Source organism: Streptomyces eurythermus (assembly GCF_014649115.1).
GTDB lineage: Bacteria > Actinomycetota > Actinomycetes > Streptomycetales > Streptomycetaceae > Streptomyces > Streptomyces eurythermus.
This window is the reverse complement of record NZ_BMSK01000003.1, coordinates 449,771-505,781: the sequence shown is the minus strand read 5'-3', so window position 1 is coordinate 505,781 and position 56,011 is coordinate 449,771. Positions and strand designations below refer to the sequence as shown.

54 protein-coding genes and 1 tRNA gene (2 of these 55 cut by a window edge) are annotated in these 56,011 nt (G+C 72.8%); 25 read left to right on the top strand and 30 right to left on the bottom strand.

The genetic code is table 11. The features are described 5' to 3' along the window. The 3 genes from IE251_RS07770 to IE251_RS07760 form a co-directional block, all read left to right on the top strand. A protein-coding gene (locus IE251_RS07770) for an LCP family protein (protein ID WP_229896650.1) crosses the window boundary here: on the top strand, positions 1-392 show its 3' portion. It extends 796 nt beyond the left edge of the window; only the last 392 of its 1,188 coding nucleotides appear in the window; its start codon lies beyond the left edge, outside the window; its stop codon occupies positions 390-392. Positions 393-633: 241 nt separating this feature from the next. Beyond that, positions 634-2,394 carry an LCP family protein gene (locus IE251_RS07765; RefSeq protein WP_189752132.1) on the top strand — a complete coding sequence of 587 codons (1,761 nt, stop codon included), beginning with the start codon at positions 634-636 and terminating at the stop codon, positions 2,392-2,394. 80 nt (positions 2,395-2,474) lie between these two features. Continuing rightward, on the top strand, positions 2,475-4,130 hold the full coding sequence (locus IE251_RS07760) for an LCP family protein (RefSeq protein ID WP_189752131.1): 1,656 nt from the start codon (positions 2,475-2,477) through the stop codon (positions 4,128-4,130). A gap of 45 nt (positions 4,131-4,175) precedes the next feature. On the opposite strand, the gene IE251_RS07755 is transcribed toward IE251_RS07760, so the two are convergent. After that, positions 4,176-5,198, bottom strand: a complete 1,023-nt coding sequence (locus tag IE251_RS07755) for a glycosyltransferase family 2 protein (RefSeq protein ID WP_189752130.1) — start codon at positions 5,196-5,198, stop codon at positions 4,176-4,178. 128 nt (positions 5,199-5,326) lie between these two features. On the opposite strand from IE251_RS07755, the gene IE251_RS07750 reads away from it, so the two are divergent. Beyond that, positions 5,327-6,817, top strand: coding sequence for an LCP family protein (locus tag IE251_RS07750; protein ID WP_444545172.1), 1,491 nt, complete (start codon positions 5,327-5,329; stop codon positions 6,815-6,817). 303 nt (positions 6,818-7,120) lie between these two features. On the opposite strand, the gene IE251_RS07745 is transcribed toward IE251_RS07750, so the two are convergent. Beyond that, positions 7,121-7,696, bottom strand: a complete 576-nt coding sequence (locus tag IE251_RS07745) for an acyl-CoA thioesterase (protein WP_189752129.1) — start codon at positions 7,694-7,696, stop codon at positions 7,121-7,123. Positions 7,697-7,788: 92 nt separating this feature from the next. Here IE251_RS07745 and IE251_RS07740 point away from each other — a divergent pair, with 92 nt between their 5' ends. Then, positions 7,789-9,108, top strand: a complete 1,320-nt coding sequence (locus tag IE251_RS07740; protein ID WP_189752128.1) for an LCP family protein — start codon at positions 7,789-7,791, stop codon at positions 9,106-9,108. A gap of 83 nt (positions 9,109-9,191) precedes the next feature. Here the strand turns inward: IE251_RS07740 and IE251_RS07735 are convergent, their stop codons facing one another. From IE251_RS07735 to IE251_RS07725, 3 genes are all read right to left on the bottom strand, one after another. Beyond that, the gene (locus IE251_RS07735; RefSeq protein ID WP_189752127.1) at positions 9,192-9,557 is read right to left on the bottom strand and encodes a four-helix bundle copper-binding protein; all 366 of its coding nucleotides are present in this window, start codon (positions 9,555-9,557) and stop codon (positions 9,192-9,194) included. 134 nt (positions 9,558-9,691) lie between these two features. After that, on the bottom strand, positions 9,692-10,474 hold the full coding sequence (locus tag IE251_RS07730; protein WP_229896659.1) for an SAM-dependent methyltransferase: 783 nt from the start codon (positions 10,472-10,474) through the stop codon (positions 9,692-9,694). A gap of 156 nt (positions 10,475-10,630) precedes the next feature. Next, positions 10,631-11,788, bottom strand: a complete 1,158-nt coding sequence (locus IE251_RS07725; protein WP_268253322.1) for an acyl-CoA dehydrogenase — start codon at positions 11,786-11,788, stop codon at positions 10,631-10,633. A gap of 188 nt (positions 11,789-11,976) precedes the next feature. On the opposite strand from IE251_RS07725, the gene IE251_RS07720 reads away from it, so the two are divergent. Further along, entirely contained in the window at positions 11,977-13,320 is a 1,344-nt protein-coding gene (locus tag IE251_RS07720) for a UDP-glucose dehydrogenase family protein (protein WP_189752125.1), read from the top strand. Between the two features lie 95 nt (positions 13,321-13,415). Here IE251_RS07720 and IE251_RS07715 read toward each other — a convergent pair whose 3' ends face one another. Next, positions 13,416-13,922 carry a CGNR zinc finger domain-containing protein gene (locus tag IE251_RS07715; RefSeq protein WP_189752124.1) on the bottom strand — a complete coding sequence of 169 codons (507 nt, stop codon included), beginning with the start codon at positions 13,920-13,922 and terminating at the stop codon, positions 13,416-13,418. A gap of 84 nt (positions 13,923-14,006) precedes the next feature. Here IE251_RS07715 and IE251_RS07710 point away from each other — a divergent pair, with 84 nt between their 5' ends. Together IE251_RS07710 and IE251_RS07705 are read left to right on the top strand one after the other, a co-directional pair. Then, positions 14,007-14,366 (top strand): VOC family protein, encoded by a 360-nt coding sequence (locus IE251_RS07710; protein WP_189752123.1) that lies wholly within the window; start codon positions 14,007-14,009, stop codon positions 14,364-14,366. A gap of 29 nt (positions 14,367-14,395) precedes the next feature. Then, on the top strand, positions 14,396-14,788 hold the full coding sequence (locus IE251_RS07705) for a VOC family protein (RefSeq protein WP_030788057.1): 393 nt from the start codon (positions 14,396-14,398) through the stop codon (positions 14,786-14,788). A gap of 4 nt (positions 14,789-14,792) precedes the next feature. Here IE251_RS07705 and IE251_RS07700 read toward each other — a convergent pair whose 3' ends face one another. From IE251_RS07700 to IE251_RS07685, 4 genes are all read right to left on the bottom strand, one after another. Beyond that, a complete protein-coding gene (locus IE251_RS07700) occupies positions 14,793-15,935 on the bottom strand; it encodes a dipeptidase (protein WP_189752122.1) in 1,143 nt (380 codons plus the stop codon). Between the two features lie 128 nt (positions 15,936-16,063). Next, positions 16,064-17,257 carry a dipeptidase gene (locus IE251_RS07695; protein WP_189752186.1) on the bottom strand — a complete coding sequence of 398 codons (1,194 nt, stop codon included), beginning with the start codon at positions 17,255-17,257 and terminating at the stop codon, positions 16,064-16,066. Positions 17,258-17,262: 5 nt separating this feature from the next. Next, positions 17,263-17,784: a 5-(carboxyamino)imidazole ribonucleotide mutase gene (purE, locus tag IE251_RS07690; RefSeq protein ID WP_189752121.1), complete on the bottom strand. Its 522-nt coding sequence runs from the start codon at positions 17,782-17,784 to the stop codon at positions 17,263-17,265. Continuing rightward, entirely contained in the window at positions 17,781-18,920 is a 1,140-nt protein-coding gene (locus IE251_RS07685; protein ID WP_189752120.1) for a 5-(carboxyamino)imidazole ribonucleotide synthase, read from the bottom strand. The genes purE and IE251_RS07685 overlap by 4 nt, the downstream gene beginning before the upstream one ends. A gap of 192 nt (positions 18,921-19,112) precedes the next feature. Here IE251_RS07685 and IE251_RS07680 point away from each other — a divergent pair, with 192 nt between their 5' ends. Next, a complete protein-coding gene (locus IE251_RS07680) occupies positions 19,113-19,616 on the top strand; it encodes a GtrA family protein (RefSeq protein ID WP_189752119.1) in 504 nt (167 codons plus the stop codon). Positions 19,617-19,626: 10 nt separating this feature from the next. On the opposite strand, the gene IE251_RS07675 is transcribed toward IE251_RS07680, so the two are convergent. Both IE251_RS07675 and IE251_RS07670 read right to left on the bottom strand, forming a co-directional pair. Beyond that, positions 19,627-20,901, bottom strand: a complete 1,275-nt coding sequence (locus IE251_RS07675) for a sensor histidine kinase (protein ID WP_189752118.1) — start codon at positions 20,899-20,901, stop codon at positions 19,627-19,629. Positions 20,902-20,938: 37 nt separating this feature from the next. Beyond that, positions 20,939-21,616: a response regulator transcription factor gene (locus IE251_RS07670; RefSeq protein ID WP_030615631.1), complete on the bottom strand. Its 678-nt coding sequence runs from the start codon at positions 21,614-21,616 to the stop codon at positions 20,939-20,941. A gap of 526 nt (positions 21,617-22,142) precedes the next feature. On the opposite strand from IE251_RS07670, the gene IE251_RS07665 reads away from it, so the two are divergent. Next, a complete protein-coding gene (locus IE251_RS07665) occupies positions 22,143-23,648 on the top strand; it encodes a peptide MFS transporter (RefSeq protein WP_030788078.1) in 1,506 nt (501 codons plus the stop codon). Positions 23,649-23,718: 70 nt separating this feature from the next. Here the strand turns inward: IE251_RS07665 and IE251_RS07660 are convergent, their stop codons facing one another. From IE251_RS07660 to IE251_RS07635, 6 genes are all read right to left on the bottom strand, one after another. Continuing rightward, positions 23,719-25,014: a hypothetical protein gene (locus IE251_RS07660; RefSeq protein WP_229896648.1), complete on the bottom strand. Its 1,296-nt coding sequence runs from the start codon at positions 25,012-25,014 to the stop codon at positions 23,719-23,721. A 2-nt stretch (positions 25,015-25,016) separates the two neighbouring features. Then, a complete protein-coding gene (locus IE251_RS07655) occupies positions 25,017-26,138 on the bottom strand; it encodes a hypothetical protein (protein WP_189752117.1) in 1,122 nt (373 codons plus the stop codon). Then, complete coding sequence (locus IE251_RS07650; protein WP_189752116.1) at positions 26,135-27,013, bottom strand: COG1470 family protein; 879 nt, start codon at positions 27,011-27,013, stop codon at positions 26,135-26,137. The genes IE251_RS07655 and IE251_RS07650 overlap by 4 nt, the downstream gene beginning before the upstream one ends. Positions 27,014-27,156: 143 nt before the next feature. Then, the gene (locus IE251_RS07645) at positions 27,157-27,864 is read right to left on the bottom strand and encodes an LPXTG cell wall anchor domain-containing protein (RefSeq protein WP_189752115.1); all 708 of its coding nucleotides are present in this window, start codon (positions 27,862-27,864) and stop codon (positions 27,157-27,159) included. A gap of 312 nt (positions 27,865-28,176) precedes the next feature. Then, positions 28,177-28,737: an ATP-binding protein gene (locus tag IE251_RS07640; protein ID WP_189752114.1), complete on the bottom strand. Its 561-nt coding sequence runs from the start codon at positions 28,735-28,737 to the stop codon at positions 28,177-28,179. A 314-nt stretch (positions 28,738-29,051) separates the two neighbouring features. Further along, entirely contained in the window at positions 29,052-29,429 is a 378-nt protein-coding gene (locus IE251_RS07635; RefSeq protein ID WP_030615625.1) for an STAS domain-containing protein, read from the bottom strand. Positions 29,430-29,677: 248 nt separating this feature from the next. Here IE251_RS07635 and IE251_RS07630 point away from each other — a divergent pair, with 248 nt between their 5' ends. Further along, the gene (locus tag IE251_RS07630; protein WP_189752113.1) at positions 29,678-30,574 is read left to right on the top strand and encodes an RNA polymerase sigma factor SigF; all 897 of its coding nucleotides are present in this window, start codon (positions 29,678-29,680) and stop codon (positions 30,572-30,574) included. 101 nt (positions 30,575-30,675) lie between these two features. On the opposite strand, the gene hutI is transcribed toward IE251_RS07630, so the two are convergent. From hutI to hutU, 4 genes are all read right to left on the bottom strand, one after another. Then, positions 30,676-31,887 carry an imidazolonepropionase gene (hutI, locus tag IE251_RS07625; protein ID WP_189752112.1) on the bottom strand — a complete coding sequence of 404 codons (1,212 nt, stop codon included), beginning with the start codon at positions 31,885-31,887 and terminating at the stop codon, positions 30,676-30,678. A 20-nt stretch (positions 31,888-31,907) separates the two neighbouring features. Then, complete coding sequence (locus tag IE251_RS07620; protein ID WP_189752111.1) at positions 31,908-33,245, bottom strand: formimidoylglutamate deiminase; 1,338 nt, start codon at positions 33,243-33,245, stop codon at positions 31,908-31,910. Continuing rightward, positions 33,242-34,444, bottom strand: a complete 1,203-nt coding sequence (locus tag IE251_RS07615) for an allantoate amidohydrolase (RefSeq protein WP_189752110.1) — start codon at positions 34,442-34,444, stop codon at positions 33,242-33,244. Before IE251_RS07615 ends, IE251_RS07620 begins: the two co-directional genes overlap by 4 nt. A 125-nt stretch (positions 34,445-34,569) precedes the next feature. After that, a complete protein-coding gene (gene hutU, locus IE251_RS07610; protein ID WP_189752109.1) occupies positions 34,570-36,234 on the bottom strand; it encodes a urocanate hydratase in 1,665 nt (554 codons plus the stop codon). Between the two features lie 173 nt (positions 36,235-36,407). Between hutU and IE251_RS07605 the strand changes: the two genes are divergently transcribed. The 5 genes from IE251_RS07605 to IE251_RS07585 all read left to right on the top strand — a co-directional run bounded on the left by IE251_RS07605 (position 36,408) and on the right by IE251_RS07585 (position 40,069). Next, complete coding sequence (locus tag IE251_RS07605) at positions 36,408-37,799, top strand: type III PLP-dependent enzyme domain-containing protein (RefSeq protein ID WP_189752184.1); 1,392 nt, start codon at positions 36,408-36,410, stop codon at positions 37,797-37,799. A gap of 178 nt (positions 37,800-37,977) precedes the next feature. Then, positions 37,978-38,361, top strand: coding sequence for a hypothetical protein (locus IE251_RS07600; protein ID WP_189752108.1), 384 nt, complete (start codon positions 37,978-37,980; stop codon positions 38,359-38,361). Continuing rightward, positions 38,358-39,173, top strand: coding sequence for a transcriptional regulator (locus IE251_RS07595; RefSeq protein ID WP_189752107.1), 816 nt, complete (start codon positions 38,358-38,360; stop codon positions 39,171-39,173). The genes IE251_RS07600 and IE251_RS07595 overlap by 4 nt, the downstream gene beginning before the upstream one ends. Before the next feature lie 31 nt (positions 39,174-39,204). Then, on the top strand, positions 39,205-39,684 hold the full coding sequence (locus IE251_RS07590; RefSeq protein ID WP_189752106.1) for a roadblock/LC7 domain-containing protein: 480 nt from the start codon (positions 39,205-39,207) through the stop codon (positions 39,682-39,684). A gap of 10 nt (positions 39,685-39,694) precedes the next feature. Beyond that, positions 39,695-40,069: a roadblock/LC7 domain-containing protein gene (locus IE251_RS07585; RefSeq protein WP_189752105.1), complete on the top strand. Its 375-nt coding sequence runs from the start codon at positions 39,695-39,697 to the stop codon at positions 40,067-40,069. 10 nt (positions 40,070-40,079) lie between these two features. Here the strand turns inward: IE251_RS07585 and IE251_RS07580 are convergent, their stop codons facing one another. After that, a complete protein-coding gene (locus IE251_RS07580; protein ID WP_189752104.1) occupies positions 40,080-40,673 on the bottom strand; it encodes a hypothetical protein in 594 nt (197 codons plus the stop codon). Positions 40,674-40,769: 96 nt separating this feature from the next. Continuing rightward, positions 40,770-41,612: a MurR/RpiR family transcriptional regulator gene (locus IE251_RS07575; RefSeq protein ID WP_189752103.1), complete on the bottom strand. Its 843-nt coding sequence runs from the start codon at positions 41,610-41,612 to the stop codon at positions 40,770-40,772. A gap of 130 nt (positions 41,613-41,742) precedes the next feature. On the opposite strand from IE251_RS07575, the gene IE251_RS07570 reads away from it, so the two are divergent. Continuing rightward, on the top strand, positions 41,743-43,170 hold the full coding sequence (locus tag IE251_RS07570; RefSeq protein ID WP_189752102.1) for a purine-cytosine permease family protein: 1,428 nt from the start codon (positions 41,743-41,745) through the stop codon (positions 43,168-43,170). Between the two features lie 10 nt (positions 43,171-43,180). Then, complete coding sequence (locus tag IE251_RS07565) at positions 43,181-43,657, top strand: hypothetical protein (protein ID WP_229896647.1); 477 nt, start codon at positions 43,181-43,183, stop codon at positions 43,655-43,657. Between the two features lie 17 nt (positions 43,658-43,674). Here IE251_RS07565 and IE251_RS07560 read toward each other — a convergent pair whose 3' ends face one another. Further along, a complete protein-coding gene (locus IE251_RS07560) occupies positions 43,675-44,436 on the bottom strand; it encodes an SDR family oxidoreductase (RefSeq protein ID WP_189752101.1) in 762 nt (253 codons plus the stop codon). Between the two features lie 148 nt (positions 44,437-44,584). Between IE251_RS07560 and IE251_RS07555 the strand changes: the two genes are divergently transcribed. Further along, positions 44,585-45,421: a helix-turn-helix transcriptional regulator gene (locus IE251_RS07555; protein WP_189752100.1), complete on the top strand. Its 837-nt coding sequence runs from the start codon at positions 44,585-44,587 to the stop codon at positions 45,419-45,421. A gap of 293 nt (positions 45,422-45,714) precedes the next feature. Here IE251_RS07555 and IE251_RS07550 read toward each other — a convergent pair whose 3' ends face one another. Continuing rightward, on the bottom strand, positions 45,715-47,106 hold the full coding sequence (locus IE251_RS07550; protein ID WP_189752099.1) for a cystathionine beta-synthase: 1,392 nt from the start codon (positions 47,104-47,106) through the stop codon (positions 45,715-45,717). A 162-nt stretch (positions 47,107-47,268) separates the two neighbouring features. On the opposite strand from IE251_RS07550, the gene IE251_RS07545 reads away from it, so the two are divergent. From IE251_RS07545 to IE251_RS07535, 3 genes are all read left to right on the top strand, one after another. Next, positions 47,269-48,288: an SGNH/GDSL hydrolase family protein gene (locus IE251_RS07545; protein WP_189752098.1), complete on the top strand. Its 1,020-nt coding sequence runs from the start codon at positions 47,269-47,271 to the stop codon at positions 48,286-48,288. A 132-nt stretch (positions 48,289-48,420) separates the two neighbouring features. Beyond that, positions 48,421-49,641 carry an acetyl-CoA C-acetyltransferase gene (locus IE251_RS07540; protein WP_189752097.1) on the top strand — a complete coding sequence of 407 codons (1,221 nt, stop codon included), beginning with the start codon at positions 48,421-48,423 and terminating at the stop codon, positions 49,639-49,641. A 290-nt stretch (positions 49,642-49,931) separates the two neighbouring features. Further along, positions 49,932-50,726 carry a hypothetical protein gene (locus tag IE251_RS07535; RefSeq protein ID WP_189752096.1) on the top strand — a complete coding sequence of 265 codons (795 nt, stop codon included), beginning with the start codon at positions 49,932-49,934 and terminating at the stop codon, positions 50,724-50,726. Between the two features lie 37 nt (positions 50,727-50,763). Here the strand turns inward: IE251_RS07535 and IE251_RS07530 are convergent, their stop codons facing one another. Beyond that, complete coding sequence (locus IE251_RS07530; protein ID WP_189752095.1) at positions 50,764-51,075, bottom strand: hypothetical protein; 312 nt, start codon at positions 51,073-51,075, stop codon at positions 50,764-50,766. A gap of 99 nt (positions 51,076-51,174) precedes the next feature. Between IE251_RS07530 and IE251_RS07525 the strand changes: the two genes are divergently transcribed. Beyond that, complete coding sequence (locus IE251_RS07525) at positions 51,175-51,405, top strand: DUF4287 domain-containing protein (protein WP_030615555.1); 231 nt, start codon at positions 51,175-51,177, stop codon at positions 51,403-51,405. Positions 51,406-51,463: 58 nt separating this feature from the next. On the opposite strand, the gene IE251_RS07520 is transcribed toward IE251_RS07525, so the two are convergent. From IE251_RS07520 to IE251_RS07510, 3 genes are all read right to left on the bottom strand, one after another. Then, entirely contained in the window at positions 51,464-52,321 is an 858-nt protein-coding gene (locus IE251_RS07520) for a Bax inhibitor-1/YccA family protein (protein WP_189752094.1), read from the bottom strand. Between the two features lie 148 nt (positions 52,322-52,469). After that, positions 52,470-53,645 (bottom strand): 4-hydroxybenzoate 3-monooxygenase, encoded by a 1,176-nt coding sequence (locus IE251_RS07515; RefSeq protein WP_189752093.1) that lies wholly within the window; start codon positions 53,643-53,645, stop codon positions 52,470-52,472. A gap of 260 nt (positions 53,646-53,905) precedes the next feature. Next, positions 53,906-53,989, bottom strand: a tRNA-Leu gene (locus IE251_RS07510). A 415-nt stretch (positions 53,990-54,404) separates the two neighbouring features. On the opposite strand from IE251_RS07510, the gene IE251_RS07505 reads away from it, so the two are divergent. Both IE251_RS07505 and IE251_RS07500 read left to right on the top strand, forming a co-directional pair. Further along, a complete protein-coding gene (locus IE251_RS07505; RefSeq protein WP_189752092.1) occupies positions 54,405-55,175 on the top strand; it encodes an ABC transporter ATP-binding protein in 771 nt (256 codons plus the stop codon). Further along, positions 55,175-56,011: the start of an ABC transporter permease gene (locus IE251_RS07500; protein ID WP_189752091.1), read on the top strand. The gene runs 1,692 nt beyond the window's last position; 837 of the gene's 2,529 nt are visible here — the first part of the coding sequence; its start codon is at positions 55,175-55,177; the stop codon falls past the right edge of the window. The genes IE251_RS07505 and IE251_RS07500 overlap by 1 nt, the downstream gene beginning before the upstream one ends.

The following is a 56,011-nucleotide window of genomic DNA, read 5'->3' as shown; positions in this document are numbered from 1 at the left end:
ACAAGGTGCGCGGCGACGACATCCTGCTCAATCCGGTGAAGCTGTATCCGCTGCTGGACGCGGCGACCTCCGCGCTGACCACCGACCCGGAGCTGGCGAGCCTGCGCGGCCTGTACCAGCTGGCGCGCGGACTGCGCGACATCCCCACGGAACAGGTCCGGTTCCTGACCGTGCCGAGACGGTCGTATGTCTACGACGCCAATCGTGATCAGCTCGTGGAGCCGGAGGCCGAGAAACTGTTCGGGCGGCTGCGGGCCGATCGGCCGGTGGCGGTGTCACGGGAGAATTCACAGGAAGTTCCCCGGGATGTCACAGGAGCGGGCGGCCCGGACGGCCCCTCGCCCGCCCCGACGTTTCGCGGGTACACCGCCGCCGAACACACCTGTGCGTAGGCCGCCTACCCGAAACGGCGAACCTCCGTTTTGAAAATGAGGGGGATTGCCCGGTTGTAGGCACGTCGAATTTGTCATCGGCGTCGTCCGACGCTGAACTGGGCGGATAGTGTGAGCGATCCGGTGCACCTGGCCGCGAGGTCCGACGGGCTTTGTCGGGGCCGTGCACTGTTTTCACCGAGACCCGAGCGCCTTGGAGGGGGAAGGCGCCGCGTGGCCCCGACGGAGGATTCGGACAACCGTGGACGCGCAAGGCCGTGGGCGGGCGGACAACATCGACCCCGCAGACCAGTGGGTGCTCAATCCGAACACCGGCGAATACGAACTGCGACTGAGCCCTTCCGCAGCGCAGCCGCCGGTTCCCGGACCGCGCAGACCGTCCGGGAAGGACGACGGCGGTGCGGCGGGCGGCCGTGCCCGGCGGCAGGGCGGCGAGAGCCGGCCGCCGTCCCGGGCGCGCGGCTCCGACGTGCCGCCGCCGCGCTCGGCCCGGCGCCGGGCCGCGGAGCCGGAGGCGCCGCAGGGGCGGCGCGCCTCGCGGCGGCCGGCGAAGAAGCCGTCCCGGGCGAAGAAGGTGCTGCTGTGGACCGGCGGGTCCATGGCGTTCGTGCTGGTCGCCGTGTCGGCCGCCGGCTACCTCTACATCAAGCACCTGAACGACAACATCACGTCCGTGTCCGACGACGGCGCCAGTACGGGTGGCTTCCGCAAGGACGAGGCGATCAACATCCTGCTGATCGGCACCGACAAGCGCACCGGCGCGGGCAACGAGGGCTACGGCGACGCGGGCAGTGTCGGCCACGCGGACACCACGATCCTGCTGCACGTGTCCAAGGACCGCTCCAACGCCACCGCGCTGAGCATCCCGCGTGACCTGATCGTCGACATCCCGGACTGCCCGACCGAGCAGGAGGACGGCACCCAGAAGGTCATCCCGGGCTCGACGGGCGTGCGCTTCAACACCAGCCTCGGGCAGGACGACCGCACGCCGAGCTGCACCATGCGCACGGTGACCGAGCTGACCGGGATCAAGCCGGACGACTTCATGGTGGCCGACTTCAACGCGGTCAAGACGCTGACCGAGGCGGTCGACGGTGTCGAGGTCTGCCTGGCCAAGGACATCGACGACCCGGACTCGCACCTGAAGCTGTCCAAGGGCAACCACAAGATCTCCGGTGAGCAGGCGCTGGCGTTCGTGCGCACCCGGCACTCCGTGGGCCTCGGCGGCGACCTGAGCCGGATCCAGCTCCAGCAGCAGTTCCTCGGCGCGCTGATGCGCAAGCTGAAGGGCAACTCCACGCTGACCAGCCCGACCAAGATGGTGAAGCTGGCGGAGGCCGGCACCAAGGCGCTGACCGTGGACGACAAGCTGGACGACATCAACAGGCTCAAGGACCTGGGGCTGGAGCTGGGCAAGCTCGACCCGAAGAACCTGACCTTCACCACGCTGCCGGTCAAGGACAACCCGGCCGACGGCCCCGTGCACAAGACGGTGATCGTGAATCAGGAGCTGGCCCCGCAGGTGTTCCAGGCCATCCAGAACGACATCTCCTTCACCGACGTGAAGAAGAAGGAGAAGGCGGCGAAGGACGCCCAGGCCGCCCGGCTGAAGGGCACCCAGGCGCCCGCCTCCGAGGTGCGGGTGCGCGTCCTCAACGGCGGGGCACAGGCCGGCAGCGCGCAGGCGGTACTGGGCTGGCTGCAGAACGACCAGGGCGTGACCAAGTCCGAGAACGGCGGCAACGCCCCCGAGAAGCTGGCGAAGACCACGCTGGAGTACGCGCCCGACCAGGCGGCCCAGGCCCGCCGGCTGGCCGCGATCATGGGCCTGTCCGGGGCCGCGCTGAAACCGGGCGAGAGCGTGGACAACGCGCAGGGACTGCCGGCGATGACGCTGACCCTGGGCGCGGACTTCAAGGGAGCGGGGGTCTCCCTGACACCCCCGACGAAGGCACCGAAGGTCGACAAGTCCACGGCGGACAAGGTGAAGTGCGCTTCGTAGGTAACCCATGGGGCCCGTCGTGCGTCTAACCGGACGCGGGACGGGCCCGCTGCTTGGCGCGAGGGCGGGGAGGGCAGGGAGTGGCGCAGAGCGAGGTGCGCGGAAAGGCTCCGGCGGTCGAGGACGCGGTGGCGCGCACGCCTGCGGCCGCGGGGGCACCGGCGGGTCCGGGCCGGGGTGGGAGCAGGCGGCGGCCGGGCGGTGCGGGGACCGACCGGCGGCGGCGAAGAAGGCGGGTGCTGCGCTGGTCGGCGACGGTGCTGGCGGTGGTGATACTCGGCACCGCGGGCGCCGGATATCTGTACTACCAGCACCTCAACGGCAATCTCCAGAAGGGGCGGCGCGCCAACGGCGACGACTCCAAGGCGCACCGGACCGCGCCGAACGCGGCCGGCCAGACCCCGCTGAACATCCTGCTGATCGGCTCGGACAGCCGTAATTCCGCGGAGAACGTGAAGCTCGGCGGCAGCCGGGACCACGCCGGCGACCCGCCGCTGGCGGACGTGCAGATGCTCATCCACCTCTCGGCGGACCGCAAGAGCGCCGCGATGATCAGCATCCCGCGGGACACCCGGGTGGACATCCCCGCGTGCACGGACCCCGACACCGGCAAGGAATATCCGCCGACGAACGACATCATCAACGTCACCCTGGCCCGTGGCGGGGCCGGCTGCACGCTGCTGACCTGGGAGAACCTCACCGGGGTCTATATCGACCACTGGATGACGATCGACTTCGCGGGCGTGGTGCGGATGGCCGACGCGATCGGCGGTGTCGACGTCTGCGTGAACCAGAACGTGTCGGACCACCCGACGGCCACCGTGTCCGGCGGGTCCGGGCTGAAGCTGACCAAGGGCACGCACAAGGTGAAGGGCGAGCAGGCGCTGCAGTGGCTGCGCACCCGGCACGCCTGGGGCGACGACCTGATGCGGGCCCGCGCCCAGCACATGTACCTGAACTCGATGATCCGCACGCTCAAGCAGCAGAACGTGTTCACCGACACCGGCCGGCTGATGGACCTGGCGGACGCGGCCGTCAAGTCGCTGCACGTGTCCGAGGAGATCACCTCGGTCAAGAAGCTCTACGACCTCGGCATGCAGATGAAGTCGGTGCCCACGGACCGCATCACCTCCGTGACCATGCCCAACCTGAAGGACCCGCGCAACGGGAACCACGTCATCCCCGACAAGGAGAACGCCGACAAGATGTGGCGGATGCTCCGGGACGACGTGCCGTTCGACAAGAACGGCGGGAAGCCGGACGGGAAGGGCGGCAAGAAGGACACCGCCGCGAACAAGCCGGAGAAGAAGCCGTCCCTGGACACGGCCGCGCTCGGGGTGCTGGTGCGCAACGCCACCCGGACCTCCGACGAGGCCGCGGTGGGGCAGCGGGCGTCGGCGATCGCCCAGGTGCTCGTCGGCAAGGGCTACACCCGGGCGCAGGCCGACGCCTCGGCAAGCCTGGCCGAGGACAAGACGCTGGTGCGCTACCCGAGCGCGGACCTGGAGGGCGACGCCCAGGCGGTGGCCGAGGCGCTGGGCATCCCGATGACCCAGGTGCAGAAGTCGACCGACGTCTCGGGGGTCACGGTCGTCGTCGGCGCGGACTGGCGCTCCGGCCCGTCCTACCCGAAGGCGTCCGAGCCCGAGGCCGGCGACCTGCCGGAGAACTCCGACGCCGTGAACGGCTCGGACACCTCCAAGTGCATGGACGTGTACGCCCCCTACCGCTGGTAGCGGACCGGGTTCCGGGGCCCCGGTGGAAGGGGCCCCGGCGCGGGTTCAGGCGTGGACCGCGGGCCGGCGGGAGGCGATGACCTTCCGCGCCAGCGACTTCGGGCTGGTCAGGAAGCCCCAGCCCCAGGACATGTGCATGGTGGCCAGGGCGACGGGGATGCGCAGCCGGGCCGACAGCGGCAGCCCCTTGCCGGCCGGGACCGAGCCCGCGACGATCGCGGCCAGGTAACCGCCGGGGACCACCAGGCCCCAGGGGGTCAGCGCGACGCCGACGACGAGGCCCGCCGCGATGGCGCACACCGCCACCGGCGGGGCGAGGTAGCGCAGGTTGATGGACCCGGCGTGGTAGCGGGCGACGACGTGCCGCCAGCGGCCGTAGTCCTTGTACTGCCTGGCCAGCGCGCGCACCGACGGCCGCGGCCGGTACGACACCCGCAGCTCGGGCGAGAACCAGATCAGCCCGCCCGCCTCACGGATCCGGAAGTTCAGCTCCCAGTCCTGGGCGCGGATGAACTCCTCGTTGTAACCGCCCTGCCGCTCCAGCGCCTCGCGCCGGAACACGCCGAGGTAGACGGTCTCGGCGGGGCCGGCCTGGCCGCCGGTGTGGAAGGCCGCGTTGCCGACGCCGATCTTCGACGTCATCGCGGCGGCCACCGCGTGCTCCCAGGCGTTCTCGCCCTCGGCGTGCATGATGCCGCCGACGTTCTGCGCGCCGGTCTCCTCCAGCAGCCGCACGGCGGTGGCGATGTAGTTCGGCGAGAGCATGCCGTGGCCGTCGACGCGGACCACGATCGGATGCCGGGACGCCTTGATCGCCGCGTTCAGCGCGGCCGGGGTACGGCCGGTCGGGTTGGGCACGGTGTGCACGCGGGGGTCCGCGCGGACCAGCTCGGCGGCGATCTCGTCCGTGCGGTCCGTGGACGGACCGAGGGCGATCACGACCTCCATCTCGCCGGCGTACTCCTGCGCGAGGATCGCTTCGACGGCTCCGCGCAGATGCCGCTCCTCGTTGAGGACGGGCATGATCACGGACACTGCGGGGAGCCGCACGTCGGGCTTGGCGTTCATAGGAGCCTCACGTTACCGCGAACGGGGGACACGGATGCGCGCCACCGGGGCCGCGGCGCGGGCTGGAGATCGTATCGGCCTACTGTGCTCCCGGATCCCGCGTACGGCCTCGTCCGGAGGTGTCCCCCTTGCCCAGCCCGCCCCGGTCCCCGGCGCGTCCGCAGCGCCGCCCGCAGCCGCCCCTCCGTGTGCCGCGCCCGCCCGAGCGGGCCATGCGGCCGGTCCCGCCGCCGCGGCGGCCCCGCTGGGCCATGCGGGCGGTCACCACCCTGTCGGTCGTGGTGCTCGCCTCCGCCGGGATCGGGCACGCGGTGGTCAGCAGCCTGGACGCGGGCATCGCCCGGATCGACGCCTTCAAGGACATGAAGAACCGGCCCCGGGGCGGGCACGGCATGAACGTGCTGCTGGTCGGCACCGACGCCCGGGACAGGGTCAGCGAACGGGACCGGCGCGCCTTCCGGCTGGGCGGCCAGCCCTGCCACTGCACCGACACCATGATGATCGTGCACATCGCCGACGACCTGGAGCGGGCCACGGTGGTGAGCCTGCCGCGCGACTCCTACGCCGAGATGCCGGCGCACACCGACCAGAACTCGGGGCGGCGGCACGGCCCGCACCCGGTCAGGCTGAACGCTGCCTACGCCGAGGGCGGCCCGCAGCTGACCATCCGCACGGTGGAGAACATGACCCATGTGAAGATCGACCACTATCTGGAGGTCGACTTCACCAGCTTCATGCGGACCGTGGACGTGCTCGGCGGGGTCGAGGTGTGCACGCCGACCCCGCTGAAGGACCGGTACACCGGGCTCGACCTCGCCGCCGGGCGGCACACCCTGCGGGGCGGGCAGGCACTGCAGTACGTGCGCGCCCGGTACGTCGACGGGGCCAGCGACCTGGGCCGGATGAAACGGCAGCAGCGGTTCCTGGCCGCGCTGCTCGACAGGACGACCTCCTCCGGGGTGCTGCTGAACCCGATGCGGTTCCGGGACGTGACCCGGGCGGTGCTCGGCTCGGTCCGCGCGGACACGGGCTTCGGCACCGACGAGCTGCTCGCCCTCGGCCGGGCGATGCGGAACTTCTCGCCGTCCTCCTCGGAGTTCACCACCGTGCCCATCGGGCAGCTGAACTACCAGGTCAAGGGCATCGGCTCGACGCTGAAGTGGGACCCGGCGAAGGCGGAGAAGCTGTTCGCGGCGGTGCGTGACGACAAGCCGCTGGCCGAGGACCGCGCGCACCGCTCCCGGGTGCCCGCGCCGGTGCCGGTGGAGGTGGCCCCGGAGACGATCCGGGTGCAGGTGGCGAACGGCACGGGCACGGTGGGGCTGGGCAAGCGGGTCGACGCGGCGCTCGCGGCGACCGGTTTCGCCACCACCCGCCGGCCGGTGACGGCCCCCGCCCACGTGCCGCACACGCTGGTGTTCTACGACCCCCGCTGGGACCGCTCCGCCCGCTCCCTGGCCGCGGCCCTGCCGGGCAGCGAGCTGCGGGCGGTGCCGGGACAGGGGCCGCTGCTGAAGGTGACGGCCGGCGCCGACTTCAAGGACGTCCGCCGGGTGCGGTTCGACGACCCGGGCCGCCCGGAACAGAGCGTGCTGCGCGGCAACGAGGTGGTGTGCTGAGCGGTGCGCGGGGCGGCGGGGCGGCGGGGTGGCGAGCCGCGCGCGCCGAGGGGGCGAGGCAGTGGCGGCCCGTGCCGGGGGCGGCGAGGCAGTGAGCCGCGCGTGCCAGGAGCCGCGAGGCAGTAAGCCGCGCGTGCCAGGAGCCGCGAGGCAGTAAGCCGCGCGTGCCAGAGGCCGCGAGGCAGTAAGCCGCGCGTGCCAGAGGCCGCGAGGCAGTGAGCCACGCGTGCCGGGAGGCGGCCGGGCAGTGGCCTGCCCGGGCCGCCGGGAGCGGGGCGGTGTGCTGAGCGCTCTCCGGGGCGCTCAGTCCTCGAAGCCCTCCGCCGCACGCTGTTCGCGCAGCTCGCGGATGGCGCGGCGGCGGGCCAGGCGGTGGGTGCGGCGGATCTGCGCCTCCTGGTAGCGGCGGCGGTCGCGGTCGGTCTCGGGTATGACCGGCGGCACCCGGCGCGGCTTGCCGTCGGCGTCCACCGCGGCGAAGACCAGGTAGGCGGAGCCGACCTGGGTGGGCGGGGCGGACTCGTTCCAGCGCTCGGCGAGGACCCGGACACCGACCTCCATCGAGGTCCGGCCGGTCCAGTTCACCTGTGCCTTCACATGGACCAGGTCACCGACGCGCACCGGCTCCAGGAACGCCATCTCGTCCATGGACGCGGTGACGGCGGGACCGCCGGAGTGCCGGCCGGCCACGGCGCCCGCCGCGTCGTCGACCAGCTTCATGATCACCCCGCCGTGCACCGTCCCCAGCAGGTTGGTGTCGTTGTGGGTCATGATGTGGCTGAGGGTGGTGCGGGAGGCGGAGGTGGGCTTGCCCGGGAGTTCCGGTTCCACTTCCGTGGCCTGGTCTGTCATGCCCTCCACCTTATGCCGACGGCGCATTCGCGGAATTTGTGTCGGCTTCGCAACAGCGGGGCCCTGATTTTCCGACAGCCCTTGTCCGGCACACCACGGCGCCCGGCACACTGGTTCGCATGAATGACTGGCCCGAGGGATGGTCCGACGACAACCGCGGCCCGCGCTACGGACGCGGCAGCGCCGGCGCGCGGCCGGAGAGCGCCCGCGTGATGCGTCAGGTGCGGCGCGGCCCGGCGGTACCGCCCGGGCCGCGCTCGGGGCACGACGGCTCCGGCCCGGCGGCTCCGCCGAGCGCTGCCGGGGTGCCGCAGCAGCCGGCGTACGTGGACGGCCGGGGCCATGAACCGGGGGCCGGCGGCTACGACAGCGGCTACAACACCGGCCAGGTCTACGGCTCCCCCGGCGGCCGCGGTCCGGGCGCTCCGGGGGGCGCGTCCGCCCGGGGCCCGCGTCCGGCGCCGAACTGGCGGCGGCGGATCAAGTGGACGGCGATCACGGTGGCGGCTGTGTTCGTCGTCACGTCGGTCGCGACCTACTTCTGGGCCGACTCCAAGCTGCGCCGCGAGGTGGACCTGTCCAAGGTCATCGACCGGCCGGAGGGCGGCGACGGCACGAACTACCTGATCGTCGGTTCGGACAGCCGTGAGGGCATGTCCAAGGAGGACGAGAAGAAGCTGCACACCGGCGGCGCCGAGGGCAAGCGCACCGACTCGATGATGATCCTGCACGTCGGCGACAACGGCGACACGCTGATCTCGCTGCCGCGCGACTCGGACGTGGTGGTGCCGTCGTACCAGGGGTCGACGTCCGGGAAGGTGTTCCCGGCGCAGGGCCGGCACACCAAGCTGAACGCCACCTACGCCGAGGACGGGCCGACGCTGCTGGTCCGCACGATCGAGGCCAACACCGGGCTGCGCATCGACCACTACGTGGAGATCGGCTTCCAGGGCTTCGCGAGCATCGTGGACGCGGTGGGCGGTGTCGAGATCGACATCGACAAGGGCTTCAAGGACAAGTGGTCGGGCGCCGACTTCGAGGCCGGCAAGCAGACGCTGAACGGCCAGGAGGCCCTCGCGTTCGTGCGCACCCGGCACGCGTTCGCCGCCTCCGACCTCCAGCGGACCAAGAACCAGCAGAAGTTCCTCGCCGCCCTGGCCCACCAGGTGGCGACGCCGTCGACGATCCTGAACCCGTTCAAGTTCTACCCGACCATGGGCGCGGGCCTGGACTCCCTGATCGTCGACGAGGACATGTCGCTGTGGGACCTGGCGTCGATGTTCTGGGCGATGAAGGGCGTCAGCGGCGGTGACGGCACCTCGATGAACATGCCGATCTCCGGTTCCGCGGGCGGCAACCTGGTCTGGGACAAGGCCAAGGTGAAGACGCTGGTGGACGAGCTGAACAACGACGAGAAGGTCACCGTCTCCGGGAACTAGGGGAACTAGGCACCGGGGAGCGGGGGCCGGGGGCACCGGACCGGGTGCCCCCGGCCGTGCCGTCGCGGGAGCTACGGCGGGGGCTACACGCGGCCGGCGCCCGCCATCGCCCGGCAGCTCTCGGCACAGCGGCGACACGCCTCGGCACAGCGCGTCAGCTGCTGGTCGTCCGGCATGGTGCCGCACGCCTCGGCGCACAGGTCGCACGCCTTGGCACACAGCGCGCACATGTCGGTGTGCATGGGCGAGCGGCGCATCATCATGTCGGCGCACATCCGGGTGGTCTCGGAGCAGTCCATCAGCGCGCGCATGATCTGCATCTGCTGCTGGCCGCCCTTCTGCATGCAGGAGCTCATGGTCTCCTCGCAGATGCTGTGGCAGTCCATGCAGGCGGCGATGCAGTCCTGCATCTGCCGCGTGAGGGCGGGCATCGCCGGCGACTGGGTCATGGCTCCTCCTGGGAAGGCGGGGGCCCGGGGCGGACCCCGTGTTCTTCCGTCCTACGTCCCCTCCCGCCGCCCCGCACGTCGGGCCCGGGCCGCACCCCGGGCCACGGCTCGCGCCCCGCTCCTCGCCCGCCGTTCTACGGCTTGCGGCCCACCGCTCCGAAGTGGGTGACCTCCGCCGGCTCCGGCTCCCCGGCCGCGGGCCGCCAGCGGGAGCAGGAGACCAGGCCGGGCTCCAGCAGCTCGACCCGGTCGAGGAAACGGGCCAGGTCGGCGCGGCTGCGCAGGGTCATGGGCGCGGAGCCCTGGCCGTTCCAGTACTCCACCGCCTGGGTCATCGCCTCGCCGTCGACCTCGGTGGTGGGGTGGGAGACGACCAGGAAGCTGCCGGAGGGCACGGCGTCCAGGAGCCGGTGCAGGATGGATACGGCCTCGTCGGTGTCCATGACGAAGTTGAGGATGCCGAGCAGGGTGAGGGCGACCGGGCGGTCCAGGTCCAGGGTCCGGGCGGCGCCCCGCAGGATGGCCTCCGGGTCGCGCACATCGGCCTCGATGTAGTCCGTGGCGCCCTCGGGGGTGCTGGTCAGCAGCGCGTGGGCGTGGGTGAGGACCAGCGGGTCGTTGTCGACGTAGACGATCCGGCAGGACGGGTCGACGCGCTGCGCGACCTCGTGGGTGTTGTCGGCGGTGGGCAGGCCGGTGCCGATGTCCAGGAACTGCCGGATGCCCTCGGTGCCGGCCAGGTGCCGGACCGCGCGGGCCAGGAACGCCCGGTCGGCGACGGCCGAGCGGGGCAGCGCGGGGACGAAGCCGAGGATCTGGTCGCCGACTTCCTCGTCCACCCGGTAGTGGTCCTTGCCGCCGAGCCAGTAGTTCCAGATGCGCGCCGAGTGGGAGACGTCGGTGCGCAGCCGGGCCATGCGCGCGACGCCTTCGTCACCCGTTGCCGCGGTGTGGTCGGTCAGGGCCATGGGCGCGGGTCTCCTTCGAAGTGATCACGGTCGGAACGCGCCCAACATAAAGAAGGAAGGCGCCTGGAGGGGCGCCTTCCGGAAATCCGGGAAAACCCCGGACGGTTACGGCAGGTTGCGCGCCATGACGATGCGCTGGACCTGGTTGGTGCCCTCGTAGATCTGGGTGATCTTGGCGTCGCGCATCATGCGCTCCACCGGGTAGTCGCGGGTGTAGCCGTAGCCGCCGAGGAGCTGGACGGCGTCGGTGGTGACCTCCATGGCGACGTCGGAGGCGAAGCACTTGGCGGCGGCGCCCAGGTAGGTGAGGTCGGCGTCGCCGCGCTCGGAGGCGGCGGCGGCCTGGTAGGTGAGGGCGCGGGCCGCCGAGATCTTCATCGACATGTCGGCGAGCATGAACTGGATGCCCTGGAAGTCGGCGATCGGCTTGCCGAACTGCTTGCGCTCCTGGACGTAGCCCTTGGCGTAGTCGAAGGCGCCCTGGGCGACACCGAGGGCCTGGGCGGCGATGGTGATGCGGGTGTGGTCCAGGGTCTTCATGGCCGTCATGAAGCCGGTGCCCTCCTCGCCGATCATGCGGTCGGCGGGGATGCGGACGTTGTCGAAGTAGACCTCGCGGGTCGGGGAGCCCTTGATGCCGAGCTTCTTCTCCGGGGCGCCGAAGGAGACGCCCTCGTCGAACTTCTCCACGACGAAGGCGGAGATGCCCTTGGAGCGCTTCGAGGGGTCCGTCACGGCCATCACCGTGTAGTACTCGGAGACGCCCGCGTTGGTGATCCAGCGCTTGACGCCGTTGAGCACCCAGTGGTCGCCGTCGCGGACGGCCTTGGTCTTCATGCCGGCCGCGTCCGAGCCCGCCTCCGGCTCGGAGAGGCAGTACGAGAACATCGCGTCGCCCTTGGCCAGCGGGCCCAGGTACTTCTTCTTCAGCTCCTCGGAGCCGGAGAGGATCACCGGGAGCGAGCCCAGCTTGTTCACCGCCGGGATGAGCGAGGAGGAGACACAGGCGCGGGCGACCTCCTCGATCACGATGACCGTGGCGAGCGCGTCGGCGCCGGAGCCGCCGTACTCCTCGGGGACGTGCACGGCGTGCAGGTCGTTGGCCACCAGGGCGTCGAGGGCCTCCTGCGGGAAGCGGGCCTCCTCGTCCACCGCCGCGGCGTACGGCGCGATCTTCGCCTCGACCAGGGAACGGACGGCGTCCCGGAGCATGTCGTGCTCCTCGGACGGGCGGTACAGGTCGAAGTCAGCCGATCCGGCCACGGTCTCTCACGCTCCAAAGACGCAGTGATACTGACGCTAATTACCGTTAAGTAACTCAAATTTTAGAGGTCCGGCCCTCACCCGCCTACGTGACCTACGCGACAGCGGGAAAAATGCCCGGTCGGCGGCCCGGATATGCTCGGGCCCGCATGACCGCGCACGACCGACGGACCCGAGCTGGAGCACCCATGAGCCTGAAGATCACCGTGATCGGCACCGGCTACCTCGGCGCCACGCACGCCGCGGCCATGGCCGAGCTGGGCTTCGAGGTGCTGGGCCTGGACGTCGTACCGGAGAAGATCGCCCTGCTGGAACGCGGCGAGACCCCGATGTACGAGCCGGGGCTCCAGGAGCTGCTGCGGAGGCACGTCGCCGGGATCGAGGGCTCGACCGGGCGGCTGCGGTTCACCACGGACTGGGCCGAGGCCGGCGCCTTCGGCGATGTGCACTTCGTGTGCGTGAACACCCCGCAGAAGCACGGCGAGTACGCCTGCGACATGTCGTACGTGGACTCCGCGATCGCCTCCCTCGCCCCGCATCTGCGCGGCCCGGCCCTGGTCGTGGGCAAGTCGACGGTGCCGGTGGGCTCCGCCGAGCGGCTGGCGGCCTACCTGGCCGAGCACGCCCCGGCGGGCGCGGACGCCGAGCTGGCCTGGAACCCGGAGTTCCTGCGCGAGGGCTTCGCCGTCCAGGACACCCTGCACCCGGACCGGATCGTGGTCGGCGTCCGAGGCGAGCGCGCCGAGAAGCTGCTGCGCGAGGTGTACGCGACGCCGGTGGCCGAGGGCACGCCGTTCGTCGTCACCGACTTCCCGACCGCCGAGCTGGTGAAGACGGCCGCGAACTCCTTCCTCGCCACCAAGATCTCCTTCATCAACGCGATGGCGGAGGTGTGCGAGGCGGCCGGCGGCGACGTGGCGAAGCTGGCGGAGGCCATCGGCCACGACGACCGGATCGGCCACAAGTTCCTGCGCGCCGGAGTCGGCTTCGGCGGCGGCTGTCTGCCCAAGGACATCCGGGCGTTCATGGCCCGCGCGGGCGAGCTGGGCGCCGACCAGGCGCTGACCTTCCTGCGCGAGATCGACTCCATCAACATGCGCCGGCGCGGCCAGATGGTGGAGATGGCCCGGGAGGCGCTCGGCGGCGGCTCCTTCCTCGGCAAGCGGGTCGCGGTGCTCGGCGCCACCTTCAAGCCGGACTCGGACGACGTGCGCGACTCGCCGGCGCTGAACGTGGCCGGACAGATCCACCTCCAGGGCGGCCAGGTGACGGTGTACGACCCGAAGGGCATGGCCAACGCCCGCAAGGTCTTCCCGACCCTGGGCTACGCCGACACCGCGGAGGAGGCCGTCCGGGGCGCCCATGTCGTCCTGCACCTGACCGAGTGGCGCGAGTTCCGCGAGCTGGACCCGGCGGCGCTGGGCGAGGCGGCGGCGGCCCGGGTGCTGCTCGACGGCCGCAACGCCCTCGACCCGGAGCTGTGGCGCCGGGCGGGGTGGACGTACCGGGCGATGGGCCGGCCGACGGCGTAACACACGGGCCGGAGGCCCAGGGCGCCCCCGGTTCGGCCGAGGCTCAGTCGGCCGAACCGGGGGCTGTGCGCATTGTGCACCATCGGGGCCGGGGGTCAGGGGCCCTTCGCGCGGTAGCGGCGCATCTTGGCGCGGGCGCCGCAGACCCGCATCGAGCACCAGCGTCCGCGCCCGGCGGGGCTGCGGTCGTAGTACGCCCAGTGGCAGGTCTCGGACTCGCACGCCTTGAGCCTGCTCCAGGTACCGGCGACGAGCGCCTCGGCGACGGCGGCGGCGACCCGGGAGAGCAGCGGGCCCTGAGCGGCGGGGGCCAGCCGGGCGGAGCCGTCGTGGTCGTCCACGGCGACGTACAGCGGGGCCCGGGCGAGCAGGGTGCCGAGCGGGGTCACGGCGCGGTGCGGCGGGTGGCCGGCGTGGGCGAGCAGCGTGGCCCGCAGCGACTCGCGCAGTTCGCGGGCCTCGGCGACGCCGTCCTCGGTGATCCCCAGCCGGACGCGGACCTCCGGCGTGTCCAGGGCGTCGGCGCCCGCCTCGATGTCGAGCGTGTTCACCAGCGTCTCGACCAGCGCCAGGCCGCCCGGAGCGGCGGATCTCTCGCTCATGCTTGCGACGTTACCCCTTCTGCGGGAGCATGCAGTAACCGTTACCGGTTACCCGTCTCTACAGGTAACACCGAGGAGGTAGTCATGGCTCTCGCCAAGCTCGAATCCGTGGTCCTGGACTGTCCCGACCCCCGCGCCCTGGCCGGGTTCTACGCCGATGTGCTGGGCGGCACGGTGGAGGGGGACGACGAGTGGGTGAACCTGCGGGTACCCGGCGGCGCGACGCTCGCCTTCCAGCGGGCGCCCGGGTTCGTGCCGCCCCGGTGGCCCGCGGCGGACCACTCCCAGCAGTTCCACCTGGACCTGACCGTGCCGGACCTGGACGCGGCCGAGAAGGAGGCGCTTCGGCTCGGCGCCCGGCCGCTGGACACCGCCGACCGGTCCCGCAGCTTCCGTGTCTACGCCGACCCGGCGGGGCACCCGTTCTGTCTCTGCGCCGGCTGAGACACCTCGCACAAGAAACCGGAGGACGCATGGCACCCGTGGCCCGTTTCCGCAACGTCGTGCTCGACTGTCCCGACCCGCACGGCCTGGCCGCCTTCTACGCGGCGGTGGCCGGGGGCACCCCGGAGCCCGAGGACGACGACTGGGTCGTCCTCCAGGTGCCGGACGGGCCCCGGCTGGCCTTCCAGCGGGCCGAGGGCTACACCCCGCCCGAGTGGCCGCGCGCCGACCGCAACGGCCAGCAGCTGCACATCGACTTCGACGCGGGCCCGACCTGGGCGGACGTCGACGCCGCCCACGAGCGGGTGCTCGCGCTCGGCGCCCGTCCGCTGGACCTGGAGGACCGCGAGAAGAAGGACTTCCAGGTGTACGCGGACCCGGCCGGGCATCCCTTCTGCCTGTCCCGGATCGAGCGGTCGTAGGCGCTCAAGGGGCGTCCAGGTCGCTGATCCGCAGCGTCGGTGCCTCCCGGCGGTGCTGGGCGGCGCGGGCCGTGAAGTCCGCGCTGCGCAGCACCCGCTGGACGTTTCCCCAGGTCAGCAGGGACAGTTCGGTCTCGGACCAGCCGCGCCGGAGCAGCTCGGCGATCAGGTGCGGATAGCGGGAGGCGTCCGCGAGTTCGCGCGGGTGGACCGCCCCGGAGTCGTAGGTGCCGGACAGGCCGACGCACTCGGGGCCGGCCACGTCCCGGACGTGGTCGAGGTGGTCGGCGACGTCCGGGACGGCCGGGCCGGTCTGCTCGGCGGTCAGCGGCACCATGCACAGGCCCTTGGCCCCGCCCAGGGCGGCCAGCAGGTCGTCGGACAGGTTGGCGGGGTGCGGGCGCAGAGCGCGGGCGGCCGAGCGGGTGCACAGGACGGGTGTCTTGGACAGGGCGAGGGCGCGCTGGACGGTGGCCGGGCCGGCGCCGGTGACGTCGGCGAGCACCCCGAGCCGGTTCATCTCGCGCACCACCTCCTCCCCGAACCGGGTGAGCCCGGACTCGCCGGCCCAGGCGGTGCCGGCGAGGGTGAGGACGCGCAGGCCGAGGGCGTGCAGGACGCGCAGGACGGCGAGGGAGCCGTCCAGCGCGGCGCCGTGCGCGGGGCCGAGCAGCACGGCGATCCGGCCCCGGTTGCGGGCGTCGATGACCTGCCCGGCGGTGCGCACCAGGCGCAGCCCCTCCGGATGGGTCTCGACGACCGAGCGCACCAGGTCCAGCTGTTCCAGGGTCGCCGCGACCGGGCGCTCGCCGGCCGGTCCCTCGGGCAGGTGCAGCGACCAGAACAGCGCGCCGACGTGCCCGGCGCGCATCCGGGGCAGGTCCGTGTCGACGGCGGCCTCGCCCAGCTGGAGGTCGTAGCCGGGCAGGTGGCGCAGGGCCCAGGGCAGGCCGCTGTAGCCGTCGGCGACCGGGTGCCCGGCCAGCAGGGCACGGGCCCGCTCCAGCAGGTCCCCGGCCGACACGTCCTCTGCCGGCACCTCCCCGGCGGGCAGGTCCCCCGGCGGGAGGCGGAAGGGGTCGTCCGGCAGGCCGTCGTCCTCGCCGACCTCGGTCGTGCGGGGGATGTCGTCCTGGAGGTCGGCCATGGCGGGCTCCGTACGTCGTCGGCGGCAACGCCGGTCGTGAGCTGCGACGGGCTGTGGCCGGCGTACCGACACGGTCGCACGGAGCGGGCCGGACCTCCTGGTGAGCGGGGCGTTCGGGGGTAATCCGGTCAGCTCTCGCCGGGTGTGCCGTCCAGTTCCCCGATCGTGGCGAGGGAGGGGCCGCGGGTGGCCTGGAGACCGCGGGCCACGTCCTCCGCCGCGCCCAGCACCCGTACCGCGTTCCGCCAGGTGAGCTTGGCCAGGTCGGTGCGGGACCAGCCGCGGTCCAGCAGCTCGGCGACGAGGTTCGGGTAGCCGGAGACGTCGTCCAGGCCGTCCGGGGTGAACGCGGTGCCGTCGTAGTCACCGCCGATGCCCAGGTGGTCGATGCCGGCCACCTCGCGCATGTGGTCCAGGTGGTCGGCCACCACGGACACCGTGGCGACCGGGCGCGGGTGGCGCTCCTCGAAGGCGCGGTGCAGCCGCATCGCCTCGGGGCTGGTGTCCAGGTGGTGCAGTCCGTGGGCGCGCAGGTTCTCGTCGGCGGCGGCCGTCCAGTCGACGGCGGCCTGGAGCACGAACTTGGGCACGAACGTCACCATCGCCACGCCGCCGTTGGCGGGCAGCCGCTCCAGGACGTCGTCGGGGATGTTGCGCGGGTGGTCGCAGACCGCGCGGGCGGAGGAGTGCGAGAAGATCACCGGCGCGGCGGAGGCGTCCAGCGCGTCCCGCATGGTGGTGGCGGCCACGTGCGAGAGGTCGACCAGCATGCCGAGCCGGTTCATCTCCCCGACCACCTCGCGGCCGAAGGCGGTCAGGCCGCCGGCCCGGGGCTCGTCGGTCGCGGAGTCCGCCCAGTCCACGTTGGAGTTGTGGGTGAGCGTCATGTAGCGCACACCGAGCGCGTGCAGGGCGCGCAGGGTGCCCAGGGAGTTGGCGATGGAGTGGCCGCCCTCGGCACCCATGAGGGAGGCGATACGGCCCTCGGCGCGGGCCGTCTCCAGGTCGGCGGCGGTCCGCGCGGGCGCCAGGTCCGCCGGGTAGCGCTCGAGCATCCGGCGGACGCAGTCGATCTGCTCCAGGGTGGCCGCGACCGGGTCCGGCTGCTCGGCCGGCACGTACACCGACCAGTACTGCGCGCCGACCCCGCCCGCGCGCAGCCGCGGCAGGTCGGTGTGCAGCCGGTCGCGGCGGTCCCCGGCGATGTCCAGGGCGTCGAGGTCGTAGCGGACCTGCTCGCGCAGCGCCCACGGCAGGTCGTTGTGGCCGTCCACGACCGGGAACTCGCGCAGCAGTTCCCGGGCCTCCTCCAGCGCGCCCATGGCGGTCACTTCCCGAAGCCGAAGCCGCTCGCGCCCTCGACCTTGGCGCGCAGCCGCTTGCCCTTCTCGGTGGCCTGGTCGTTCAGGTCCTGCTGGAAGTCGCGCATCCGGTGCAGCAGGTCCTCGTCGTGCGCGGCGAGCATCCGGGCCGCGAGCAGACCGGCGTTGCGGGCGCCGGCGACGGAGACCGTGGCGACCGGGACGCCGGCCGGCATCTGCACGATGGACAGCAGCGAGTCCATGCCGTCCAGGTACTTCAGCGGCACGGGCACGCCGATGACCGGCAGCGGGGTGACGGAGGCGAGCATGCCGGGCAGGTGGGCGGCGCCGCCCGCGCCCGCGATGATCACCTTCAGCCCGCGGTCGGCGGCCTGCTCGCCGTAGGTGATCATCTCGCGGGGCATGCGGTGCGCGGAGACGACGTCGACCTCGTAGGCGATCTCGAACTCGTCCAGGGCCTTGGCGGCGCCCTCCATGACGGGCCAGTCCGAGTCCGACCCCATAACGATGCCTACAACTGGGCTCATTCGGTGATCGTGCCTCTCAGGTAGCCGGCTGCGTGACGGGCGCGCTCCAGCACGTCGTCCAGGTCGTCGCCGTAGGTGTTGACGTGTCCGACCTTGCGGCCGGGCTTCACGTCCTTGCCGTACATGTGGATCTTGAGCTTGGGGTCCCGGGCCATGCAGTGCAAGTAGGCGGAGTACATGTCCGGGAAGTCGCCGCCCAGGACGTTGACCATGACCGTCCACTTGGCGCGCGGGCGCGGGTCGCCCAGCGGCAGGTCCAGGACCGCGCGGACGTGGTTGGCGAACTGCGAGGTGATCGCGCCGTCCATGGACCAGTGGCCGGAGTTGTGCGGGCGCATCGCCAGCTCGTTGACCAGGACGCGGCCGTCGCGGGTCTGGAACAGCTCGACGGCGAGGTGTCCGACGACGCCGAGTTCCTTGGCGATGGTCAGGGCCAGCCGCTCGGCGTGCAGGGCGAGGTCCTCGGGCAGGTCCGGGGCGGGCGCGATCACGGTGTCGCAGACGCCGTTCACCTGACGGGACTCCACCACCGGGTAGGCGACGGCCTGGCCGTGCGGGGAGCGGACGACGTTGGCGGCCAGTTCGCGGACGTAGTCGACCTTCTCCTCGGCGAGGACGGGGACGCCGGCGCGGAACGGCTCGGCCGCCTCCTCGGCGTTCTCCACGACCCACACCCCCTTGCCGTCGTAGCCGCCGCGGACCGTCTTCAGGACGACGGGGAAACCATCGCCCTCGGCCGCGAACCGCACCACGTCCTCAGGGTCGGCCACGATCCGGTGCCGGGGGCACGGGATGCCGATCGCGTCGAGTTTCGCCCGCATCACGCCCTTGTCCTGGGCGTGCACCAGCGCGTCGGGCCCCGGGCGCACGGGAATGCCGTCCGCCTCCAGGGCCCGTAGGTGCTCGGTGGGGACGTGTTCGTGATCGAAGGTGATCACGTCGCATCCGCGCGCGAACTCGCGCAGCGTGTCCAGGTCGCGGTAGTCGCCGATGACGACATCGCTCACGACCTGCGCCGCGGAATCCTGAGGGGTGTCACTGAGGAGCTTGAACCTGATGCCCAACGGGATGCCCGCCTCGTGCGTCATACGCGCGAGCTGCCCCCCGCCGACCATGCCGACTACCGGGAACGTCACCCCCCTAGCGTATCGGCCACGCGGGGGTGGCCGGATCGCCTCCCTCGCGGAACTCTTACCCGACGCTTTCCCGCCTCTTTCCGGTCTGTTTTCCGGCCGGTTTCCCGGCTGTGGGCCGGTCCATGGCACGCCGGGGTCCGCGCGGCTAGCATGGCGGGGTTGTCGAACCCTACCGACGGGAGCTGCCCAGCCATGGAACCTCGTTCCGCGAGGCTGCAACGGCTCGTACGCGAGATGGTGAAATTCGGCGCCGTCGGCGGGGCCGGGGTCCTCGTGAACCTCGGTGTGTTCAACCTGGTCCGGAACATGTCGGACCTGCCGGTGGTACGGGCGAGCATCATCGCGACCGTCGTGGCCATCGTCTTCAACTACGTCGGCTTCCGGTACTGGACCTACCGCGACCGCGACAAGGGCGGGCGCACCCGGGAACTGGTGCTGTTCATGCTGTTCAGCGCGGCCGGCCTGGTGATCGAGAACGGCGTGCTGTACCTGGCGACGTACAGCTTCGGGTGGGACACCCCGCTGCAGAGCAACGTCTTCAAGTTCGTCGGCATCGGTGTGGCGACGCTGTTCCGGTTCTGGTCCTACCGCACCTGGGTGTTCCGGGCGCTGCCGGCCGGGCAGGCCGTGGCGGGTGCGGAATCGATTCTGAAGCAGGAACCGCGGCGGCCCGCGCCCCGGCAGCGGGTTCCGTAACCAGGCCTTCTCAGCGGACCGTCGCCCGCTGCTCCCCGTCCCTCTTGGGCGCCGGGGGCGTGCGGGAGAGGAACAGGCCGAAGACCGGGGGCTGCGCCTGGAGCAGCTCCAGGCGGCCGCCGTCGGCCTCCGCGAGATCCCGCGCGACGGCCAGGCCGATGCCCGTGGAGTTCCGCCCGCTGATCGTCCGCTCGAAGATCCGCGCCCCGAGGTCGGCCGGCACCCCCGGCCCCTCGTCGGTCACCTCGATCACGGCCTGGTTGCCGGTGACCCGGGTGCGCAGGGCCACCGTGCCGCCGCCGTGCATCAGCGAGTTCTCGATCAGCGCGGCCAGCACCTGGGCGACCGCGCCCGGCGTGCCCACCGCCGTCAGGTGCTGCTTGCCGGAGCTGACGATGGCCCGGCCGGCACTGCGGTAGGCGGGCCGCCACTCGGCGAGCTGCTGCTGGATGACCTCGTCCAGGTCGAAGGAGACCGCGGAGCCGGTGCGCGGGTCGCGCGAGTTGGTCAGCAGCCGCTCCACCACATCGGTCAGCCGCTCCACCTGCGTCAGCGCGATGGTGGCCTCCTCCTTCACCGTCTCCAGGTCCTCGGTGAGGGTGATCTCCTCCAGCCGCATGGACAGGGCGGTGAGCGGGGTGCGCAGCTGGTGCGAGGCGTCGGCCGCGAGGCGCCGCTCGGCGGTCAGCATGCGCGCGATCCGCTCGGCGGAGGAGTCCAGCACATCGGCGACCCGGTCCAGCTCGGGCACGCCGTAGCGCTTGTGCCGCGGGCGCGGGTCGCCGGAGCCGAGGCGTTCGGCGGTCTCGGCGAGGTCGGTCAGCGGGGAGGCGAGCCGGCCCGCCTGCCTCAGGGCGAGCAGCACGGCCGCGACCACCGCCAGCAGCGCGACCAGCCCGATGATCAGCAGCGTCCGGCCGACCTCGCGGGTCACCGCGGAGCGGGGCTCCTCGACGGTGACCGTCTCGCCCTCCTCGCCCCGCTGGGTGGAGTGGATGGTGTCGCCCTCGGGCTTCTCGCCGATCTCTATGGGCGCCTGGCCGGGCATGCGGATGATCGCGTACTGGTCCTTGCTGACCGGATTGCGCAGTACGTCCGCGTTGACGTTCTCCGCGGCCAGCAGCCGGCTGTCCACGATGCTGGCCAGCCGCACCGCCTCCGACTCGACCCGCTCCTGGGCGCTGTTGCTGATGGTCCGGGTCTCGACGGCGACGAGCGAGACGCCGAAGACGGCGATCACCACCAGCACGACGGCGAGGGTGGACTGGATGAGACGTCGACGCATGGTCCGTTACCTGGGGTGATCGCCGGCCCGGACCGGCTCAGCTCTTCTCGAAGCGGAAGCCCACGCCGCGCACCGTCGCGATGTACCGGGGGTTCGCCGCGTCGTCGCCGAGCTTCTTGCGCAGCCAGGAGATGTGCATGTCGAGGGTCTTGGTCGACGACCACCAGGTGGTGTCCCAGACCTCGCGCATCAGCTGGTCCCGGGTGACCACGCGCCCGGCGTCCCGCACCAGCACCCGCAGCAGGTCGAATTCCTTGGCGGTGAGCTGGAGCTCCTCGTCGCCCATCCACGCGCGGTGCGACTCGACGTCGATGCGCACCCCGTGCGTGGCCGGCGGCTGCTGCGGCTCGGCGGACCCGCGCCGCAGCAGCGCCCGCACCCGGGCGAGCAGTTCGGCGAGCCGGAAGGGCTTGGTGACGTAGTCGTCGGCGCCCGCGTCGAGGCCGACGACGGTGTCCACCTCGTCGGCGCGCGCGGTCAGGATGAGGATCGGCACGGTGTGACCGTCGGCCCGCAGCCGGCGGGCGACCTCCAGGCCGTCCATGCCGGGCAGGCCCAGGTCCAGCACGACCAGGTCGACGCCGCCCTGCATTCCGGCGTCGAGCGCGGCGGGTCCGTCCTCGCGCACCTCGACCTCGTAACCTTCCCGGCGCAGGGCGCGGGCCAGCGGCTCCGAGATGGACGCGTCGTCCTCGGCGAGCAGTACACGGGTCATGAGGTGATGGTAGTCCGCCCGTGTACGGGGCCGGGGCGTGATCGCCTTCCCGGCCTCTTACCTTCGTACGCTGCTGGTACGAACCATTGACCTGGGGATGGGATCGTAGAGGAGACCTTCGAAACCGGTTGCGCGGTTCCCGCGACACCTGTGATCCGCGTCTCAAGACCTTCCATATCCGGCAGTGTCCTGCCGTATGGTGACCTGAACGCCTGTAGTACGCACCGGGGACCTTTGGCGGGCAGTCGACGCTGAAGGTCTCTTTTGTGTACGGGCTGGTCCCCGACCAGCCTCGAAAGGAATGACCTCTGGCCGGGCTCCGGGCGCAGCGACGCGTGTGGGGCGTGGATCCCGGTGGTCGCCGTCCGCCGCCTCCGTGATCCGGAGTCGGAATCCCCCTGGGCGTGGGGGTGGCCGGCCGACCCGCCGGTGCCGGCCGCACCCCACCGGGCGCGCACTCCCCCAAGCTCGGCTCGCCGAGCAGGGGGGACCCCCAACCGCGCGTCCCGACCAGCAAGGAACGACCATGGCGTCCAGCCTGACGAAGGACTCGGTCCGACCGGGCACCCCCGGTTCCGAGAAGACCTTCTTCGGCCACCCCCGCGGACTGGCCACTCTCTTCATGACCGAGATGTGGGAGCGCTTCTCCTACTACGGCATGAGGGCCCTGCTCCCGCTGTACCTGGTGGCCCCGGGTGGCCTGCACCTCAACGGTGGCACGGCGAGCGCGATCTACGCGGTGTACCTGTCGCTCGTGTACCTGCTCGCCCTGCCCGGCGGCTGGTTCGCCGACCGCCTGCTCGGTCCGCGCAAGACGGTCGCCGTCGCGGGCGCGGTCATCATGCTGGGCCACCTGTGCCTGGCGGTCCCCTTCGCCGCGAGCTTCTACGTCGGTCTGGTGCTCGTCGCCATCGGTTCGGGTCTGCTGAAGGCCAACATCTCCACGATGGTCGGCCACCTGTACAACGGCCCGGAGGACCCGCGCCGCGACGGTGGCTTCACGCTCTTCTACATCGGCATCAACCTCGGCGCCTTCGTCGCCCCGCTGGTCATCGGCACCATCGGCGAGAACGTCAACTGGCACCTGGGCTTCGCGCTGGCCGCGCTCGGCATGGCGCTGGGCCTGGTCCAGTACCTGCTGGGCGGCCGTCACCTGAACCCGAAGAGCAGCGAGGTCCCGACCCCGCTGACCGCCGAGGAGAAGACCGCCACGCTGCGCAAGGGCCTGATCTGGCTGGCCGTCGCCGCGGTGTTCTACGGCGTCGTCGGCGGCACCGGTCACTTCACCCTGAACTGGGCGCTGATCCCGCTCACCGTCATCGGCCTGATCGTGCCGATCCTGGTCATCGCCCGGATCCGGCGGGACAAGGACCTGGACGCCGGCGAGCGCTCGAAGGTGTCGGCGTACATCTGGTTCTTCGTGGCCGCCGCCGTCTTCTGGATGATCTACGACCAGGGCGGCTCGACCCTGTCGCTGTTCGCCAAGGACGGCGCCGAGAACTCGGTCCTCGGCTGGGACTTCCCGGTCTCCTGGTACCAGTCGGTCAACCCGGTCCTGATCATGGCGCTGGCGCCGGTCTTCGCCTGGCTGTGGCTGTGGCTGAACCGGCGCGGCAAGGAGCCGAGCACGATCGTGAAGTTCTCTTCCGGTCTGGTGCTGGTCGGTGTGTCCTTCTTCGTCTTCCTCGCCCCGCTGTCGGTCGCGGAGGGCGGTCACAAGGCCGCGGCGCTGTGGCTGGTCGCGATCTACTTCGTGCAGACCGTCGGTGAGCTGACGCTGTCCCCGGTGGGTCTGTCGGTGACCACGAAGATGGCGCCGCAGAAGTACGCCTCGCAGATGATGGGTGTCTGGTTCCTCGCGGTGACCGCGGGCGACTCCGTCACCGCCCTGCTGTCCAACCCGGCCGTCGGCGGCGTCAACCTCGACAAGAAGGGCTTCGTCGCCCTGGAGGCCGTGCTCGCCGTGATCGCGGGTGTGGCGGTGTGGATGTACCGCAACAAGGTCAAGAAGCTGATGGGCAACGTCAACTAGTCCGTCCGGTCCCTCGGGACCAAGCCGAAAAGGGCCGCTGCACCCAGGTGGGTGCGGCGGCCCTTTTCGGCTATCGGGTCCCGCGTCGCGGCATCAGCGTGAACACCGCGGCGCCCAGCAGGACCGCCGTGCCCGCCACCAGGCCCAGGGCCCGCAGGGCGCCGTGGTCGCCCGCGCCGGTCTCGGCGAGGCCGCCGGCGCCGCCGTCCCCTCCGCCCGTCGCGGCCGTGCCCGAGGAACCGCCCGACGCCGACGTGCCGCCCGCAGCGCCGCCCGGCTGCCGCGTCGTGTCCAGGGTGAGCGAGACGGCCGTCCGCACCGGTGTGCACGTCGTGGTCGTCCCGAGCGCCTTGACCGTCAGCACGCCCGGGGAGAGCGTCGAGGAGCCGTCGGCGCCGGGCTTGTAGGTGCCGGTGAGGTCGGGGATCTCGATGGGGGCGCCGGCCTTGATGGGCCCCGCGTTCTCCGGTCCCTCCACGTGCACGGTGCCCTTGTCGGCGCCGCCCAGCACCACCTCCATGGACGGCTTCACCGAGCCCTTCGGGATCTCGGCGGGACTGTCCATCACCGACTTGCCGAACTTCACGGTGAGGGCGTAGCCCCCGCCGTCCTTCCGCGCGTCGATCCGCACCGGCGAGGTGGCGCTCTTGTCGCCGATCGGGGTCTTGCAGGCGTACGGGATCTGCACCTCCTTGCCGGGGAAGTCGGTCTGCCCGGTGCCGCCGGTGGCCGTGGCGGTCGGGGTGGCCGTCGCGGTGGCGGTCCGCGTCGGGGTCGCCGTGTCCGACGGCGTCGTGCTGGGGGTCGTGGTGGGCGTGCCGCCGCCGTCCGCCGTCACCCGGATCGTCGCCGCCTTCGGCACGGTCTCCCTGGGCGCGCACTCAGTGTTCGTGGACATCGCGTTGACGGTGTACGCGTCCGGGGTCAGCGTCACCTCTCCCGCGGCGGTCAGCTTCAGCGTGCCCTTCATGGCGGAGAGCACCATGGCGCCGCCCTTGGGGATCGCGGGGTTCTCCCGGGGGCCCCGCATCGCGATGTCGGCGCTCTGCGCGCCGGCCGCCTTCAGCACCCCGGACGGCTGGACGGAGTTCGCGGGCAGGTCGATGATGTCCGGGTTGCGGGACGCGGCCCGGACGAACGTCCACCCGACGGTCACGGTGTCGCCCACCTTCGCCGTGGCCGGTGCGGTGATCCCGACCTCGGTGGTGCCGTCGACGGGGTCGATGCCCGCGGGCGGCACGCAGTGGGTGGCGTAGGCCACGTCGGCCGCCCGCGCGGGCGTCACCGCCGGGCCCAGCAGGATGCCCGCCGCACCGAGCACCAGCAGGGCTCCCGTGCTCCCGGCCGCTGTGCCTGTCCTTCGCATGCTCACGTGGGTCCCTTCGGGGTGGGAGTCGCAGGACTCGTCGGACTGTCGTCGTGCGGTGCGGAGGACCGGCCGGCCGGGCCGCGCGGGGCGGAGTCCGGGGTGAACCACGGCAGGCTCGCCGTCCTGGCGGCCGGGTCGCGTGCGGGGGCCGGGGAGTCGTCGGGGGTGTTCCGGGTGCCGGGGGTACGCAGGCGTGGCAGGCGTACGCGGGGGCGCGGGCCGGAGTGGGCGGCGGGGTGGCGCGGGCGCCCGCCGGGCCCGGGCGGGCGGAGCCGGTCGACCACCGCCATGCCGGCGCGGAACAGCGCGGCCGGGACGACCAGGCAGAGCAGGACCCAGAACAGCGTCACGCCCCAGGGCCGGGCCACGCCCCAGGGCCGCTCGGCCAGCACCCGGCCGGCGTACCGCAGCGTCACCGTGTAGTCGCCGTGCGCCCCGGCCGACAGCTCGACGGGCAGCTCGACCCGCGCCTTCTTCCCGGGCGCCAGGGTGCCGTGCCACTGCCGCTCGTCCCACTCGGGTGCGAACACACCGTGCGCGGTGCCGACCTGGAACACCGGGTTCTCGACGGTCCTCGTGCCGGTGTTGCCGACGGTGAACACCAGAGTGCGGCCCGGCGGCGCCCCGAACCAGGTCAGCAGCCCGCTCGACCCGGTCAGCCGGGTGTCGGACAGCACCGCCAGCCGGCCGGCGGAACGCTCGGCGGGCAGCGGGGCCACCGGGTGCCCGGCGATCTCCAGCACGGCGTCCGCCTCGGCGCGGGCGCCGGTGACGGTGGCCACGTGCACCACGCAGGGGCAGGGGACGGGCGGCTCGGCGACCGGCAGCCGCCGGCCGAACGCCCCGTCGGCGTCCGTGGTCACGGCCCGGCCGTCGCCGTTGGCGCAGGAGTTGGTGCCGCCGCTCACGCCCCGGGCCGGGGTGGCCCGCCCGCACACCAGCAGCATCAGCAGCGCCCGGGGCCGCCAGCCGGTGCCGCTCACGGTGACCGAGCCGCCCGCCCCGGCCCGGACCGCCGACAGCCGCACGGCCGGTCCGTCCGCCGCCCGGACCTGGCCGGGCGGGACGGCGAGGGCCAGCAGCAGCGCGGCGGCCGGCGGCAGCAGCGCGAGGCGCCTCACGACACCGCTCCCGTCGACGCGGCGGCCAGGGCCCGCCGGGGCCGCCGCGCGCGCCACCACAGGAGCCCGGCCACCGCCGCGGCGCCGCCGCCCACCGCGCCCCACGGCACGTACGCCGCCGAGGTGGCCGCCGTGGCGCGCGCCCCGCCCGCCGCCGTCACCGTCAGCCGTACCCGCACCTCGTCCAGCACCGGCCGGCCGGGCCACGGCTCGCTGAGCGTCCGCCGGGTGCCCGGGGGCAGCCGGACCGGCAGGGCGCGCGGGGCGCGGTCCAGGACGCGCCGGCCGAAGAGTCCGTCGGCGCGCACCGCGATCCTCGGTACGAGGACGGTCGTACCGCGGTTGACCAGGTCATAGGTGATCCGGTCGGCGTGTACGGCGAGATGCTCGACGGTCAGCGCGGCCAGCGCGGGGCCGCCGACGCGCAGCCGGACGGGCACGGTGGCTCTGCGGCCGTGGGCGTCCCGCGCCTCTATGGAGCCTGTGCGGTCGCCGGGCCCGGCATCGCGCGGCACGGTGACGGTGAAGGGCACCTGGGCCCGGGTGCGGGCGGGCACCCGCAGACCGTCGCGGGCGAACACCGCCGGGACGCCGGTGCCGCGCAGCCGGACCGTGACCGGTGTCCGGCCCGGGTTGGTCACGGACACCGTGTCCCGCAGCACCGCCCCGGGAGTGCCCTCGGCGTAGAACGCGGGCCGCCCGCCGCCCAGCGGGGCGACCGACCATCCGCCGGACCGCGCGACGGCCCGCGGGGCATCGGTCAGCGGGGCGAGCGTCAGGAGGACGGCGAGGACGGCCGGGAGGGCCGGACGGACGGGACGTACGAGGGAGCGGGGAGGGCGCGGCGGGACGGGGGCGCGTGCGGCGGTCGGCATGGGCGGCTCCAGCGGTGGTGGCCGAAGGGGGCGGCGGGCGACGGCACCGGGACGGTGGTGGTGTGCGGTGCGGCCGGGTCCGGCGGCGGGGGCCTGGCCGGGCCTTCCCGGACTCGTGGCGGTCCGGCCGTGGGCGCGGTCCGTCAGCCGCGGGCGGTGCGGCCGCGCCGGGACAGCCACAGGGCGCCCGCCGCGCCGGCGAGGAGCACCGTGCCGCCGAGCGTGCCGAGGGCGACGGCGGAGTCCTGGGGACCGGTCTGCGGCAGCTGTCCGCCGCCGGAACCGCTGGTGGGACCCGAGCCACCCGTCGTACCGGGGCCGCCCGTCGCGGCCGAACCGCCGGGTGCCGTCACGTTCAGGGTCAGGGCCGGTCCGGGGCTGTCGGCCGGCGTGCAGGTGGTCGTCGTACCGAGGGCCTTGATGGTGAGCGTGCCGGCCGTGAAGGTGACCGCACCGCTCTTCCGGGGTGTGTAGGTGCCGCTCAGATCGCTGATCTTGATCGGGGTGTCGGCAGGGATCGCGGCGGTGTTGGCGGGTCCGGTGACGGTGAGCGTGCCGCTGTCGGCGCCGCCCAGCCGGATGGTGGCGCTCGGGTTCATCGCTCCCTTGCCCAGTTCGATCGGGCTGGAGGAGACGCCCTTCTGCCAGGACATCGTGATCTTGTAGCCGGCGCCGCTCCGGGCGCCCTTGATGTCGATGGGCGACACGGCGCTCTTGACGCCGATCGGCGTCCGGCAGCGGTAGTCGACGTCGGTCACCTCGGCGTGGGCCGCCGGTGCGGCCACCAGTGCCGCCGCGCCGGCCAGGGCCGCGGCGGACGCGAGCGCGGCGGTTCGTTTCGGGTACGACACGGTCGGTCCACCCCATCCGTTCCTGACGGTGTATCAGATGCGGCCGTCAAGGTACGCCCGGGGTCGTGAGGAAGGAAGACGCGTCACACGCCGGAGTTGAGGCGGCCCGGGGCGGACGACGGGTACGGCGGGACACCGGAGCGGAGGCGGCGGCCCGGACACCCTCCGGTGCGGCCGGGCCGGAACACCCGCCGGTACGGCCGGGCCGGAACACCCGTCGGCACGGCCGGGCCTTCCGGCCACCGGCTGTGCCAGGGGCCGGAAGGCCGTCACCGACGATCGGGCGAGGGCGCTTCCCGGCCGCGCCACGGGTCAGGCCGGCGCGCCCAGTTCCGCCCACACCGTCTTGCCCGGCGTGCCGCTGATCCGGATGACGCCCCAGTCCAGACACAGCCGCTGCACGATGAACATGCCGTGGCCGCCGGGCCGGCCGGCCCGGTGCGGGGTGCGCGGGGCCGGCTGGCCGGCGCCCCGGTCCGAGACCTCCACCCGGATCACCTTGTTGTCGCAGGTGAGCCGGAGTTCGTCGGGGCCCTCGGCGTGCAGGCAGGCGTTGGTGACCAGTTCGGAGACGACGAGCAGCACATCCTCGGCGGCGGCCCGCCGGTCGGCGGTGGCGGCGGGCAGCCAGTCCCACGCGTACAACGCCTGACGGGTGAAGTCGCGCGCGAGCGGGACGACCCCGCTCTCGCCTTCCAGGCGGAGTCTGCGCACCTGCCGTTCGCGGCTGCGCGGAGTGCCGTCGGTCGGCACGGACGGCGCGGCTGCCCCCGCGGCCGCGCCGACGGCCGGCGCGACCCCCTCGGACGCCCCGGAAGCGCCGCTGGGCTCCGGGCCGCGCTCGCCCGGCGAGTAAGGCCGGGTGGTGCTCATCAGCGCTTCACCTCACCGATTCACCAGTTCACGATTACAAAAGTCCGGTCAGCGGTCCGAGCGGCACCGCGGCCCGTGGTCCCGGCCAAGGGGCCGGACGACGAGCGCCGGCCGCGTCGGCCGTCGCACCACCCGGGGACCGACCGCCCGTCCGCCGGACGCGCGTCCCGTGCGCGTGCCGGCCGGGCCGTCCCCCGCCTTCTTCTGCCCTCTCCTGCCCGACCGATCCCAGGGAACACCCCCGTGTTCGGATGACCCGCGCAACGCCCGCGGGGGCCGGGCGCGGACCCGTCCTCATGGCAGGACACGGCGGCTCAGTCGGCACCGTCGGCCAGGGCGGCCTCCACGGAGTCGTGGACGGTGAAGACCGTCTCCGCCCCTGTGATCTCGAACACCCGGGCCACCACCGGCAGCATGCCGGCCAGGTGGACCCCGCCACCGGCGGCGTCCGCCTTCAGCCGGGCGCCGAGCAGGACGTTCAGTCCCGTGGAGTCGCAGAACTCCAGGCGGGAGCAGTCCACGACGAGCCGTGAGAAGCCCTTGTCCAACAGGTCGTCGAGGGGCTCACGCAAAAGATCGGCGGTGTGGTGGTCGAGTTCGCCGGCCGGTGTCACAACGGCGCTGGAGCCCTCTTCCCGCACCTCCACCAGAAGCCGGCCCGACTGTGCGCTGCCGACCGTCCCGTGGTCCATGCCGTCTCTCTCTCCCGAGGTCGTGGCTGCTGATGCCCTCGAACATTACGCCCTCCCTGCGCACTCCGACACCCGAACAACCGCACACAATCGGACATACCGCAACAGAACGCACTTGCGACCCGCTCGGTGCAGCGGGTAGGGCTAGTAAGGACACACACCCCTACACGCCGGCTTCGGAGGCGCCGCACACCGCAGTGCACGTACTGGCTTCGGCAGCCATATGCCGAGAACGATGGAGGACACCCATGTCACCCCGGCTCGACGCATCGCCTACCCCGATCGCGACGTCGACACCCCCACCGGTACAGCTGGATCATCCCATCGACCCCCTCGACCCCTTCGAGGGACTCCCGGAGATCCCCCCCTACGACGAGATCGGCCCGGTCGACGCGCGGGCCCTGTCCAAGACCCTCTTCAAGCGGCTGGAGTCGCTGGAGGAAGGGACGCACGAACACGCGTACGTCCGCAACACCCTCGTCGAGCTCAACCTCGCGCTCGTCAAGTTCGCCGCCTCCCGCTTCCGCTCCCGCAGCGAGCCGATGGAGGACATCATCCAGGTCGGCACCATCGGCCTGATCAAGGCCATCGACCGCTTCGAACTCTCCCGCGGTGTCGAGTTCCCCACTTTCGCGATGCCCACCATCATCGGCGAGATCAAGCGGTTCTTCCGTGACACCTCGTGGTCGGTGCGGGTCCCGCGCCGGCTCCAGGAGCTGCGCCTCGACCTCGCCAAGGCGGGCGACGAGCTGGCGCAGCAGCTGGACCGCGCGCCCACGGTCGCGGAACTCGCCGAACGCCTCGGCATCTCCAGCGAGGAGGTCGTCGAGGGCATGGCCGCCTCGAACGCCTACACCGCCTCCTCGCTGGACGCCCAGCCCGAGGAGGACGACTCCGAGGGCGCGCTCGCGGACCGCATCGGCTACGAGGACCACGGGCTCGAGGGCATCGAGTACATCGAGTCCCTCAAGCCGCTGATCGCCTCGCTGCCGTCCCGGGACCGGAAGATCCTCTCCCTGCGCTTCGTGGCGAACATGACCCAGTCCGAGATCGGCGAGGAACTGGGCATCTCCCAGATGCACGTCTCCCGGCTGCTGTCGCGCACGCTGGTACGGCTGCGCAAGGGGCTGACCCTGGAGGAGTGACCCGCGCGGCACTTCGCGCGCCCCGATGGGCGGTCCGGCCCCGCGAGGCCGGACCGCCCATCGGGGTCCTCGGTCGCGGGCCGGGTCCGCCCGGCGGCCGGTCAGACGACGCGTACGCCGGCGCGCCACACCCCGGCGACCAGCGGCACGCCCGGGCGGTAGGCCAGGTGGACATGGCTCGGGGCGTCGAGCAGGAGCAGGTCCGCGCGGGCGCCCGGGGCGAGCCGGCCGATGTCGGTGCGGCGCAGGGCGGCGGCGCCGCCCGCCGTCGCCGACCACACCGCCTCGTCCGGGGTCATCCCCATGTCCCGGACGGCCAGGGCGATGCAGAAGGGCACGGACGAGGTGAAGGACGAGCCCGGGTTGCAGTCGGTGGACAGGGCGACCGTCACGCCCGCGTCCAGCAGGCGGCGGGCGTCCGGCCACTCGGCGCGGGTGGAGAACTCGGCACCGGGCAGCAGGGTGGCGACCGTACGGCTGTGCGCGAGCGCGTCGACGTCCGCGTCCGTCAGGTGGGTGCAGTGGTCGGCGCTGGCCGCGTCGAGTTCCACGGCCAGCTGGACGCCGGGGCCGTAGGAGAGCTGGTTGGCGTGGACGCGCGGGTGCAGGCCCTTCGCCTTGCCCGCGGTGAGGACGGCACGGGCCTGGTCGCCGTCGAAGGCGCCCTTCTCGCAGAACACGTCGATCCAGCGGGCGTGCGGCGCGCAGGCGTCCAGCATCTCGCCGGTGACCAGGGCGACATAGGCCGCCGGGTCGTCGGCGTAGTCGGGGCTGACGACGTGCGCGCCGAGGTACGTCACCTCCTCGGTGTGCCGGGCCGCCAGGCGCAGGGCGCGGGCCTCGTCCTCGACCGTGAGGCCGTAGCCCGACTTGGTCTCGAGCGTGGTCGTGCCCTGGCGCAGGGCCTCGGCGAGGTAACGGGCGAGGTTCGCCTCCAGTTCCGCGTCGCTCGCGGCGCGGGTGGCCGCGACCGTGGTGCGGATGCCGCCCGCGGTGTAGGGGCGGCCGGACATGCGGGCGTTGAACTCCTGCGTCCGGTCGCCGGCGAAGACCAGGTGGGAGTGGGAGTCCACGAAGCCGGGCAGCACCGCCCGGCCGGCCGCGTCGACCCGGTTGTCAGTGGCGGGTGCTTTGCTTGACTCACCGGTCCACACGACCCGGTCGCCGTCGATGACGACGGCCGCGTCCCGGACCAGACCGAGAGGGGAGTTTCCCCCATTCTCGAACTTGCTCGAACGGGGGGACCCCCATCCGAGGGAGGGGTCGTTGGTGACCAGCGTGGCGATGTTGGTGATGACGGTGCTGCTGCTCATGGTGTCCTCGTGGGTGGTCGTCAGGCGCGGAGGGCTTCGACGGCCCGCGCCAGGGCTTGCGGCACATCGGGGACGCGCGTGTGCGCCCCGTCGCGCACGATCTGCCGGCCCCCCACGACCGTGTGCCGTACGTCCGCCGCGCTCGCCGCGAATACGGCCGTCTCGGCGCCCAGCCGGGGCGGTGGCCCGGCCGTTCTGACCGAGTCCAGGGCGATCGTCGTCAGGTCGGCGAGCGCGCCGGGCTCGATGGTGCCGGCCTCGTCCCAGCCGAGGGCGGCGTGGCCGTCGGCGGTGGCGGCCCGCAGCAGGGCGGCGGCCGTCCAGTGGCCCCGGGTGCGGCTGCGCAGCCGCTCGTTCAGCTCCATCGCGCGCGCCTCTTCGAGCAGGTCGATCACGGCGTGGCTGTCGGAGCCGAGACTGAGCGGGGAGCCGGCCCGCTGGAGGGCGACGGCCGGGCCGATGCCGTCGGCCAGGTCCCGTTCGGTGGTGGGGCACATGCAGGTGCCGGTGCCCGAGCCGCCGAGCAGGGCGATGTCCTCCTCGGTGAGGTGGGTGTTGTGCACGCCGGTGGTGCGCGGCCCGAGGACGCCGTGGTCGGCGAGCAGCCGGGTGGGGGTGCGGCCGTGCGCGGCGAGGCATGCCTCGTTCTCGGCGGGCTGCTCCGACAGGTGCACGTGCAGCGGGGCCCGCCGCTCCTCGGCCCACCGCGCCACGGTCGCCAACTGCCCGGCGGGCACGGCCCGTACGGAGTGGATCGCCGCTCCGATCCGTGCGTGATCCCGTTCCTTGAGAACCGCACAGCGTTCTGCCCAGTCCGCCGCGCTGCCGTCGGAGAAGCGCAGCTGGTGGGCGCCCGGCGGCTCCCCGAAGCCGGCGGAGAGGTAGCAGGTGTCCAGGAGGGTGATCCGGATGCCGGCCTCGGCGGCGGCCTCGATCAGCGCCTCGCCCATGGCGTTGGGGTCGGCGTAGCGGGTGCCACCGGGGGCGTGGTGCACGTAGTGGAACTCGCCGACACAGGTGATGCCGGCCAGGGCCATCTCGGCGTACACCGCGCGGGCCAGGGCGTGGTAGCCGTCCGGGGTCAGCCGGGCGGCGACGGAGTACATCACCTCGCGCCAGGTCCAGAAGGTCCCGGAGCCGACCTGGACCACGCCCCGCAGGGCCCGGTGGAAGGCGTGGCTGTGGGCGTTGGCGAGCCCCGGCAGGGTCAGCCCGCGCAGCACCTCGGCGCCCGGGGGCGGGGTGTGCACGTCCGTGCGCACGGCGCCGATGCGTCCGCCGGCCACGTCCACGGCCACGCCCGGCTCGACGCGGTCGCCGAGCCAGGCGTGCTCCAGCCAGTAGGTTCCCTTGGTCACCGGCAGGCCAGCCCTTCCAGTACGTCGGCGAGTGCGCGCACCCCGGCCACGCAGTCGTCCTCGGCCGCGAACTCGGCCGGGGAGTGCGAGACACCGGTGGGGTTGCGCACGAACAGCATGGCGGTCGGGACGCTCCCGGAGAGGATTCCGGCGTCGTGTCCCGCTCCGGTCCCGAGGACGGGCACGGTCAGGCCGGTGTCCTTGCCGAGGATCCGGGCGAGTTCGTCGCGCAGGGCGTGGTCGAACTCGACGACCGGGGTGAAGGACTCCCGGACGACGTCGAGGTCGATGCCGTGCGCGGTGGCGTACTCGCGCGCGGCCCTCTCCACTCCCCCGACGACCTCGTCCAGGGTCTCCTGGTCGGCGGCGCGGGAGTCGAGCCAGCCGCGCACCAGCGAGGGGATCGCGTTGACGCCGTTCGGTTCCACCGCGATCTTGCCGAAGGTGGCGACGGCACCGGCGAGTTCGGCCTCGCGGCGGGCGGCGAGCACGGTCTGGGCGTACGACAGCATGGGGTCGCGGCGGTCGGCCAGCCGGGTGGTGCCGGCGTGGTTGGCCTCGCCCCGGAAGTCGAACCGCCAGCGTCCGTGCGGCCAGATGGCGCTGGCGACGCCCACCCGGTCGCCGGACAGGTCCAGCGCCCGCCCCTGTTCGACGTGCAGCTCCACGAACGCGCCGATCCGGGCGAGCCGTTCGGGGTCGGGCCCGATGGCCTCGGGGTCGTACCCGGCGGCCTCCATGGCCCGGGGCAGGGTGATCCCGTCGCCGTCGGTGAGCCGGTGCGCCTGCTCGGCGGTCAGCTGTCCGGCGGTGAGCCGCGACCCGACACAGGCGAGCCCGAACCGGGCCCCCTCCTCGTCACCGAAGTTGACGATGGCGAGCGGCCTGGTGAACCGCACGCCCCGGCCGCGCAGTTCGTCCAGCGCGGCGAAGGAGGAGACCACGCCGAGGGGCCCGTCGAAGGCCCCGCCGTCCGGCACGGAGTCCAGGTGCGACCCGGTGACGACGGCGTCCCCGGCGGCCGGGTCCCCCAGCCAGGCCCACTGGTTCCCGTTCCGGTCGGCCTCGTACGTCAGCCCGCGCGCCTCGGCCTGCTCCCGGAACCAGTCCCGGCACTCGGCGTCGGCCCCGGTCCAGGCGTAGCGCCGGTAGCCGCCGGAGCCGGGGTGCCGGCCGACGGGGAGCAGCTCGGCCCACATCGCGTGAAAGGAACGCCCGCCGGGCACAGGCCCCGGGCCGTGCCCCGGGACGGCGGAACCCCCGGACGGCGACGAGAGGCCGGCCGCCGCCGGCGCCGGGCCCCCGTGCCCGCCCTGCCCCACCGTCACGCCTCGTCACCCTCACGCATCGGCACCCGGACCCCTCGCTCGCCCGCGACGGACTCGGCGATGTCGTACCCGGCGTCCACGTGCCGGATGACGCCCATGCCGGGGTCGTTGGTGAGCACGCGCCGGATCTTCTCGCCGCCCAGCTTCGTGCCGTCGGCCACCGTCACCTGGCCGGCGTGGATGGACCGCCCCATCCCCACGCCGCCGCCGTGGTGGATGGACACCCAGGACGCGCCCGAGGCCACGTTGACCATGGCGTTCAGCAGCGGCCAGTCGGCGATCGCGTCGGAGCCGTCGAGCATGGCCTCGGTCTCGCGGTACGGCGAGGCGACCGACCCGCAGTCCAGGTGGTCCCGCCCGATGGCCAGCGGCGCGGCCAGTTCCCCGCTCGCGACCATGTCGTTGAACCGCTCGCCCGCCTTGTCCCGTTCGCCGTAGCCGAGCCAGCAGATGCGCGCGGGCAGGCCCTGGAAGTGGACCCGTTCGCCGGCCATCTTGATCCAGCGGGCCAGGGACTCGTTCTCCGGGAACAGGTCCAGGATCGCCTTGTCGGTCTTGGCGATGTCGGCCGGGTCGCCGGACAGCGCGGCCCAGCGGAAGGGGCCCTTGCCCTCGCAGAACAGCGGGCGGATGTAGGCGGGGACGAAGCCGGGGAAGGCGAACGCCCGGTCGTAGCCGGCGAGCTTGGCCTCGCCCCGGATGGAGTTGCCGTAGTCGAAGACCTCGGCACCGGCGTCCAGGAAGCCGACCATGGCCTCCACGTGCCGGGCCATGGACTCGCGGGCGCGGGTGGTGAAGCCGGCCGGGTCCTTCGCCGCCTCGGCGGCCATGTCCTCGAAGGCCACGCCGACCGGGAGGTACGACAGCGGGTCGTGGGCGGAGGTCTGGTCGGTGACGATGTCGATCGGGGCGTTCATGGCGAGCAGCCGCGGGACCAGGTCGGCCGCGTTGCCGAGGACGCCGATGGACAGCGGCTTGCGCTGGTCGCGGGCCTCGGTGGCGAGCTGGAGGGCGTGGTCGAGGGAGTCGGCCCTGACGTCGAGGTAGCGGTGCTCGATGCGGCGCTCGATGGCGCGCGGGTCGCAGTCGATGCAGATGGCGACGCCGTCGTTCATGGTGACGGCGAGCGGCTGGGCGCCGCCCATGCCGCCGAGGCCGGCGGTCAGCGTGATGGTCCCGGCGAGCGTGCCGCCGAACTTCTTGGCGGCAACGGCGGCGAAGGTCTCGTAGGTGCCCTGGAGGATGCCCTGGGTGCCGATGTAGATCCAGGAGCCGGCGGTCATCTGGCCGTACATGGTCAGGCCGAGGGCCTCCAGGCGGCGGAACTCCTCCCAGTTGGCCCAGTCGCCGACGAGGTTGGAGTTGGCGATGAGGACGCGCGGGGCCCACTCGTGGGTCTGCATCACGCCGACCGGGCGGCCGGACTGGACCAGCATGGTCTCGTCCTGCTTGAGGGTCCTCAGGGTGCGGACCATGGCGTCGAAGGAGCGCCAGTCACGGGCGGCCTTGCCGGTGCCGCCGTAGACGACGAGCTTGTCGGGGTGCTCGGCGACCTCGGGGTCGAGGTTGTTCTGCAGCATGCGCAGGGCGGCTTCCTGCTGCCATCCCAGGGCGCTGAGTTCCGTGCCGCGCGGTGCTCGTACGGGGCGGGGTCCCGACATCTCTGTCTCCTCCTGTGCCTACGACTATTCACATCCTGTAGGTCTGAATAGAGCTAGTCAATACAGGGGGGGTGGTCCCGTCCGGGAGTGGCGGGTATCCGGCTGGAGACACCGGAAGCCGGGACAGGACGGAGAGGCCCGTGAAGGACACCGGGGCCGCGCGGGACGCCGGAATCGATGAGGAGGCCGTCTCCGTACCGGAGCCCGGGGCCGAGGCCCGGGAGCGGGCGGCACGGCGGGACCGGGCGGTGCGGGCGGCCGTCGAGCAGGGGCTGCTGGGGCCGGGCGCGGCCGTGGTGGGGCTGCTGGACGTCACCGGCATCCGGGAGTCGGCGGCGGCGCTGCGGGCGGCGTTCGGGGCGGTCGTGGCGCCGGGGACGCCGGTGCTGCACGCCTTCGCGGTCAAGGCGTGCCCGCTGGTGCCGGTGGTGCGGCTGCTGCACACGGCGGGCCTCGGCGCCGAGGCGGCGAGCCCCGGTGAGCTGGCGCTGGCCCGCGCGGCCGGGGTGCCGGCCGCGCGGACGGTGCTGGACTCGCCGGCGAAGACCCCGGCGGAGCTGCGCGAGGCCCTCGCCCTCGGGGTCGCGGTGAACGCGGACAACCCGCAGGAGCTGCGCCGGCTCGACGCCCTGGTGCGCGCCGCCCCGTCCCGGTCCCCGCTCGGCCTGCGGGTCAACCCGCAGATCGGCGCCGGCGCCATCGGCGCGACCTCGACGGCGACCCGGACCTCGAAGTTCGGCGTGGCCCTGCGGGACGAGGGGGCGCGCGCCTGGGTGGTGGAGGCGTACGCGCGGCGGCCGTGGCTGACCCGGCTGCACACGCACACCGGCTCGCAGGGCGTCCCGCTGCCGCTGCTGGCCCAGGGGGTGGCGGAGGTGTACGCGCTGGCGGAGGAGATCAACGCCGCCGTCGGGCGCCGCCAGGTCGACACGATCGACATCGGCGGCGGGCTGCCGGTGAACCTCGCCTCGGAGGAGACCGCGCCGACGTTCGCCGAGTACGCGCGGTTGCTGGCCGCGCGGGTGCCGGGGCTGTTCGACGGGCGGTACGGGCTGGTGACGGAGTTCGGGCGGTCGCTGCTGGCCCGGCACGGGGCGGTGGTGGCCCGGGTGGAGTACACCAAGGACGCGGGCGGCCGGCGGATCGCGGTGACGCACGCGGGCGTGCAGGTGGCGGTGCGGACGGTGTACGCGCCGGGTGTGTGGCCGCTCAGGATCGCCGCGTACGACGCCGGGGGGCGGCCGAAGGCGGGGCCGAAGACCGTGCAGGACATCGCGGGGCCGGCCTGCTTCTCGGGCGACCTGCTCGCCGAGGGGCGCGCGCTGCCCCCGCTGGAGCAGGGCGACTACGCGGTGGCGCTGGACACGGGGGCGTACGGCTTCGCCCACCACTACGCCTACAACTCCCTCGTCCGGCCGGGGATCTACGGCTACGCCCCGGACGGGTACGGGGGCATGGCCTTCGCGACCGTGCGGCGGCCCCAGACCGTCGCCGAGGTGGTGGCCGACTCCGGAGGGGCGCACGCGTCGGCGCTCACCACCCTCCGGGCTCCCGAAAGCCGGTGACGCGCCCCGGCCGCCGGCCGCACGGACGGCTCAACCGCCGTGGAACACACGTCAGTTGGACAACACTAGTACGTCGGACGCATGTTCCACCGGAAAATGCCAAAGGCCCCTCCTCCCGCACACACGTTGCGTAGTGTCGGCGTCACTCAGCCGGAGTCCCAGGCGGGAGGAAGCCACGGTGCCCGGAATCGACGAGTGCTTACTGGAAGCGATGCGCCTGCCCGGTGCCCGGGGAGCCGCGCTGGTGGACTGGACGAGCGGACTGGCCCTCGGCGCGGTCGGGGAGGCCCCCGGCGGGGACCACGAGACGAGTGCCGCCGAGGCCGCCGAACTGGCCCGGCTGGCCGCCGAGCACGGCACCTTCGCCACGGTCCGCGCGGGGCTGCCGCCCGTGGAGGACCTGATCGTCAGCAACGGTGACAGCTACCACCTGCTGCGGTTCGTGGACACCTCCTTCGACAGCAGCGTGTTCCTGCACCTGTGGCTCGGCCGCGAGGAGGGCAACCTGGCGCTGGCCCGGATCCGGCTCGGCGAGATGGCCGCCCGGCTGGTGCTGGGATGACCATGGTGCGGATCCCTCCGCCGGCCCTGCCGGTGCGGGACAGGCGGGCCGCGCGCGCCCTGTCCCCGATGCTGACCCGGCTCGCCGAGGAGCGGGCCACCGGTGTCCTGGTCCGCGAACACGGCGTCCTGTATCTCGCCGAGGGCCGGGTGGTGCACGCCGAGAGCCCCCTCGCCCCGGATCTCGGCGTGCTCCTCACGGCCCACGGCACCCTCGCGGCCGCCGCCTGGCAGCGCGCCGCCGCCCGGGCCCCGGACCCCGCGCGGGCGGCGGAGGCGCTGCTGCGCTCCGGAGTGCTGCCCACCGGCGCGCTGGAACTGTGCCACCTGGACGCGCTGTACGACGCCGGGTACTTCGCGCTGGCGCCGAGCGGCACCCCGGGCCGGTTCCGGTACGGCGCCGGGCCCCGGCTCGGCCCGCTGCCCTCGGTGCCGGTGGTCGCGCTGGAGCGCGAGACGCTGCGCCGCCGGCTGCTGCTGCACCGGCTGTGGCCGGACCCGGCCGCCGACAGCGCCCCGCTGATCCGCGCCGACCCGGCACCCGCTCCCGCCCCCGCCCTGCCGGTCACCCCCCGGCAGCGGGCCGTCCTGGACCGCGTGGACGGCGTCCGCACGGCCGCCGACCTGGCCCGGGACCTGGGCCGGCAGGCCTTCCACACGCTGGTCGACGTCCGCCGGCTCACCGCGGCCGGCCGGATCGCGCCGGTGCCCGCGGACCCCGGCCCGCCGCCCGCACCACCCCCTCTCCCGGTCACCACCGACCCCGACATCGCGCTGCTGAAGAGGCTCAGGGATGCGCTGGAGGCGCTTTGAACGGCACCGCCCCGCCGAAAGGAGACAGCTGATGGTGACCGAGGACGACCTGCGGGCCGTGCTGGCCGAACTGCACCGGCTGCGCACCCGGGTGCCGCAGCTCACCGGTGCCCTCGCGGCCGGCGTCGACGGCCTCGTCATCGCCCACGACACCCCCGGCGTCGACCCCGAGGGCCTGGCCGCGCTCACCGCCGCCGCGCTCGGGGTCGCCGTACGGACCTCCGACGCCACCGGGAACGGGGCCCTGCGGGAGCTGCTGGTGCGCGGCGAGCGCGGCTATGTCGCCACCTACGCGGCCGGCCGCACCGCCGTGCTGACGCTGCTCGCCCAGGACCGGGTCAACGTGGGCCGGCTGCACCTGGAGGGCCGCCGGGCCGGCGCCCGCGTCGGGGAGCTGCTGGACGCCGCCGAGGCCGTACGCCCGCTGACCGGCACCACCCCCGCACGCCCCCCGGGCCCCCGCGTGCCGCGCACCCCGGCCGCCGACGCCCGCACCGCAACCGACAGCTGAGAGGACCCCCATGTCCGACACCGCGACCGCCCTGAAGCAGGCCCTCACCACCATCGCGGGCGCCACCGGAGCCGCGCTCGTCGACTACACCAGCGGAATGGCGCTGGGCACGATGGGCGACAGCGCGAGCTTCGATCTGAACGTGGCCGCCGCCGGCAACACCGACGTGGTCCGCGCCAAGATGCGCACGATGGAACTCCTCGGCCTCAAGAGCGAGATCGAGGACATCCTGATCACCCTGACGGACCAGTACCACCTGATCCGCCTGCTCAAGGGCAGGGGCGGCAACGGACTGTTCCTGTACCTGGTCCTGGACTCCTCCCGGGCCAATCTGGCGATGGCCCGGCACCAGCTGCGCAGGATCGAGGAGGAGCTGGAGGTCTGACGGCGGCGGCTCAGACCAGGGCCGGGGTACGGCGGCGGGCCCCGCCCGGGGCCGCGTCGCCGGCCGCGATGCCCGTGGCCCGCAGGCTTTTGACGGCCTTGCCCGCCGGGCTGCCGCCGCCCCGGCCGAGCCAGTCGACGCGCACCCACAGCAGGGCCTCGGCGGACCGCTCCAGCCGCCCGATCCAGGCGGCCTTCAGCCACAGCCCGGCACCCAGCCCGGCCAGCAGCAGCCCGCCGGCCACGGGCACCGCGAACGCCGAGCCCAGCGCGAGCGCCCAGCCCAGCAGCAGCCACCAGCGGTGCCCCCGGCGCCAGCCGCGCACGGTCACCGCCCGGTCCTGGAGCACGTCGTACTTGCCCGCGCGGGCCGCCCCGCGGGCGAGAGCCGCGTACCGGCCCCGGCGGGCCAGCAGCACAGCGGCCGCGCCCAGCAGGAACAGCGCGGCCCCGGCCGTCGTCCCGATCCGCCGCCCGGTCAGCCCCTCGGGCACGGCCCCGAGCCCGGCGGCGACGACCCCGAGCCACCACAGCGGCGCGGCGCCCGCCCGTACGACGACGGCCACCCGTGCCAGTCCCTGTCCTCCGCGTCCTCCGCGCGCCACGTCAGCCTCCCGTGTCACGTGTCCACACAGCGCTTGTGTCTCGCTGGGGAAGCTAATAGCAGAACGTGAGACGAATCTGAGAGCGGCGGGGCCCGGTCACTCCACGAACAGCCCCCGGGCCGCCGCCTTGGCGTCGAACTCCTCCAGCCGGGCCTGGGCGTCGGGCAGGTCGTCGCACAGCGCCTCCAGCAGGACCCGGCCGAGCAGCATCGGCGCGCACGCGGTGTCGAAGGCGAGCCCGGTGCCGACGGCGGCGGGCAGCAGCAGGTCGGAGTACTTGGCGACCGGCGCGAACGCCGAGTCGGCGACCGTGACCACGGTCAGGCCCGCGTCCTTGGCGTGGGCGAGGGTGTCCACGACCTCGCGCGGGTGCCGGGGCAGCGCGAAGCACAGCAGGGCGGTGGCGCCGGCCCGGACGGCGCCGTCGATCCGGTCCTGGATCATCGTGCCGCCCTCGTGCAGCAGCCGGACGTCCGGGTGGACCTTGGCGGCGAAGTAGGCGAACCCGTAGGCCTGGGAGGCGGCGGCGCGCAGGCCCAGCACCGGCAGCGGCCGGGAGGCGGCGAGGATCCGGCCGGCCCGCCTGACCGGGCGCGGGTCGGCGAGCAGCTCGGCCAGGTGCCTGAGGTTCTCGATCTCGGCCTCGACGGCCTGCTGGTACTCGTTGTAGGCGCCTGCGCCGGTGGCCGGTTCGGCCGGGACGACCTCGCGCAGGTGCCGGCGCAGGGCGGGGTAGCCGTCGAAGCCGAGGGCGACGGCGAACCGGGTCACCGACGGCTGGCTGACCCCGGCCAGTTCGGCCAGCTCCACACTGGACAGAAAGGGCACGTCGGCGGCGCGGCGCACCATGCTGTGCGCGATGCGGCGCTGGGTCGGCGTGAGCCGGTGGCCCTCGAAGAGCGCCTGCAACCGGTTCGCAGGGCTGTCGCTCGCGCTCATGCGGTACTCCCCCTCCAGATCTCCTCGACGCCCCGGGAGAGTACAGCGCCGGGGCATTGACAAACACCGGCCGCCTATTCAGACAGTGTGTCGCTGCATACCGTTATACAGCCCGGTGTGGGGAGAACGCATGGCACAGTTCGTGGAACCGCGCTCCATCGACGCCGTTCCGGACGAGGAACGGCACGGCAGGGCCTTCGGCCAGTTCACGCTGTGGCTGGGGGCCAACCTCCAGATCACGGCCGTCGTCACCGGCGCCCTCGCGGTCGTCTTCGGCGGTGACGTGGTCTGGTCGGTGATCGGCCTGCTGCTCGGCAATCTGCTCGGCGGCGCGGTGATGGCCCTGCACTCCGCGCAGGGCCCGCGCCTCGGCCTGCCGCAGATGATCCAGTCGAGGGCGCAGTTCGGGGTGCGCGGCGCGGTCGTCCCGCTGCTGCTGGTGGTCGTGATGTACGTCGGCTTCTTCGCCTCCGGCAGTGTGCTCGCCGGGCAGGCGGTGGGCGAGCTGACACACACGGACGACACCACCGGGATCCTGCTCTTCGCCGCCGTCACGGGGGTCATCGCGACCGCCGGGTACCGGGTCGTGCACGCTCTCGGCCGGGTGGCGAGCACGGTGTGCGCGCTCGCCTTCGTCTTCCTCGCCGTACGCCTCCTGGAGCGCGCCGACACCTCCGCGCTGCTGCACGACGCGCACTTCTCGCTGCCGCTGTTCCTGCTGGCGGTGTCCCTGTCGGCGTCCTGGCAGCTGGCGTTCGGGCCGTACGTGGCCGACTACTCCCGCTATCTGCCGCGTACGACGTCCACGAAGGCGACCTTCTGGTGGACGCTGTCCGGCTCGGCGCTCGGATCCCAGTGGTCGATGACCTTCGGGGTGCTGGTCGCGGCCACGGCCGGGGAGGCGTTCCTGGACAGCCAGGTCGGCTATGTCGTCGGCCTCGGCGGCACCGGCCTGGTCGCGTCCTTCCTGTACTTCGTCATCGCGCTCGGCAAGCTCACCGTCAACGTCCTCAACACCTACGGCGGTTTCATGTCGCTGGTGACCGGCGTGAGCGGCTTCCGCGGGCAGCGGCGGCTGTCCCGGGCGGGCCGGGTGGCGTACATCGCGCTGGTGATGGCGGCGGGCACCGCGGTGGCCCTGCTGGGCAAGGACAGCTTCCTGTCCTCGTTCAAGGACTTCCTGCTGTTCCTGCTGACGTTCTTCACGCCCTGGTCGGCGATCAACCTGGTCGACTACTACCTGATCTCCAAGGAACGCTACGACCTGGCGGCCCTCGCCGACCCGCACGGCCGCTACGGCGCCTGGCGCTGGGACGCCCTCGCGGTCTACGCGGCCGGCCTGCTGGCACAGCTGCCGTTCCTCGCCACCGGCTTCTACACCGGCCCGCTGGTGGAGCCGCTCGGCGGCGCGGACGTCTCCTGGATCGTGGGCCTCGCCGTGCCGGCGCTGCTGTACCGGCTCGTCGCCCGCCCGGTCCCGCCACCGGACGCACCGCCGGCCGTCCCGGCGCCGGAACCGGGGGCCTGCACCAGTGCGGCCCGGCCCACCGCTCCCTAGGCTGACCGTCATGGACACTCGCGATCCGCGCGCCACCGGCCCCGGGGAGGAGACCTCCCCCCGTCAGGATCCCGGCCTCGGCAAGGACCCCGACCTCAGGAGGGAGCTGGACGCGACCGTGCGGGCCCGCGCGGAGCTGGGCGACGAGTACGACTCCGCCCTGACGGACTCCTTCCTGGAGCGGGTCGAGCGGCGGATCGACGACGCGGTGGACCGCCGGGTGCGCCGGCAGCTGGCCGAGCGGCAGCTCGCCGACGCCCGCGCGGCCCGGCGGCCGGGCCCGGCCGGCTCCTGGGCCGAGCGGTACGGCTTCGCGCTGATCACGCTGGTCCTGGCGATCCCGCTGTCCGCGATCGCGGGCGGCATGGCCGGGCTGTCCGGGCTGGTGGTCGCCTGGCTCGGCATCATCGGCGTCAACGCGGCCCAGTCCGTACGCCTCAACCGGGAACCCCCGGCCGGCCGCGACCACCCCGGGCCCGAGGACTGACCCGCCCCGGGAAGGTGTCACGCCTGCCGGGTCGGCAGCACCATGATCTGGCGGAGGTTGACGTGCCGGGGGCGGCTTGCCACATAGGCGACGACGTCCGCCACCTCCGCCGCCGACAGCGCGCCGATCTCCTCGAACATCCCCTCCAGCTGCCCGGACAGCTCCGGGTCCTGGACGAACGTCTTCAGCTCGGTGTCGGTCAGCCCCGGCTCGATGTTGGTGACCCGGATGTCCCGCGGCCCGAACTCGGCGCGCAGCGACTGCGACAGGTGCGTGACGGCCGCCTTGGTCGCCCCGTACACCGTGTAGTTCGGGAAGGTCAGGTGGGCGGCGACGGAGGAGACGTTCACCAGGTCGGCGGCGCCTCCCTGGGCCGCGACGGCGACCAGGTCGGCGGAGAAGGCGCGGATGACCCGCAGCACTCCGGTGACGTTGGTGTCCAGCATCCGCCGCCACTCGTCGATCCGGCCCTCCTCCACCGGGCCCGGCAGCATGACTCCGGCGTTGTTGACGACCAGGTCGACGGGCCCGAACGCCTCGTGGATCCGGTCCCGGGTGGCCGTCACGGACGCGTCGTCGGTGACGTCGGCGGCCACGGCGAGCGCCTGCCCGCCGTCCGCGCGGACCTTGTCCACCAGCGCGTCGAGGCGGTCCGCGCGGCGGGCGAGCAGCGCCACCCGGGCCCCCTCGGCGGCCAGCTGGAGGGCGACGGCCTCGCCGATGCCGCTGGCGGCTCCGGTGACGACGGCGGTACGGCCGGACAGGCTCTCGTACGACATGGGTGCTCCCTCGGCGGTTGCCGTCCGGGGCGGCTCCCCGGCGGTCGGACACCACCCTCGCCGGATCCGGGAACCGTACCCAGGGATGCGCTTTTCCTGGGTCTGCCAGTACCAGGACGGACCGGCGGCACTCCCCTACGATCGGCGCATGGACGGGGACCGTACCGAAGCAGAGGTGGGCGACTTCCTGCGCTCGCGCCGCGCCCGCATCAGGCCCGAGGAGGTGGGGCTGCCCGCGCACGGGCGGCGCCGCGTGCCGGGCCTGCGCCGCGAGGAGGTGGCCCAGCTCGCGGGCGTGAGCGTCGACTACTACATCCGGCTGGAACAGGGCCGGGGCGCGCACGTCAGCGACGCCGTGCTGGACGCGGTCGCGCGGGTGCTGCGGCTGGACGACACCGAGCAGGCGTACCTGCGCGCGGTGGCGCGCCCCGGCCGGCGGCGCGCGAGGCCCGCCGCGGCGTCCCGGGTCCGCCCCGGCGTCCAGGCGCTCCTCGACGGCATGGAGCGCAGCCCCGCGTTCGTGGTGGACCACCGCATGAACGTGCTGGCCTGGAACGCGCTCGCCGACGCGCTGAGCGGCTACGGCCGGATGACGCCGGCCGAACGGAACGTGCCCCGGCACCTCTTCCTCGACCCGGACGCCCGGGAGCTGTACCCCGAGTGGGCGGCGGTGGCCTCGTCGGCGGTGGCCCATCTGCGGCTGGGCGCCGGCCGGTACGCCGACGACGCCGAGTTGTGCGCGCTGATCGGCGAACTCTCCGTGAAGAGCGAGGACTTCCGCAGGCTGTGGGCGGACCACGAGGTCCGGGAGTGCTCCTACGGCGTGAAACGCGTCCGGCACCCGGTCGCGGGCCTGCTGACCCTGCCGTACGAAACCCTGACGGTGCCGTCCCAGCCGGACCAGACCCTGGTGATCTACACCCCGGAACCGGGCTCGGAGACGGCGGAACGGCTGGCACTGCTGGGCAGTTGGGCCACCCTCTAGTCGCCGGAAAGACTTTCGCGGGGACCGCCGCACCCCCGTAACCGGGGGGCGGGACGACGGCGGTCCCCGCGAGGGACGCGGGCCGGTCAGGACCGGACGTGCGCGTCCGTGGCGTCCATGGAGGTCCGGGAGCCGCTCCGGAGGTCCTGGCGCCGTTCGGCGCCGGCCCGGGCGGGGAGCCGATCCCGCCCTGCCGACGCCCACCAATCTGCCGGACGCGTGTTAAGCGGGTGCTGCGCGCACGTGACACGCTCGTACCACTTGCGCGAACCCCGGCCCCGCGCCGGGTTCGGCTACTTGTTGCCGCCCTTGGCCAGGAAGGCGAGCAGGTCCTGCCGGCTGATCACACCGGTCGGCTTGCCCTCGACCAGGACGATCGCCGCGTCCGCCGCGCCGAGCACCTGCATCAGGTCGCCGACCGGCTCGCCGGAGCCGACCTGGGGCAGCGGGGAGCACATGTGCTTCTCCAGCGGGTCGTCCAGCGAGGCCCGCTTGCTGAACAGGGCGTCGAGCAGCTCCCGTTCCACCACGGAGCCGACGACCTCGGCGGCCATCACGTCCGGGTGACCGGCGCCCGGCTTGACGACGGGCATCTGCGAGACGCCGTACTCGCGCAGCACCTCGATGGCCTGGCCGACGGTCTCCTCCGGGTGCATGTGCACCAGGGACGGGATGGCACCGGCGGCCTTGTCGTTCAGGACGTCGCCGACGCGGGCGCTGGGGCCCTCGTCCTCCAGGAAGCCGTAGTCGGCCATCCACTCGTCGTTGAAGATCTTGCTGAGGTAGCCGCGCCCGCTGTCCGGGAGCAGGACCACCACGACGTCGTCCGGGCCGAGCCGCTCGGCGACCTCCAGCGCGGCCACGACGGCCATGCCGCAGGAGCCGCCCACCAGCAGGCCCTCCTCCTTGGCCAGCCGGCGGGTCATCTGGAAGGAGTCCTTGTCGGACACGGCGACGATCTCGTCCGCGATCTGGCGGTCGTAGGCGGTCGGCCAGAAGTCCTCGCCGACGCCCTCGACCAGGTACGGCCGGCCGGAGCCGCCGGAGTACACCGAGCCCTCCGGGTCGGCGCCGATGACCTTGACCTTCCCGTCGCTGGCCTCCTTCAGGTAGCGGCCGGTGCCGGAGATGGTGCCGCCGGTGCCGACGCCCGCCACGAAGTGGGTGATCTTCCCCTCGGTCTGCTCCCACAGCTCGGGGCCGGTGGAGTGGTAGTGCGAGAGCGGGTTGTTGGGGTTGGAGTACTGGTCGGGCTTCCAGGCGCCCGGGGTCTCACGGACGAGCCGGTCGGAGACGTTGTAGTACGAGTCCGGGTGCTCCGGCGCCACGGCGGTCGGGCAGACCACGACCTCGGCGCCGTACGCGCGCAGCACGTTGATCTTGTCGGTGCTCACCTTGTCGGGGCAGACGAAGATGCACTTGTAGCCCTTCTGCTGGGCCACGATGGCAAGTCCGACGCCGGTGTTCCCGCTGGTCGGCTCGACGATCGTGCCGCCCGGCTTCAGCTCACCGCTCTTCTCGGCGGCCTCGATCATACGCAGGGCGATGCGGTCCTTCACGGAGCCGCCGGGGTTGAAGTACTCCACCTTGGCCAGGACGGTCGCCCGGATGCCCTTGGTCACGTTGTTGAGCCGCACCAGCGGGGTGTTGCCGACGAGGCTGATCATCGAGTCGTGGTATTGCACCGTTGTCTCCGGTCGCTGCAAAAAAAGGTGTGTTCGTAGTGGTGTCGCCAGCCTAAGGCCAGCCGCGCGGCGAGCGCGGCCGTTCACTCCCCGTTGAGATTGACGCACGGTCCGTACGGGGCAAGGAGTGGGTGTACGGCTACGAGGAGGTGGCGGCGACGCATGACGAGCATGTCGAGGGCGCGGGTGGCCCGGCGCATCGCGGCCGGGGCGGCGTACGGCGGCGGCGGGGCCGGTCTGGTCGGCGCCGCCGTCGTCGGACTGGTGCTGGCGGAGGTGCGACTGGCCCGGCGGCAGCTGGGCAACGGGCTCAGCGACCGGGTGCCGGCGGCCGACGGCGTGTACGGGCACGCGTACGAGATCCCGGGCGAACCCGCGCTGCGGCTGGCCGTGCTCGGCGACTCCACGGCGGCGGGGCAGGGCGTGCACCGGGCGGGCCAGACACCGGGGGCGCTGCTGGCCTCGGGGCTGGCGGCGGTGGCGGAGCGCCCGGTGGAGCTGCGGAACGTGGCGGTCACCGGTGCGCGCTCGGACGACCTGGACCGTCAGGTGGGGCTGATCCTGTCCTCCCCCGGGCCCGTCCCCGACGTGTGCGTGATCATGATCGGCGCGAACGACGTGACCCACCGGATGCCGCCGGCCCAGTCGGTACGGCACCTGTCGACGGCGGTACGGCGGCTGCGCACGGCCGGCGCGGAGGTGGTGGTCGGCACGTGTCCGGACCTCGGCACGATCGAGCCGGTGCAACAGCCGCTGCGGTGGCTGGCCCGGCGGGCGTCCCGGCAGCTGGCGGCGGCCCAGACGATCGGGGTGGTGGCGCAGGGCGGGCGCACGGTGTCGCTGGGGGATCTGCTCGGGCCGGAGTTCGAGGCGCATCCGCGGGAGTATTTCGGGCCGGACAACTACCACCCGTCGGCGGAGGGGTACGCCACGGCGGCGATGGCCCTGCTGCCGACGGTGTGCGCGGCACTGGGGCTGTGGCCGGCGGAGGAGGAACGGCCGGACGCGTCGCGCCGCGAGGGCTTCCTGCCGGTCGCCCGTGCCGCGGCCGAGGCCGCGGAGGAGGCGGGGACGGAGGTCACGGCGGCGATGCCGGCGGGGCCGCGGGGACCGTGGGCACTGCTCAAGCGCAGGCGCCGCCGGCGTCTTCCGGAAGCCGAACCGGCGACTCCGTCGGTGTGACCGCGCCCCACCCGGCCAAGCAAGCGCTTAGAAAACTGCGGTCAGTGTCACACCGCGACACCGGTGACCTGGACCATACGGCCGGGTAACTTCCGAACCGGCCCTGCCCAACCCCCTTTCACTGGAGCCGTGATGCCCGAAGCCGTCATCGTCTCGACCGCCCGCTCCCCCATCGGCCGCGCGAACAAGGGCTCCCTGAAGGACCTGCGCCCCGACGACCTCACCGCCACGATCATCCAGGCCGCGCTCGACAAGATCCCCGAGCTCGACCCCAAGGACATCGACGACCTGATGCTCGGCTGCGGCCTCCCCGGCGGCGAACAGGGCCACAACCTCGGCCGGGTGGTCGCCGTGCAGATGGGCATGGACCACCTGCCGGGCTGCACGATCACCCGCTACTGCTCCTCCTCCCTGCAGACCTCCCGCATGGCGCTGCACGCCATCAAGGCCGGCGAGGGCGACGTCTTCATCTCGGCCGGTGTCGAGATGGTCTCCCGCTACGCCAAGGGCAGCTCCGACGGCCTGCCGGGCACGCACAACCCGCTGTTCGCCGAGGCCGAGGCCCGCACCGAGGCCGTCGCCCGGCAGGAGGGCAGCACCTGGCACGACCCGCGCGAGGACGGCCTGCTGCCCGACCCGTACATCGCGATGGGCCAGACCGCCGAGAACCTCGCCCGCTGGAAGGGCGTCACCCGCGAGGAGATGGACGAGTTCGGCGTCCGCTCCCAGAACCTCGCCGAGCAGGCCATCAAGAACGGCTTCTGGGAGCGCGAGATCACCCCGGTGACCCTCCCCGACGGCACGGTGGTCAGCAAGGACGACGGCCCGCGCGCCGGCGTCACCCTGGAGGGCGTCGCCGGGCTGAAGCCGGTCTTCCGCCCCGACGGTCTCGTCACGGCCGGCAACTGCTGCCCGCTCAACGACGGCGCCGCCGCGCTCGTCATCATGTCCGACACCAAGGCGCGCGAGCTGGGCCTGACCCCGCTCGCCCGGATCGTGTCCACCGGCGTCTCCGGCCTCTCCCCCGAGATCATGGGCCTCGGCCCGGTCGAGGCCAGCAGGCAGGCCCTCAAGCGCGCGGGCCTGACCATCGACGACATCGACCTGGTCGAGATCAACGAGGCCTTCGCCGCCCAGGTGATCCCCTCCTACCGGGACCTGGGCATCGACCTCGACAAGCTGAACGTCAACGGCGGCGCCATCGCCGTCGGCCACCCCTTCGGCATGACCGGCGCCCGGATCACCGGCACGCTCATCAACTCGCTCCAGTGGCACGACAAGCAGTTCGGTCTGGAGACCATGTGCGTCGGCGGCGGCCAGGGCATGGCGATGGTCATCGAACGCCTCAGCTGACCCGCGCCCCACGGTCCGTAGCGGGCCTGGCACGGTACGTCGCAGAAGGGCCCAGAACCGGGGAAACACCACGGTTTTGGGCCTTTCCGTGACCCAATCTCCCCCAGGATGTGACCTATCTCGCTCGCCGGACGCATCGCCGCAGGTCAGCGACGATCAGGCCGACGCGCGGCCAAACCGCGTGCCGTACGTCCTGTCCGATTCGTGACGTTACGCACTGACAGCTGGTTAGTCCGCCCTTCAAGCTGATGTAGGAAGTCGGGGGTCGACTTTGAACCGGGAGTACGTCAGTGAGCGCCATGCCGATCGCCCTGCTGCTCACCACGGCAGCCACCGGCGCCGTGGGCGTCGCCGTCCTGCGCACCGTCCTGAAGCTGCGCCGCCAGCTGACCGAGTTGCAGCGGCAGCTCGCCGACGACCAGGCGGCCACCGCGCGCGCCCTGCTGCCCGGCGCCCGTTCCGCCGCCGACGCCGACCGGATACGGGCGGCCGTGGCCGAGGCGCTCGCGGAGGAACGGGAGCGGGAGCTGGCCGAGGCGCGGGCCTTCTGGGCCGCCCAGGAGGCGCGGGACGCCTCCGACACGCCGATGCTGTTCGGCCTGCCCGAGGGTGATCTCTTCATGCCCCGGCAGGCGGACTTCGCGGGCCTGGAGTCGCTGGAGCCGGTGTCCGAGCCGACCGCCGACGCCGAGGACTTCTCCGGGGGCGACTCCCCGGAGCTGGCCGCCGCCCGCCGCCGGCACCCCTCGCACCCGGACTTCGTCCCGGCGCAGTCCCCGGCCGTGGGCGACCACGAGCGCACGGTGGCCGCCCTGGAGGAGCTGGCCGCCGGGCAGGTGCTGCTCGCCGATGTGCGTCCCGGCCCGCTGGGCACGCTCGACGTCTACGTCTTCGCCGACGGCACCACGCTGTGCATGACCCCGGGCCACCGCGAGACGGCGGAACGGCTGGCCGCGGCCCTGGAGTCGGGCGAGACGCCGTACCTCCTGGGCGGCTCGGGCGTATCCGGGTCGTACACCCTGACCTTCGCGTGCGGCGAGGACATGGTGTACATCCTGGCCGACCGGGTGATCGCGTCCCTGTAGTCCCGTAGGACCCGTAGTCCGGGCGGGGGCCGAAGCCTCAGACCCCGGCCCGCTGCCGCGCCTCCTCCACCAGGCGCACCGCCTCGGCGACCTGGTCGTCGCCGTCCAGCACGACCGCGAGGTCATGGGCCGCCACCAGGATCTGGTCGGCGGCGGCGAACATCCCGGCGTCCGGCATCTCGCGGGGCTCGGCGCCGGGCGATTCCTTGCGCTGGGCCCACCCGGACAGCTCCCGGGCCAGCGCCAGCGCCTCCGCCGCGGCGCCGCGCTGGAGCCGGCTCTGCGGCGCGGCCCGCAACCGGTCGGCGAAGTGGTCCACTGCTTGGGTCAAGGGCGTCGTATCAACCACCCGCCGAGCGTAACGTGCCGCACTGTTGCCAATACGCGAACGCTCAGGCACGGTGACGTGAAGGACCGGCTTACATCCCCTTTGTGTCCGGAGGCGCCGATGTCCCACGTCTTCTCCGAGGAGACCCACCGCAATCTGCTCGCCCGTATCCCGCACTGCACCGGTCGTGAGGTGTCCGACTGGCTGCGTGCCGTAGAAGAAGGCCCCGCCCTGTTCCGCTTCGAGGAGAAGGTCAGCTGGCTCCGGCACGAGTACGACCTGGCGTACGGCCACGCCAAGGCGATCGTGCACGAGTACGACCTGAGGAGGGCGGCGCGCAGGCTGCTCTGAACACCGAAGTGCCCCGGGTGACGCACCCGGGGCACTTCGCCGTTCTTCGTGACCGTCGCTAGTCGTTGCTGCTGAAGATGGCCACCAGGCGCAGCATCTCGACGTAGATCCACACCAGGGTCATGGTGAGGCCGAACGCGGCGAGCCAGGACTCGCTGCGCGGGGCGCCGTAGGCGATGCCGTCCTCGATCTGCTTGAAGTCCAGCGTCAGGAAGAACGCGCCGAGCACGATCGCGATGATGCCGACGAGCGCGCCGAGCGGGCCGAAGCTGCGCAGCCCGCCGTCCTCGGCGACGCCGAACGCGACCAGCAGCAGGTTGATCGCCATGACCACCATGAAGGCGATCGCGATGGACAGGCCGACGCGGGCGTAGCGGGCGGTGACCCGGATCCAGCCGGCCTTGTAGATCAGCAGGGTGGCGCCCGAGACCGCCATGGTGCCGAGCACCGCCTGGAACGGGGCTCCGCTCCAGCGGCTGTTGAACATCTCGCTGAAGACGCCGAGGAAGACGCCTTCGAAGGCGGCGTAGCCGAGGATCAGCGCGGGCGACGGGGTGCGCTTGAAGCTCTGGACCATGGCCAGGACGAACGCGATCAGCGCGGCGCCGACGGCCAGGCCGTAGCTGGTGCCGGAGACCGGCAGCAGCGCCCAGGCGAGGACGGCGCCGACGGCGACCGTGCCGAGCGTGAGGGCCGAGCGGACGATGACGTCGTCCATGGTCATCCGGCCGGTGGTGGCCGGGGCCTGGACGTCCGCCTGCGCGTACGGGTTCTGGGCGTAGGGATTCTGCGCGTACGGGCTCTGCGCGTACGGGTTGCCCTGTGCGGACCCGGCCTGCGGTGCGGTGTTGAAGCCGGCGTAGCCGTTGTCGCGGCTGAAGCCCCGTCGCGAGAAGACCGGGTTGCTGCTCCTCATTTCACTCCTCCATGACTGCCGAGTGCAGTCTTGGCTCAAGAGTAATGGATTGGCAAAGGACCGACCATGATACTTGAGGAGGATCCTTCCCCTTGCATGCTGCGCAACACGCTACGCGTACGTCCGATTCCCGGCCACGGGCGTACCGCTAGGCGAGCGGGAACCCGGTGTACGCCTCGGCGAGGTCGGTCTCGGCCGCGCGGGAGGAGGCGATCCGTTCCAGCCGGGCGAGCTGGAGCCGGGCGTCGAAGGGGGTGGCGTCCGGGGCGCGGTGCAGCAGGGTCGTCATGTCGTAGGAGAACCGTTCGGCCTGCCAGACGCGGCGCAGGCAGGTCGCGGAGTAGGCGTCGAGCAGCTCGGGGGAGCCGGTCTCCCGCTCGTGGACGAGGGCGCGGGCGAGGGTGACGACGTCGCCGGCGGCGAGGTTCAGGCCCTTGGCGCCGGTGGGCGGCACGATGTGGGCGGCGTCGCCGGCGAGGAAGAGCCGGCCGTGCCGCATCGGCTCGTGCACGAAGGAACGCATGGGGGTCACCGACTTCTGGGTGATGGGGCCGCGCTCCAGCCGCCAGTCGTCGTCCGTCTCCAGCCGCCGCTCCAGCTCCTCCCAGATCTCCTTGTCGTCCCACTGCCCGGCCTCCGTTCCCGCGGGGACCTGGAGGTAGAGCCGGGAGACGGCCGGGGACCGCATGGACAGCAGGGCGAAGCCGCGCTCGTGGCGGGCGTAGACCAGTTCGTCGTGCGAGGGGGCGACGTCGGCGAGGATCCCGAGCCAGGCGTACGGGTACGACCGCTCGAACACCCGGGAGATCCCGTCCGGGAATGCCTTGCGGGCCACCCCCCAGAACCCGTCGCAGCCGACGACGTACTCGCACTCCAGCACGTCCTCGCGCCCCTGGTGCCGGAACGGGATCCGCGGCCGGTCGCCCTCGGCCCCCTCCACCACCAGGGCCTCGGCCTCGAACAGCAGCGGCCCGCCCTCCTCCAGCTGGAGCGCGATGAGGTCCTTGCAGACCTCGGTCTGGGCGTAGACGGTCACGGACCGCCCGCCGGTGAGCCCGGGGAAGTCGACGCGGTGGCGGCGCCGGTCGAAGCGCAGCTCGATCCCGTCGTGCCGCAGCCCCTCCCGGTCCATCCGCTCCCCGGCCCCGGCGGCGCGCAGCACGTCGACCGTGCCCTGCTCCAGGATCCCGGCGCGCTGCCGCCGCTCGACGTAGGCGCGGTCGCGGCTCTCCAGGACGACCGACTCGATCCCGGCGCGACGCAGCAGCCGCGCGAGCAACAGCCCGGCCGGCCCCGCCCCGATGATCCCCACGGTGGTACGCATCGACCGTCCCCTTCTCTCCACGCCGTTCGCCAGGTGAAGTTTCCTTCACCAACTGCCCGCGAGTCTCGGCCCGACCGGACCGGACTGTCAATGGCCGGGCTCGGATCGGGGGATCAGGGATACACCGGCGACCGGCGACACGTGAGCGGCGGTCGCGGGCGGGCGCCGACGGTGGAGGGGCTTGCCGGAAGCGACCCAAGCCGACGGAGCGTCCTCATACTGCGGCCATAGCCGTACAAAACGCGCCAAGAGGCGGAAAGTGCCCGGAGCCGGACTCGAACCGGCACGCCCGCGAAGGGGCAGCGAGGTTTAAGCTCGCCGTGTCTGCATTCCACCATCCGGGCTTGCCAGGGGCTCCGCATCGAGGGTCCGAGCCTATCGGGACCCATCCCCCGAACAGCGGATGGGTGGACCGATGTTGTCTTATTTTATTGACGTCTGAGTGGGCATCAGCGGACGGAACTAGCCATCCGCACTTGCCAACAGCGTGCCGCGAGAGGTGTGCGCGTGTACGCGAAATGACGGAATTTCACCGCTCGAACAAGACCGGTCCACCGGTTAACGAGATCCCGGACAGCCATCGGAGCGCCCCGCCTCCCCTCAGGGTCAGCCGTCCTCCCCAGGTATGACACGGCGGCCCCGCGTCCGACCCCAGTCGCCCCCCGGAACCGGAACAGCGACTGACTCCGGGCGCGCACCGCGCCGGGACGATGGAACGGTCCCCAGGAAACACGTCGTCCCGAGTAGGAGCACCGTCCCGTGACCACCACACCCACCGCCGGCCGGACCACCGCCGTCGCCGCGCGCGCCATGGAGCTGTCGAAGATCTACGGGCAGGGTGAGACCCGGGTGGTCGCCCTGGACCGGGTCTCCGTCGACTTCCGGGCCGCCGAGTTCACCGCCATCATGGGTCCGTCCGGTTCCGGCAAGTCCACGCTGATGCACTGCGTGGCCGGTCTGGACACCTTCTCCTCCGGGTCCGTGCGGATCGGCGACACCGAGCTGGGCTCCCTGAAGGACAAGCAGCTCACCAAGTTGCGCCGGGACAAGATCGGCTTCATCTTCCAGGCGTTCAACCTGCTGCCGACGCTGACCGCGCTGGAGAACATCACCCTCCCGATGGACATCGCCGGGCGGAAGCCGGACAAGGCGTGGCTGGATCAGGTCATCCAGATGGTGGGTCTGTCCGGGCGCCTCGGCCACCGGCCCTCCCAGCTGTCCGGCGGCCAGCAGCAGCGCGTCGCCGTGGCCCGCGCCCTCGCCTCCAAGCCCGAGATCATCTTCGGTGACGAGCCCACCGGCAACCTGGACTCCCGCTCCGGCGCCGAGGTCCTCGGCTTCCTGCGCAACTCCGTGCGCGAGCTGGGCCAGACGGTGGTCATGGTGACCCACGACCCGGTGGCCGCCGCCTACGCCGACCGGGTGATCTTCCTGGCCGACGGCCGGATCGTCGACGAGATGTACGGCCCCACGGCCGAGTCCGTCCTCGACACGATGAAGCAGTTCGACGCGAAGGGCCGTACCAGCTGATGTTCCGCACCGCCCTGCGCAACGTCCTCGCGCACAAGGCCCGGCTGCTGATGACCGTGCTCGCCGTCATGCTCGGCGTCGCGTTCGTCTCCGGCACGCTGGTCTTCACCAACACCCTCTCCGACGCCTACCAGAAGAGTTTCGCCAAGGGCTTCGACCAGGTCGATGTCGCCGTACGGCCCAAGTACCAGGATTCCGAGGGCGATCGGGTCGGCAAGGACGCCGAGCTGACCCAGGCCCTGCTGGACCGGGCGGCCAAGGTCCCCGGGGCCGCCTCCGCCACCGGCGTCGTCACCGGCTTCACCGCCGTCGCCGGCAAGGACGGCGAACTCGTCGGCGGCGACTGGCAGTCGGCCGGCGGCAACTACTGGGGCACCGAGGACCCCCGCTACCCCCTGGTCAGCGGCCACGCCCCGCGCGGCAAGGGTCAGGTGCTGATCGACTCCGCGACGGCCGAGCGGGCCGGCTTCAAGGTCGGCGACACCGTGCGCCTCTCCGTCGACGGCCCGGTCCTCACCCCCACCGTCAGCGGCATCTTCACCACCGACGACGGCAACGTGGCCGCCGGCGGCAGCCTCACCCTGTTCGACACGCCGACCGCGCAGTCCCTGTTCGGCAAGAAGGGCACGTACGACGAGATCGACGTGCGGGCGGCGGCCGGAACCAGCCAGGAGGCGCTCAAGGCCGCGCTGGACAAGGCCCTGCCCGGGAAGCTGGTGGAGACCACCACCGGCGAGCGGCTCGCCGACGACCAGGCGGCGGCGATCGCCGACTCCCTGAGCGGCCTGAAGAAGAGCCTGCTGGTGTTCGCGGGCATCGCCCTGTTCGTCGGCACC

Bases quoted from the DNA above. Each gene is read 5' to 3' on its own strand.
- IE251_RS07705 (WP_030788057.1), top strand. From the start codon at position 14,396: ATGGCACCCGTGGCCCGTTTCCGCAACGTCGTGCTCGACTGTCCCGAC.
- IE251_RS07570 (WP_189752102.1), top strand. From the start codon at position 41,743: ATGGCACAGTTCGTGGAACCGCGCTCCATCGACGCCGTTCCGGACGAG.
- purE (WP_189752121.1), bottom strand. From the start codon at position 17,784: ATGAGCCCAGTTGTAGGCATCGTTATGGGGTCGGACTCGGACTGGCCC.
- IE251_RS07520 (WP_189752094.1), bottom strand. From the start codon at position 52,321: ATGAGGAGCAGCAACCCGGTCTTCTCGCGACGGGGCTTCAGCCGCGAC.
- IE251_RS07640 (WP_189752114.1), bottom strand. From the start codon at position 28,737: ATGAGCACCACCCGGCCTTACTCGCCGGGCGAGCGCGGCCCGGAGCCC.
- IE251_RS07595 (WP_189752107.1), top strand. From the start codon at position 38,358: ATGACCATGGTGCGGATCCCTCCGCCGGCCCTGCCGGTGCGGGACAGG.
- IE251_RS07720 (WP_189752125.1), top strand. From the start codon at position 11,977: ATGAGCCTGAAGATCACCGTGATCGGCACCGGCTACCTCGGCGCCACG.
- IE251_RS07555 (WP_189752100.1), top strand. From the start codon at position 44,585: ATGGACGGGGACCGTACCGAAGCAGAGGTGGGCGACTTCCTGCGCTCG.
- IE251_RS07630 (WP_189752113.1), top strand. From the start codon at position 29,678: ATGTCACCCCGGCTCGACGCATCGCCTACCCCGATCGCGACGTCGACA.
- IE251_RS07575 (WP_189752103.1), bottom strand. From the start codon at position 41,612: ATGAGCGCGAGCGACAGCCCTGCGAACCGGTTGCAGGCGCTCTTCGAG.
- IE251_RS07670 (WP_030615631.1), bottom strand. From the start codon at position 21,616: ATGACCCGTGTACTGCTCGCCGAGGACGACGCGTCCATCTCGGAGCCG.
- IE251_RS07695 (WP_189752186.1), bottom strand. From the start codon at position 17,257: ATGGGCGCGCTGGAGGAGGCCCGGGAACTGCTGCGCGAGTTCCCGGTC.
- IE251_RS07615 (WP_189752110.1), bottom strand. From the start codon at position 34,444: ATGTGGGCCGAGCTGCTCCCCGTCGGCCGGCACCCCGGCTCCGGCGGC.
- hutI (WP_189752112.1), bottom strand. From the start codon at position 31,887: ATGAGCAGCAGCACCGTCATCACCAACATCGCCACGCTGGTCACCAAC.
- IE251_RS07745 (WP_189752129.1), bottom strand. From the start codon at position 7,696: ATGCGCCGTCGGCATAAGGTGGAGGGCATGACAGACCAGGCCACGGAA.
- IE251_RS07710 (WP_189752123.1), top strand. From the start codon at position 14,007: ATGGCTCTCGCCAAGCTCGAATCCGTGGTCCTGGACTGTCCCGACCCC.
- IE251_RS07525 (WP_030615555.1), top strand. From the start codon at position 51,175: ATGTCCCACGTCTTCTCCGAGGAGACCCACCGCAATCTGCTCGCCCGT.
- IE251_RS07650 (WP_189752116.1), bottom strand. From the start codon at position 27,013: ATGCCGACCGCCGCACGCGCCCCCGTCCCGCCGCGCCCTCCCCGCTCC.
- IE251_RS07560 (WP_189752101.1), bottom strand. From the start codon at position 44,436: ATGTCGTACGAGAGCCTGTCCGGCCGTACCGCCGTCGTCACCGGAGCC.
- IE251_RS07515 (WP_189752093.1), bottom strand. From the start codon at position 53,645: ATGCGTACCACCGTGGGGATCATCGGGGCGGGGCCGGCCGGGCTGTTG.
- IE251_RS07565 (WP_229896647.1), top strand. From the start codon at position 43,181: ATGGACACTCGCGATCCGCGCGCCACCGGCCCCGGGGAGGAGACCTCC.
- IE251_RS07735 (WP_189752127.1), bottom strand. From the start codon at position 9,557: ATGACCCAGTCGCCGGCGATGCCCGCCCTCACGCGGCAGATGCAGGAC.
- IE251_RS07540 (WP_189752097.1), top strand. From the start codon at position 48,421: ATGCCCGAAGCCGTCATCGTCTCGACCGCCCGCTCCCCCATCGGCCGC.
- IE251_RS07660 (WP_229896648.1), bottom strand. From the start codon at position 25,014: ATGCGAAGGACAGGCACAGCGGCCGGGAGCACGGGAGCCCTGCTGGTG.
- IE251_RS07740 (WP_189752128.1), top strand. From the start codon at position 7,789: ATGAATGACTGGCCCGAGGGATGGTCCGACGACAACCGCGGCCCGCGC.
- IE251_RS07585 (WP_189752105.1), top strand. From the start codon at position 39,695: ATGTCCGACACCGCGACCGCCCTGAAGCAGGCCCTCACCACCATCGCG.
- IE251_RS07665 (WP_030788078.1), top strand. From the start codon at position 22,143: ATGGCGTCCAGCCTGACGAAGGACTCGGTCCGACCGGGCACCCCCGGT.
- IE251_RS07730 (WP_229896659.1), bottom strand. From the start codon at position 10,474: ATGGCCCGGCTGCGCACCGACGTCTCCCACTCGGCGCGCATCTGGAAC.
- IE251_RS07635 (WP_030615625.1), bottom strand. From the start codon at position 29,429: ATGGACCACGGGACGGTCGGCAGCGCACAGTCGGGCCGGCTTCTGGTG.
- IE251_RS07590 (WP_189752106.1), top strand. From the start codon at position 39,205: ATGGTGACCGAGGACGACCTGCGGGCCGTGCTGGCCGAACTGCACCGG.
- hutU (WP_189752109.1), bottom strand. From the start codon at position 36,234: ATGTCGGGACCCCGCCCCGTACGAGCACCGCGCGGCACGGAACTCAGC.
- IE251_RS07545 (WP_189752098.1), top strand. From the start codon at position 47,269: ATGACGAGCATGTCGAGGGCGCGGGTGGCCCGGCGCATCGCGGCCGGG.
- IE251_RS07680 (WP_189752119.1), top strand. From the start codon at position 19,113: ATGGAACCTCGTTCCGCGAGGCTGCAACGGCTCGTACGCGAGATGGTG.
- IE251_RS07715 (WP_189752124.1), bottom strand. From the start codon at position 13,922: ATGAGCGAGAGATCCGCCGCTCCGGGCGGCCTGGCGCTGGTCGAGACG.
- IE251_RS07755 (WP_189752130.1), bottom strand. From the start codon at position 5,198: ATGAACGCCAAGCCCGACGTGCGGCTCCCCGCAGTGTCCGTGATCATG.
- IE251_RS07675 (WP_189752118.1), bottom strand. From the start codon at position 20,901: ATGCGTCGACGTCTCATCCAGTCCACCCTCGCCGTCGTGCTGGTGGTG.
- IE251_RS07700 (WP_189752122.1), bottom strand. From the start codon at position 15,935: ATGGCCGACCTCCAGGACGACATCCCCCGCACGACCGAGGTCGGCGAG.